The 57671-nt window shown below is 47.1% G+C and carries 58 protein-coding genes and 1 pseudogene; 11 read left to right on the plus strand and 48 right to left on the minus strand.

The window, feature by feature from the left end:
* Positions 1–107 precede the first annotated feature (107 nt).
* Positions 108–1121, plus strand: a complete 1014-nt coding sequence (locus C3V36_14350; protein ID AVM70322.1) for a sodium:calcium antiporter — start codon at positions 108–110, stop codon at positions 1119–1121.
* Positions 1122–1226: 105 nt separating this feature from the next.
* Here C3V36_14350 and C3V36_14355 read toward each other — a convergent pair whose 3' ends face one another.
* Together C3V36_14355 and C3V36_14360 are read right to left on the minus strand one after the other, a co-directional pair.
* Positions 1227–2405: a two-component sensor histidine kinase gene (locus tag C3V36_14355; GenBank protein ID AVM70323.1), complete on the minus strand. Its 1179-nt coding sequence runs from the start codon at positions 2403–2405 to the stop codon at positions 1227–1229.
* The gene (locus C3V36_14360) at positions 2402–3079 is read right to left on the minus strand and encodes a DNA-binding response regulator (protein ID AVM70324.1); all 678 of its coding nucleotides are present in this window, start codon (positions 3077–3079) and stop codon (positions 2402–2404) included. Before C3V36_14360 ends, C3V36_14355 begins: the two co-directional genes overlap by 4 nt.
* Positions 3080–3283: 204 nt before the next feature.
* Between C3V36_14360 and C3V36_14365 the strand changes: the two genes are divergently transcribed.
* The 4 genes from C3V36_14365 (at position 3284) to C3V36_14380 (ending at position 6825) form a co-directional block, all read left to right on the plus strand.
* Positions 3284–3496 (plus strand): hypothetical protein, encoded by a 213-nt coding sequence (locus tag C3V36_14365; protein ID AVM70325.1) that lies wholly within the window; start codon positions 3284–3286, stop codon positions 3494–3496.
* Between the two features lie 200 nt (positions 3497–3696).
* Positions 3697–4686, plus strand: a complete 990-nt coding sequence (locus C3V36_14370; protein AVM70580.1) for a 4Fe-4S ferredoxin — start codon at positions 3697–3699, stop codon at positions 4684–4686.
* A gap of 131 nt (positions 4687–4817) precedes the next feature.
* On the plus strand, positions 4818–5777 hold the full coding sequence (locus tag C3V36_14375) for a hypothetical protein (protein ID AVM70326.1): 960 nt from the start codon (positions 4818–4820) through the stop codon (positions 5775–5777).
* Positions 5778–6075: 298 nt separating this feature from the next.
* A complete protein-coding gene (locus tag C3V36_14380) occupies positions 6076–6825 on the plus strand; it encodes a hypothetical protein (protein AVM70327.1) in 750 nt (249 codons plus the stop codon).
* Between the two features lie 166 nt (positions 6826–6991).
* On the opposite strand, the gene C3V36_14385 is transcribed toward C3V36_14380, so the two are convergent.
* The 7 genes and pseudogenes from C3V36_14385 to C3V36_14415 all read right to left on the minus strand — a co-directional run bounded on the left by C3V36_14385 (position 6992) and on the right by C3V36_14415 (position 14850).
* Entirely contained in the window at positions 6992–7783 is a 792-nt protein-coding gene (locus C3V36_14385; GenBank protein AVM70328.1) for an HAD family hydrolase, read from the minus strand.
* 122 nt (positions 7784–7905) lie between these two features.
* Entirely contained in the window at positions 7906–9408 is a 1503-nt protein-coding gene (locus C3V36_14390) for a hypothetical protein (GenBank protein ID AVM70329.1), read from the minus strand.
* 242 nt (positions 9409–9650) lie between these two features.
* Positions 9651–10907 carry a coproporphyrinogen III oxidase gene (locus C3V36_14395; protein ID AVM70330.1) on the minus strand — a complete coding sequence of 419 codons (1257 nt, stop codon included), beginning with the start codon at positions 10905–10907 and terminating at the stop codon, positions 9651–9653.
* Positions 10908–11148: 241 nt separating this feature from the next.
* Positions 11149–11991, minus strand: a pseudogene (locus C3V36_14400) (hypothetical protein).
* A gap of 47 nt (positions 11992–12038) precedes the next feature.
* Complete coding sequence (locus tag C3V36_14405) at positions 12039–13052, minus strand: hypothetical protein (GenBank protein ID AVM70331.1); 1014 nt, start codon at positions 13050–13052, stop codon at positions 12039–12041.
* On the minus strand, positions 13052–13918 hold the full coding sequence (locus C3V36_14410) for a cytoplasmic protein (GenBank protein ID AVM70332.1): 867 nt from the start codon (positions 13916–13918) through the stop codon (positions 13052–13054). Before C3V36_14410 ends, C3V36_14405 begins: the two co-directional genes overlap by 1 nt.
* A gap of 323 nt (positions 13919–14241) precedes the next feature.
* Positions 14242–14850, minus strand: a complete 609-nt coding sequence (locus tag C3V36_14415) for a hypothetical protein (protein ID AVM70333.1) — start codon at positions 14848–14850, stop codon at positions 14242–14244.
* 426 nt (positions 14851–15276) lie between these two features.
* Here C3V36_14415 and C3V36_14420 point away from each other — a divergent pair, with 426 nt between their 5' ends.
* The 5 genes from C3V36_14420 (at position 15277) to C3V36_14440 (ending at position 19344) form a co-directional block, all read left to right on the plus strand.
* Positions 15277–15618 (plus strand): reactive intermediate/imine deaminase, encoded by a 342-nt coding sequence (locus C3V36_14420; protein ID AVM70334.1) that lies wholly within the window; start codon positions 15277–15279, stop codon positions 15616–15618.
* Positions 15619–15674: 56 nt separating this feature from the next.
* Positions 15675–16895 carry an aspartate aminotransferase gene (locus tag C3V36_14425; protein ID AVM70335.1) on the plus strand — a complete coding sequence of 407 codons (1221 nt, stop codon included), beginning with the start codon at positions 15675–15677 and terminating at the stop codon, positions 16893–16895.
* 2 nt (positions 16896–16897) lie between these two features.
* Positions 16898–17458, plus strand: a complete 561-nt coding sequence (locus C3V36_14430; GenBank protein ID AVM70336.1) for a peroxiredoxin — start codon at positions 16898–16900, stop codon at positions 17456–17458.
* A gap of 116 nt (positions 17459–17574) precedes the next feature.
* Complete coding sequence (locus C3V36_14435; GenBank protein AVM70337.1) at positions 17575–18258, plus strand: YheO-like PAS domain protein; 684 nt, start codon at positions 17575–17577, stop codon at positions 18256–18258.
* 201 nt (positions 18259–18459) lie between these two features.
* On the plus strand, positions 18460–19344 hold the full coding sequence (locus tag C3V36_14440) for a fructokinase (GenBank protein AVM70338.1): 885 nt from the start codon (positions 18460–18462) through the stop codon (positions 19342–19344).
* Positions 19345–19466: 122 nt separating this feature from the next.
* On the opposite strand, the gene C3V36_14445 is transcribed toward C3V36_14440, so the two are convergent.
* The 3 genes from C3V36_14445 to C3V36_14455 form a co-directional block, all read right to left on the minus strand.
* Positions 19467–20183: a hypothetical protein gene (locus tag C3V36_14445; protein AVM70339.1), complete on the minus strand. Its 717-nt coding sequence runs from the start codon at positions 20181–20183 to the stop codon at positions 19467–19469.
* A gap of 138 nt (positions 20184–20321) precedes the next feature.
* A complete protein-coding gene (locus C3V36_14450) occupies positions 20322–23444 on the minus strand; it encodes an isoleucine--tRNA ligase (protein AVM70340.1) in 3123 nt (1040 codons plus the stop codon).
* Positions 23445–23641: 197 nt separating this feature from the next.
* On the minus strand, positions 23642–23821 hold the full coding sequence (locus tag C3V36_14455) for a hypothetical protein (GenBank protein ID AVM70341.1): 180 nt from the start codon (positions 23819–23821) through the stop codon (positions 23642–23644).
* A gap of 320 nt (positions 23822–24141) precedes the next feature.
* Between C3V36_14455 and C3V36_14460 the strand changes: the two genes are divergently transcribed.
* Complete coding sequence (locus tag C3V36_14460) at positions 24142–25008, plus strand: hypothetical protein (protein ID AVM70342.1); 867 nt, start codon at positions 24142–24144, stop codon at positions 25006–25008.
* Between the two features lie 178 nt (positions 25009–25186).
* Here C3V36_14460 and C3V36_14465 read toward each other — a convergent pair whose 3' ends face one another.
* The 36 genes from C3V36_14465 to C3V36_14640 all read right to left on the minus strand — a co-directional run bounded on the left by C3V36_14465 (position 25187) and on the right by C3V36_14640 (position 57357).
* Complete coding sequence (locus tag C3V36_14465) at positions 25187–26002, minus strand: ABC transporter permease (protein AVM70343.1); 816 nt, start codon at positions 26000–26002, stop codon at positions 25187–25189.
* On the minus strand, positions 25977–27113 hold the full coding sequence (locus C3V36_14470) for an ABC transporter substrate-binding protein (protein AVM70344.1): 1137 nt from the start codon (positions 27111–27113) through the stop codon (positions 25977–25979). The genes C3V36_14465 and C3V36_14470 overlap by 26 nt, the downstream gene beginning before the upstream one ends.
* Before the next feature lie 91 nt (positions 27114–27204).
* On the minus strand, positions 27205–27900 hold the full coding sequence (locus C3V36_14475) for an ABC transporter ATP-binding protein (GenBank protein ID AVM70345.1): 696 nt from the start codon (positions 27898–27900) through the stop codon (positions 27205–27207).
* 15 nt (positions 27901–27915) lie between these two features.
* Positions 27916–28188, minus strand: a complete 273-nt coding sequence (locus C3V36_14480; GenBank protein AVM70346.1) for a type II toxin-antitoxin system mRNA interferase toxin, RelE/StbE family — start codon at positions 28186–28188, stop codon at positions 27916–27918.
* Positions 28175–28447, minus strand: coding sequence for a type II toxin-antitoxin system antitoxin, RelB/DinJ family (locus tag C3V36_14485; GenBank protein ID AVM70581.1), 273 nt, complete (start codon positions 28445–28447; stop codon positions 28175–28177). The genes C3V36_14480 and C3V36_14485 overlap by 14 nt, the downstream gene beginning before the upstream one ends.
* Positions 28448–28468: 21 nt before the next feature.
* On the minus strand, positions 28469–29143 hold the full coding sequence (locus tag C3V36_14490; protein AVM70347.1) for a hypothetical protein: 675 nt from the start codon (positions 29141–29143) through the stop codon (positions 28469–28471).
* Positions 29144–29227: 84 nt separating this feature from the next.
* A complete protein-coding gene (locus tag C3V36_14495) occupies positions 29228–30367 on the minus strand; it encodes a hypothetical protein (protein AVM70348.1) in 1140 nt (379 codons plus the stop codon).
* A 14-nt stretch (positions 30368–30381) separates the two neighbouring features.
* The gene (locus C3V36_14500) at positions 30382–31833 is read right to left on the minus strand and encodes a starch synthase (GenBank protein ID AVM70349.1); all 1452 of its coding nucleotides are present in this window, start codon (positions 31831–31833) and stop codon (positions 30382–30384) included.
* A 193-nt stretch (positions 31834–32026) separates the two neighbouring features.
* Positions 32027–33241 (minus strand): CCA tRNA nucleotidyltransferase, encoded by a 1215-nt coding sequence (locus C3V36_14505; protein ID AVM70350.1) that lies wholly within the window; start codon positions 33239–33241, stop codon positions 32027–32029.
* A complete protein-coding gene (locus C3V36_14510) occupies positions 33234–34622 on the minus strand; it encodes an FAD-dependent oxidoreductase (GenBank protein AVM70351.1) in 1389 nt (462 codons plus the stop codon). The genes C3V36_14505 and C3V36_14510 overlap by 8 nt, the downstream gene beginning before the upstream one ends.
* 106 nt (positions 34623–34728) lie before the next feature.
* Positions 34729–37305: a hypothetical protein gene (locus C3V36_14515; protein ID AVM70352.1), complete on the minus strand. Its 2577-nt coding sequence runs from the start codon at positions 37303–37305 to the stop codon at positions 34729–34731.
* Between the two features lie 28 nt (positions 37306–37333).
* On the minus strand, positions 37334–39103 hold the full coding sequence (locus C3V36_14520) for a multidrug ABC transporter ATP-binding protein (GenBank protein AVM70353.1): 1770 nt from the start codon (positions 39101–39103) through the stop codon (positions 37334–37336).
* Positions 39104–39115: 12 nt separating this feature from the next.
* A complete protein-coding gene (locus tag C3V36_14525) occupies positions 39116–40834 on the minus strand; it encodes an ABC transporter (protein AVM70354.1) in 1719 nt (572 codons plus the stop codon).
* 51 nt (positions 40835–40885) lie between these two features.
* Positions 40886–41296: an HIT family protein gene (locus C3V36_14530; protein ID AVM70355.1), complete on the minus strand. Its 411-nt coding sequence runs from the start codon at positions 41294–41296 to the stop codon at positions 40886–40888.
* 340 nt (positions 41297–41636) lie between these two features.
* Positions 41637–43340, minus strand: coding sequence for a hypothetical protein (locus tag C3V36_14535; GenBank protein AVM70356.1), 1704 nt, complete (start codon positions 43338–43340; stop codon positions 41637–41639).
* Positions 43333–44406: a hypothetical protein gene (locus C3V36_14540; protein ID AVM70357.1), complete on the minus strand. Its 1074-nt coding sequence runs from the start codon at positions 44404–44406 to the stop codon at positions 43333–43335. Before C3V36_14540 ends, C3V36_14535 begins: the two co-directional genes overlap by 8 nt.
* A 357-nt stretch (positions 44407–44763) precedes the next feature.
* The gene (locus tag C3V36_14545) at positions 44764–45954 is read right to left on the minus strand and encodes a hypothetical protein (GenBank protein AVM70358.1); all 1191 of its coding nucleotides are present in this window, start codon (positions 45952–45954) and stop codon (positions 44764–44766) included.
* A 100-nt stretch (positions 45955–46054) separates the two neighbouring features.
* Positions 46055–46318 carry an XRE family transcriptional regulator gene (locus tag C3V36_14550; protein AVM70359.1) on the minus strand — a complete coding sequence of 88 codons (264 nt, stop codon included), beginning with the start codon at positions 46316–46318 and terminating at the stop codon, positions 46055–46057.
* A gap of 106 nt (positions 46319–46424) precedes the next feature.
* A complete protein-coding gene (locus C3V36_14555) occupies positions 46425–47168 on the minus strand; it encodes a DNA methylase (GenBank protein AVM70360.1) in 744 nt (247 codons plus the stop codon).
* A 101-nt stretch (positions 47169–47269) separates the two neighbouring features.
* Positions 47270–47479 carry a hypothetical protein gene (locus tag C3V36_14560; GenBank protein AVM70361.1) on the minus strand — a complete coding sequence of 70 codons (210 nt, stop codon included), beginning with the start codon at positions 47477–47479 and terminating at the stop codon, positions 47270–47272.
* Positions 47480–47489: 10 nt separating this feature from the next.
* Positions 47490–47606: a hypothetical protein gene (locus C3V36_14565; protein ID AVM70582.1), complete on the minus strand. Its 117-nt coding sequence runs from the start codon at positions 47604–47606 to the stop codon at positions 47490–47492.
* A 675-nt stretch (positions 47607–48281) separates the two neighbouring features.
* Complete coding sequence (locus C3V36_14570) at positions 48282–48533, minus strand: hypothetical protein (GenBank protein ID AVM70362.1); 252 nt, start codon at positions 48531–48533, stop codon at positions 48282–48284.
* A gap of 12 nt (positions 48534–48545) precedes the next feature.
* Positions 48546–49796 carry a hypothetical protein gene (locus tag C3V36_14575; protein ID AVM70363.1) on the minus strand — a complete coding sequence of 417 codons (1251 nt, stop codon included), beginning with the start codon at positions 49794–49796 and terminating at the stop codon, positions 48546–48548.
* Positions 49797–50077: 281 nt separating this feature from the next.
* Complete coding sequence (locus C3V36_14580; protein ID AVM70364.1) at positions 50078–50380, minus strand: hypothetical protein; 303 nt, start codon at positions 50378–50380, stop codon at positions 50078–50080.
* Positions 50381–50449: 69 nt separating this feature from the next.
* Positions 50450–51424: a hypothetical protein gene (locus tag C3V36_14585; protein ID AVM70365.1), complete on the minus strand. Its 975-nt coding sequence runs from the start codon at positions 51422–51424 to the stop codon at positions 50450–50452.
* Positions 51425–51741: 317 nt separating this feature from the next.
* Complete coding sequence (locus C3V36_14590; protein ID AVM70366.1) at positions 51742–52683, minus strand: hypothetical protein; 942 nt, start codon at positions 52681–52683, stop codon at positions 51742–51744.
* Positions 52684–52686: 3 nt separating this feature from the next.
* A complete protein-coding gene (locus C3V36_14595) occupies positions 52687–53214 on the minus strand; it encodes a hypothetical protein (GenBank protein ID AVM70367.1) in 528 nt (175 codons plus the stop codon).
* Positions 53204–53983 carry a hypothetical protein gene (locus C3V36_14600; protein ID AVM70368.1) on the minus strand — a complete coding sequence of 260 codons (780 nt, stop codon included), beginning with the start codon at positions 53981–53983 and terminating at the stop codon, positions 53204–53206. The genes C3V36_14595 and C3V36_14600 overlap by 11 nt, the downstream gene beginning before the upstream one ends.
* Before the next feature lie 350 nt (positions 53984–54333).
* Positions 54334–54660: a DUF2634 domain-containing protein gene (locus C3V36_14605; protein AVM70369.1), complete on the minus strand. Its 327-nt coding sequence runs from the start codon at positions 54658–54660 to the stop codon at positions 54334–54336.
* 28 nt (positions 54661–54688) lie between these two features.
* Positions 54689–54970: a hypothetical protein gene (locus C3V36_14610; GenBank protein ID AVM70370.1), complete on the minus strand. Its 282-nt coding sequence runs from the start codon at positions 54968–54970 to the stop codon at positions 54689–54691.
* 121 nt (positions 54971–55091) lie between these two features.
* Positions 55092–55277: a hypothetical protein gene (locus tag C3V36_14615; GenBank protein AVM70371.1), complete on the minus strand. Its 186-nt coding sequence runs from the start codon at positions 55275–55277 to the stop codon at positions 55092–55094.
* A complete protein-coding gene (locus C3V36_14620; protein ID AVM70372.1) occupies positions 55271–55588 on the minus strand; it encodes a hypothetical protein in 318 nt (105 codons plus the stop codon). Before C3V36_14620 ends, C3V36_14615 begins: the two co-directional genes overlap by 7 nt.
* A 165-nt stretch (positions 55589–55753) precedes the next feature.
* Complete coding sequence (locus C3V36_14625) at positions 55754–55933, minus strand: hypothetical protein (GenBank protein AVM70373.1); 180 nt, start codon at positions 55931–55933, stop codon at positions 55754–55756.
* A complete protein-coding gene (locus C3V36_14630) occupies positions 55909–56109 on the minus strand; it encodes a hypothetical protein (GenBank protein AVM70374.1) in 201 nt (66 codons plus the stop codon). Before C3V36_14630 ends, C3V36_14625 begins: the two co-directional genes overlap by 25 nt.
* Complete coding sequence (locus tag C3V36_14635) at positions 56106–56597, minus strand: hypothetical protein (protein ID AVM70375.1); 492 nt, start codon at positions 56595–56597, stop codon at positions 56106–56108. The genes C3V36_14630 and C3V36_14635 overlap by 4 nt, the downstream gene beginning before the upstream one ends.
* Positions 56598–56898: 301 nt before the next feature.
* Positions 56899–57357 carry a hypothetical protein gene (locus C3V36_14640; protein ID AVM70376.1) on the minus strand — a complete coding sequence of 153 codons (459 nt, stop codon included), beginning with the start codon at positions 57355–57357 and terminating at the stop codon, positions 56899–56901.
* Positions 57358–57671 lie beyond the last annotated feature (314 nt).

Genomic DNA, 57671 nt, shown 5'->3' on the forward strand with positions numbered 1-57671 from the left:
GCGTTTTTTAAACGATTCGGTGAAAAGCGCTTGACAGACGGGCTGTTCTTTAGTAGTATGAAAAAATATCAAAGCTTTCACTCGCTTTTCTCAGAAAGGATGTCTCTATGGACGCAATACTGCACAGTTTTTTTGAAAGTCAATCTCTTTTTATTCTGCTTCTGATTATCGCTGCCTCCTTTTTTATATTAAGCAAAGGTGCCGATATTTTAGTTGATCAGGCAGTCAGTTTGTCGATTCGCTGGGGCATCCCCAAAATGGTCATCGGCGCAACCATCGTCAGCTTAGGCACAACCCTGCCGGAAGCGACGGTATCGGTTCTGGCCGCCATTAACGGCAATCCCGATATGGCACTGGGCAACGCCATCGGCTCCATTATCTGCGATACCGGTCTGATCATCGGTATCGCCGCCTTAATCGGTACTTTACCGGTTGATAAAAAAACCATTGACCGTCAAGGCTGGATTCAAATCGCCGCCGCCATGCTGCTGTCTGTCATCGCCCTGCCCTTTTACCGCTCCGGCATCGGCGGGCATCTCCCGCAGTGGGTCGGCTTTCTGTTTCTCCTTTTGCTGGCCATTTATCTGTACACCATGATGAAATGGTCAATGACCTCGGGTGTTGATGAGGGCGCTTTGCTGGATGAAAAAAAATCACCGGTTATCCTCCAGCTTCTGAAATTGGTATTGGGCATTGCCATGGTCATTTTTTCTTCCAAAATCCTGATTGGCAGCGTGGAAGTAACCGCTTTGCGGCTGGGCGTTCCGCAGTCAATCATTGCCGCTACTTTGGTTGCTTTCGGCACCAGCCTGCCGGAACTGATGACGGCCATTACGTCCGTGCGCAAAGGTCACGGTGAGCTCGCCATCGGCAATATCATCGGCGCCGATATTTTAAATGTGCTGTTTGTAGTCGGTGCGTCCGCTGCCGCTACCAAAGGGGGACTGCTTGTCCCCAGTCATTTTTACTATGTACAGATTCCGACCATGCTGATTATCCTCATTTTGTTCCGCATTTTTTCCAAAAACGCCAAGTATGTGATTACCAAAAAAGAAGGGCTTGCCCTGCTGCTGTTTTACGGCATTTATTTAATTTTAAACTTCACAGTTAAGCTGTCTTGACTTTGATTTTTCCTGACGGTCAAGCTTAAGGCAAACAGAGCAGATTATCTTAATGGTGATCTGTATTTGCCTATATGAAAGTTTACTTTCGATATAGGCAAATAATTAGCTAACTATCTTGGATACCTGTTTTAAATCGCGCGCCGCCGGCAGTTCCACGGTAAATACCGTGCCGGCCGGCGTGCTTTTTTCAATCCACACCCGGCCGCCGTGAAGCTTGACCGTTTCCCAAACCAGTGCTAAGCCAAGTCCCACGCCGCCCAGCGCCCGGCTGACCGACTTATCCACCCGGAAAAAAGGCTGAAAAATGCTTTTTTGATACTCCGGCGGAATGCCGCCGCCGGTATCAGCTACCCGAATCAGCACCTTGCTGCCGCTGCGCCCGGTTGATACCGTAACCCGGCCGCCGGGGCGATTGTACTTAATGGCGTTTTCCACCAGATTAAAAATCACCCGGTATATCAAAATATCGCTGCCAGTCAGCTCAACCTCCTCGCCGGCTTGCTCGAGCGTGATATTTTGCTTTTCCGCCACCGGCGATAGATCAGCCAGTATTTCCTCAATCATCGGCACCAGCTCAATTCTGTCGGTCCGGCGCACGGTTTCCAATTCACTCATATCCAGCAAAGTCGTTACCATCAGCGACAGTCTTTCCGTTTGTTCCTGAAGCGTGGTAATGATTTCCGTCATATCGGTCATCTTTCCCTGCTCCTTGGTATATAGATCCATTTGTGCCTGCATCAGCGCCAAAGGCGTACGCAGTTCATGAGCGGCGTTGCCGGTAAACTGCCGCTGCGCCTCAAACGCCGTTGAAATTCGGCCTAACATCTGATTAAAGGATTGACTAAGCATCCGAAACTCCGGAATCTCATTTTCATTAACCGCCGACTCAGTCAAGTTTTCCATTTGAATACGCTCTACCTGATTAGAAAACTCGCGCAGCGGCTTTAATGACCGGCCACTGACAAAATAAGCGATCACTCCGCTCAGAAGTGTAACCAGCGCTGTAATCAGCCAGCCGTTGATACTGAAACTGGTTTTGGTATCGTCAACCTGATCAGAAAAAGCCCCGAAAAACTCATCCATCTGTCCTTCCGGAATACTGATATAAAGCTGTTCCGGGTCTTTAAACGTATCGATCTGATAGTCCAGTACCAAACCGCCCAGCGCATCAATATAGAAAGAACCGGAACTATACAGCAGCAGATTCATGGAAATACAGGCTGCCGCAATCAGCAGTGAGGTCATCAGCGTAATCCGCCATTGCAGGGATAATTTTCTCATTTCTCCGGCCCTCCGATCTGATAGCCCACGCCCACCCGATTTTGAATCGGATCATAACCCAGCGCCGCTTTCAGCTTTTTACGGAGCGAAGAAATATGCACCCGAATGGAGTTGCTGAACAAATCAACGCTGCTGTCCCAGACATGATCAATCAGTTCCTCCTGACTGACCGGCCGCCCCTGATGCAGCAGGAGGTACTCCAATATCCCGCCTTCTTTTCGGGTCAGGGCAATGGTTTGCCCCTCCGCCGCCGCTTCCCGGCTTTTGGTGTCAAACGACAGCCGGCCGCACAAAAGGCAAGTATCGCTTTGAATAAACTTGCGCCGGGTCAGACTGCGCACCCGGGCTTCCAGTTCATCCAAATGAAACGGCTTGGCCAAATAGTCATTGGCTCCCGCATCCAGACCCTCAACCTTATCGGCAATTTGACTGCGGGCCGATAAAATCAACACTCCCGTCTCTTCATCCGCCGCCCGCAAAGAGCGCAGTACCTCCATACCGTCCATTTCCGGTAAGTTCAGGTCAAGCACCACCAAATCGTAATGTTCTACCTCCAAAATCTCCTTCGCCTCCCGGCCGTTATAGCAGGTATCCACCTCGTAGCCCGACTGGCGCAGGCTTTTCGCAATCGTATCACACAGCATTTTTTCATCTTCTACTATTAAAAGCCGCATTTGCTCCTCCTTCTTCATCCATTCTTACCGCCGCAGAAACATTTGAGTTGCTTCCATTATAATATGTTTCCTCCCCGCCGGCAACATAGTTACTATACCAGATTAAAATAAAGTTTTTGTTAAATTACAGGGCTTAACAAAAATTTTACACCGCGTGGTGTATGATGGGTTCATCAAGCAGTTGAAGCGCGCAAGCACAAATGAATGCGACCGCAAAGCGGGCATATTCATTTTGCGGCGCTTCTCCAAGGACCGCGGCGAAAGCTTTCAAACGCAGCATTTGGTCTGCCGGGGAACAACCGGAAGCGCGCAAGCATAAATGAATGCGACCGCGAAGCGGGCATATTCATTTTGCGGCGCTTCTCCAGGGACCGCGGTGAAAGCTTTCAAACGCAGCATTTGGTCTGCCGGAGATAGTTAGACTTGCCTGAACGGTACGAACAAATAAGGAAGGTGATTGATAATGAAATGGAAAACAAAAACCAATGCACAGCTGTTTACGCTGGCATTCGGTGCCGCCATGCTTGGGTTAGGCATCTGGCGAAACGAAGTAAATGTAGTATTAACCAAAGCTGTCAAAATATGTTTGGAGTGTGTGGGCATTGGATAAGAAAAAGATGAAGTTTAAAACTATTTCGCATTATCTGGCTCGATTTCGACTGGGGCTTCAGGGTGTAGCGACACTGCTGACCAATATCCACCTGCCGAACTTTTTAAAAGGAACCATTTACACCGGCAGGGGCAAAATCGCCTGCGTGCCGGGACTGAATTGTTATTCCTGTCCGGGGGCAGCCGGTGCCTGTCCGATCGGAGCGTTTCAGGCGGTGGTCGGGTCCTCAAAGTTTAGTTTTACCTATTATATTACCGGCTTCATGATTTTGCTGGGTGTACTGCTGGGACGGTTTATCTGCGGCTTTCTTTGCCCCTTCGGTTGGTTTCAGGATTTGCTGCATAAGATTCCAAGCAAAAAGTTTTCAACCAAAAAGTTAAAGCTCTTGCGCGGTCTCAAGTATGTTATCCTGTTGGTTATGGTGGTGCTCTTACCGGCACTGGTGACCAACGCAGTTGGTATGGGCAATCCTTTCTTCTGTAAATATGTTTGTCCGCAGGGCGTTCTAAGCGGAGCAATTCCTCTGGCAATTGCCAACCCCTCCGTTCGAGCGGCTTTGGGCAAGCTCTTTACCTGGAAAGCATCCATCCTGCTGATCATAACGATATTAAGTGTTTTTGTCTACCGCCCGTTCTGTAAATGGATTTGCCCACTGGGTGCCATGTACGCCCTGTTTAATCGGGTATCGCTGTTTCAGATGAAGGTCAATGAACATAAATGCATTTCCTGCGGCCGCTGCGCCAAAGCCTGCAAAATGGACGTTGATGTAACGAAAACACCGAATCATACCGAATGTATCCGCTGCGGCATGTGTATCAGTGCCTGCCCGACCGGCGCCATCAGTTATCGTTATGGGTTTGGCTCCGGCAACAGTTGTGGCAGCAACTGCGGCGGCTGCAGCAGCAAAAAAGCCAAGCAGCCAGTTGAAGTAGCCAGCGAGCGTTTGTCCGCGGTCAAAGCGATAAAACCGGAAACCGTAAAACCAACGATCGTTTAAAAAACAATGAAAACCATCGGCAAAGAAAAGATGTATGTATTCGGCGCCGCTTTTAGCACAAACGGAAAAGGCTTACTGCTTTTCCACAAACAACACCTTAATTAAAAAGACAAATAAAAGGAGAAAAACAAATGAAAAACTTACAAAAATTATCGGCATTATTATTCGCTTTGGTACTTACTTTCAGTCTGGCTGCCTGCGGCCAGGCCCAAAACGGCAACGGCAATAAGCCTGCCGCTCCCTCTAAAAACGAAAGTTCGGAAAAACCTGCTGACTCCGCAAAAACCGGAGAAAGCATCGAAGATTTAAAAGCCCAGATTGAAAAGCTGACCCAAGAAGAAAATGCAATTTTTGACAGCCATAAGGAACTTTGGGACAAGGTTTTCCTGAAGATGGACAAGCAAGTCACACCGTTAATTGACAAGGAAAACTTCAGCTATGTTGACGATGTTTTGCTGAAAACAATCAATGATAATATTAAAGACTTTACCGAAGAAGAAGTAAAAATCTTAAAGGCTGACGCCGAAAAAATTCGGGAACTGGAAAACAAAATCAATGAATTAACGAAGAAAATCAGCGAACTGGAAGCTGCCGGTGATTCTGAAAACACCGCTGATTCTGCATCCGACAAGACATTCCCGGCTTTTGAAGGCAAGGATTTAGACGGCAACAGCGTTGACAGCAGCATCTTCTCCAAGAACGCCGTGACCGTTGTCAACTACTGGTTCAGCGGCTGCGCTCCGTGCGTCGGCGAGTTGCCGGAATTAAATGCCTTGAACGAAGAATTAAAAGCCAAAGGCGGCGCCGTCATCGGCATCAATACCGAAACTTTAAACGGAGATGCCAGCGCAATTGCCGAAGCACAGGAAATCTTAAAGAAGCAGGGTGCATCCTATCAAAACATTTATTTTGATCCGGCCAGCGAAGCCGGAAAGATGGCTATGGACATCGTCAGCTTCCCGACGACGATCGTAGTTGACAGAAACGGCAACATCGTTGGCGAACCGCTGCTGGGTGCGATCAGCAATGAGCAGGTTTTAAAAGAACTGCAAGCCCGTATTGACAGTGTTTTAGCAAAAGACAAGAAATAGAAGTGCGCAAGCATAAATGAATGCGGCCGCGAAGCGGGCATATTCATTTTGCGGCGCTTCCCCAATGACCGCGGCGAAAGCTTTCAAACGCAGCATTTGGTCTGCCGGGAAAACTGACCGATAAACTGTAATTCGCTGAAATATCAACGAATTACGGGTGACTTACCTAAACTTTTGTTTACTATGTGAAGATCTGATCGGACTTCAGTAAATATATATTCAGCTCCCGCCGGCCGTCCTTTGGCGGCTGTGCGGCAAGGCTGAGCGCATTAAAATACCTGAAAAGGAGGACATCACTATGAACAACAAAAAAATTTTAGGATTGACTTTAGCCTTTATGATGACTGCTTCTGTTATCGAAGCACCGGCTTCCGCTATGGCGGCTAATGCCGGCAGCGCACCGTCAACTCGAATCCTGACGGAATCCAAATTAAGCGAAGCCGAGATTTTTGATAAAATCGACGCTTTGGAAAGAAAAAGCAGCGCGCTGTACAAATCCCGTCAAAGTTTGTGGGAGAAGGTTGATGCCGCTTACAATGCACTGCCGGGAAACTATGATTATGAAAAACACGATGAAGCGGCTTTTATTCGCAGTCTCAAATCTTTGACCCAGTCAGAGAAAGAAGCCTTAATCGCTGATGGGGAAGCACTGGATAAGATTGACGCAGAGCTCGACAGTCTGTATGCGCTGCTGCCGCAGGACAAAGGCGGTGAAATGCCGAATCTTCCTGAACTGCCTCTGCCTCTGAATGTTGACCCCAAGCTGGCTCAGGAAATGATTGACCTCGAAGACAAATACGAGCAGCTTGCTCATAAGCATGATGAGCTCTGGGCCAAGGTCGACGAAGCCTACGCTAATCTGCCGGACAACTACAATTTTGATAATTTCGTTGAGGCTGATTTTATTCGCGGCCTGACTACCTTAACCGCCGGCGAAAAGAAAACATTGCTGGATAATATCGCTGCCGTTGATGAGCTTCATGCCAAATTGGATGCGATTTATCAAACCATTTGGGGCGACGACCGCAATGATATGATGCCCCTGTAAAAAAAGGACCCATTTTTCCTCTGCGTAACTTCCACGTATCACATCCCATCTTTCCGCAAATAAAGCAGGAAAGATACACGCAGAGGAAAATTGAGTTATATTCCCTTCCTGAAAAAATCACTAAGAGAACGCACTGTGCCCTTTACACCGTGCGTTTTCTATTTCACTATATCCCGATCAGCCCCTGCGCCTGACAATAATGGTATACCCCATCTTCCGCCACATGGCCGCAAATATCGGCGGCAACAGCCTTTAACCGGTCAGAGGCATTCGTCATTGCAATCCCCGCTCCTACCGCCTGAAACATTTCAATATCATTGTCCCAATCACCAAAGGCCAGCGCCTGCGACCGGCTTAAATGATAATATTCCAGCACTTTTTTGACACCCGTTCCTTTTCCGCTGTCCGCGGGGACAACATCAATCACCCGCTCCCACCAGGCAGTGATCTTGGCGGAATGAACGTTCCTCATCAGCGCCGCGTATTCGGTTTCCGCGCAGCCCAGCATGATTTGATAAACCTGATCGTGACTCAGCACTTCCGCAAAATCATCCGCCACCCTGACACTCAGCTTGGCGGCAGCGTAATACCCCGCCAAATCCTGATCCTTTCCATTGGCAATGATCTTCTCCTTGGTAGCGATCGCCGCCGGGCGACCGAGCGCCGTGGCGTTTTTAATGATTGTTTTGACATCGCCTGATGAAATGGAGCGGCTGAAAATATCCCGCTCCTTGCGATAACAGTACGAGCCGTTAAAAGTCAAAAACACATCCGCCTCGACCCCCTCAAAGTGCGGCAGGTTCCAAGGCGCTCTGCCCGTGGCCAGACAAATCAGAATCTTTCTTTCCTTTAATTTGGCCAGTGTTTCAAGGATCGCTGCAGAGGGATGTTTTCGGTTCCCGTCAAGCAGCGTGCCGTCAATATCAAAAAAAATAATCTTTACATCACTTAAGTCCATGCTTATCTGCTCCTTCCTCCCCCGCGGCTGACTACATGTCCCCGGTCACATAATATCCCCCTGTAAGTCTTCTGGCACAGACAACAACCTTTCCAAAAACAGCAAGCCTAAAAACGACTGCTTTATTGAGCATGGGAGAGTTTCGTGATCAGCGGCAGCTGCCCGGCGTTTAAGGCATAATACGCCTGACTTGCCAATTCCGGCTGATGAAGCGGTACGGCTGTATAGGGAAAACTTTGCAGCAACTCTTTATCCTGCGGATTATCCGTCATAATCAAGATATCCTCTTTTGACCAGCCGCTTCCTGCCATAATCCTCTCAATCCCGCCGCACTTGGAAGCCGGCATCGCCTGAAAATAAGTACGGCTGCCATACTCCCGCCGCCGCAGCGGTGTTTCTCCCAGCTGCCGGGCGACTACCGTCGGCATTTGCAGCCGCAGCAGTTCGCCTTTAAAAAACTGCGGCTTTATTCTTCCGGCCATACTGATCCAGTTTTCTTCCGACATCGGCATTTGCTCTGTCCGGCTGACAATCGGCCATGTCATTTCCAGTCCGCTGTCCCGGTCAATGACGTATGCTCCGTCAAAAAACACGCCGCCACTGAAAAAGCGGTAAGTCCTGCCCAGTGCCCGCCGAACCGAAGAAACACTTCGCGCCGTTGCCAAATACAGACGGCAGCCGGCACTTAAAGCCGCAAGCAGTTCCGGCAATCCCGCCAGCAGGCGGCCGTTTTCCGTCAGCACCCCGTCAAAGTCCAAAAAAATCGCCTGCCATTGCCGCTTCTGCGGAATCCGAAACACTCTGTTTGCTCCGAAAAAGTGGGCCAGCGGATTACCGGCAAAATTAGAATAACCCAAATAGCAATCGCATAGCCGATGATTATGACAGAGCTGCCCCTTCCTTTTTTCACCTTTTTGAAAAAAACAACCGGGCCTGACCATGCCCCTATCCAGATATTGATTTTCTGCCGCCAGACAGCGGCGAAAGCCCGCCCCGCCGGAGGCTTTTTGCCGGCACAAGGCAAACTCATAGCCAAACATTGGGTCAATCGCCCGCAAACGCTCGATTACTTCCCGGGAAAATGCTGCTTTGCGTCGATCCATAGCATTTAGCCATAAATAAATCGACGGCGGCAGCTCAGCTCGAAGCGCTCGAATTTCGTCCTCATTCTCAAGCGTTGCCACCATCCCGGCCGCAATTTCCACTTCCGCCGCCAACTGCTTAAGCCTATCCAAAAAGCCCGCCCGGCTGGTCATCTCCGGGTGATAGCTTGCCCATAACCGAATTTTACCGGTATCGCCCCGCTGCCGCAGCAGCCGCAAAAAGTCCTCCGGCTCCCAGCTCAAATTGGTTTGAATCCCAACCGCCCGCACCTGCGGCAGCGCCGATAAATCCGCCAAAACCGCCTGATACATAGGATAAATCATCCCCTCGCCATAGGGCAAAAAGAAAATCTGAACCGCTTCTGTCTGCCGGCGAATTTGCTCATAAAACCGGCGCAGGCCGTCCTCCTCCCGCCGCATTTCCTCTCTGCTGCCGCTCCCTTTTGCAAACGCACAGTAAGAACAGCGGTAATTACAGGACTTGATAAAACCTCGATAATAAATGGTCTTTATTTTTTCCACGACATTACTCTCAACTTTCTCAATCTATCTGCTGTCCTTGCTGCAATACCACTTGCCCATCCATCTGCCGCCCTTGCTGCAATACCACTTACCCATCCATCTGCCGCCCTGCTGCAATGCCACTTGCCCATCCTGCCGCCCTTGCTGCAATGCCACTTACCCATCCATCTGCCGCCCTTACCGCAATGCCAACGGAATTGGTTTTCTCTGCCTACGGTTTTAATGAACTTTTGGCTCTGATATCATTGAAACATCGGTCCGATGTAATCAGACAGCGACATTCCCTGCTCGGTCAGGTAAAAACGGCCATTTTCCCGGCTGACCCATGCCCTCTCCTCTAAATCCCGAAGCAGCGGAAAATCGGCAGTCAGCTCCGCCGCAAACCGTCGCCGGTAGTCAGCCTCCGACAGGCCGGTATAATACAAAATATTTTTAATCACATAACGCCGCTTCTGTTGTATTTCCGACAGATGCGCCATTGATAAGCCCCTTAAAAAATCAGTTTTCTGTAAATATCGCTGATATTCGGCCGAACAAGCCGCCTGCCCGGCGACATAGGGTTCACAAAAATGCAGTTCCTGAAAATAACTGCGGCCGCCGCAGCCCAGCGCCAGCGTGTTTTCAAAGCCGCAGTCGGCATGGTCATCCGTTTCCGCCAGCCGGCTGAAACAACGCATTGACTTTTGGCGGTAGCCGTTTGCCTTTAAAAACCGGCTGCCAATCCGGTACAACTCATATTTTTGGCGGCTGTGTGCCTCATCGATCGGAAACTTATGATAAAGGCCGGCATTTGGCTGATTATATAGGGGATAAAGAAAAATTTCCTGCGGTTGATACGCTTCCGCCCGCTCCAACGAATCGCGCCAGCTCGCCTCGGTCTGACCGGGAATGCCATAAATCAAATCCAGATTTAAAACCGGAAAATCCGCCTGCTTCGCCAGTCGAATCGCATGATGCGCCAACTCCGGCTCCGCCCGCCGCTCAATCATTTTTAATTCTCCGGCCTGAAAGGACTGAATGCCAATGCTCAGCCGCTTTAGGTTTTTCGCCTTTAAAAAATCCAGCTTTTCCGGTGTAATCTCCGCCGGCGAACTTTCTATCACCGAAAAAACCTCCGTCGGCTCCACCTGATATTCCTCTTCGGCCAAAGCAAATAAAAGCGCCAGTTCCTTAACATCCAGCAGCAGCGGCGTACCGCCGCCGAAAACCAAGGAAGAAAAGCGCGTCCGGCTAAAATCAATCTCTGCTTTCATTTGGGCGCTGTGCCGCCGAATGGCCTGAATATATTCCAGATAGCTTTCCGCCCGCACTCCGGTCAGCGAAAATAAGTTACAGTAGCCGCATTTGACCCGGCAAAAGGGAATATGAAAATACAGCCCCATATCCGTACCGGCAAAGGCATCGCGATAGGCCGCCAAATCCAGCCGCTCCACCGGCTGATATGTCGATTTATGCGGATAGCTGTACATATATTGCTGATAAATTTCCGTGTAATTCATATTCAAACTCAACTCTCCAAGCGAAAAGGCGCAGCCTTTTTCGCGAACCTACCAAGCTTTCACGCGGCGCGCGACCGCTTAAAAGACTTGTTCTGTTCTTATCGTTACAAACTGCCAAAACATCCCCCTCGCACTAAAGCTCCGTTTGCAGTTGCTTGCCATCAGGTAGTGATGCCGCATATCCATTGGGCGCAGCCCCACGGTCAGGCTGCCAGCTTCCCGCTTTGATCGTGCAATGCTTATACGGTACGGTATAAACAATCTCATGCGACAGGCAATGGAAATGATAGCCATCCTCGCCGTAGCAAGTGCCATGATCCGAACAAATAATATAAAAGGTATCGCCCCGGCGGCCAAACACATCAAACAGCCGCGGCAGGCGGGCATCCACATAGCGAAGCGCCGCCGCATGGGTTTTGACATTATCTTCTTTGGCGCCCGGCAGATAAAAAGAATTGGGATAATGAATACTGTCAACATTGATATACAAAAATACTTTTTTATCCGGCTCTTGCCTCTCCAGCCGCTGTTCCAGCCAGTCCAGCTGATGGTCAAAACTTTCCTTGATATGACAGGAAAACGCCGTCCGCCAGACCGATTCCATAAAAAAACCGGGCAAAATCCGGTTAATTTCCGTGCGCTTATTAAAAAAGCCGACCCCGCCCAAACAAATCGTCTGATAGCCGACTTTTTCCAGGCCCCGGATAAAGCTGTCGCCTTCAAACACAAAGGAATAGGGGTGAATTTTACCCAAACTTTTATTTTCTCTGGCCACAAATAAACGCTCTCTTTCGTAGAGCGGAACCGGCTCGGCCGGTGAGGGGAGATTCCCGATAAACATCGCCATGTGCGAGGGAAAGGTATAATTACCGGGGGCGTGGCGCTTCTGCCAGCCGCCGCACCGGTTCAAATTGGGCGTACCGCCGTTTTCCTGCTCCTGCATCGCCACATCATAGCGAAGCGTATCCAAACATAAAAAAACAATGTCATGGCTGCCCACAATCCGATTCATATCAACGCTCATCTGCGCTTTCTGCGGATCACCAATCACAAACTTCGGCACCTCGGTTACTGTTCTATTCATTGATTTTTCCCGCTGTCTTTCTTGTTTTCATCTGTTTTGCCTGTCTTTCAGCCCTTCCATGCTTCCAGTTCCTGTACCTGCCGGCGGTAAATCCGGTTTTCTGCATAAATATCCTGATACAGTAAATCGCCCTGCGCGTTGATTTCAATAATCATTGGCTTGCCGGCTTTGGTTAATAAAATGTCGAATCCGGCCGAGTGCAGCCCCGGAAAAAGAGCACAGGCCCGGCCGCACAAATTGGCAATTTCTTCTTTGAGCCCAGCTGTCAAAGCCACATCCGCCAAAGACAGCGGCAAGTTATTTAAATGCAGATTCGTAATCGCTCCGCCTCTTGCCCCGCGCGGCTGGATAAAATCCACCCGGCCGAACTGATACATCACCCGCAGGTCATAAACCACGCCGTTTTGAGCTGCTTTGGGCACCCACTGCTCCACCAGCGCGCCGCCGGCCAGCAAAAAATCCGCTGTTTTTTGAATGACTGCTGCATCCGTTATCGTTCGGAGCTTTTTGGTATTAAAATATTCGCCGTTTTCTTCCAGCATAGCGGTTTGCGCCGTATAGCCCGCCCGCTGCGGATGCAGCTTTAAAGCCAGCACGCCGGCCGCACCCGAGCCGAAATTGGATTTAATAAAAACCTGAAAAATGCGCCTTTCTCTTAAATAAGAAATAAGCGCAGCAAATCCGCCGCCGGAAAACTCCAGCAGCGGAGTCGCGGCGATTCCCGCCGATAGGAGCCCCCGCTTACAAAGCCGCTTATCCAGCGTATCACCAATCGCCGCCGGAGTATTCAGAAAGGAAAGCCCTTGCTCTTTGCCCCGACGGCTAAGTTCCTCTAATTTTTGATAATAATTTTTTATCAGCGGAGTCAGCGCCGCAATTCGGCTATCCGTCCACCTCGGCGGGTCAATCTTCAGCCGGTCGCCCGACTGCAGTGCCGCCAAGCCCTGCTCCCACTCGGCCTCAATATCAAAAAACCGAAGTGGAATCCCCGCCGCCTGACAGGCCTTGGCAAAATAAATCTGCCTTTTGCTACCGCTTTGGCCAAAAAGTATCAGCGCCATTACTCGGTCAGCATCGGAAAACGATAAATATAGCCATCATCCTCATCAATATCGGTTTCCTGCGGATCATCCAGCACAAACGGCAGACCGGTAGCTTTTAGGCGCTCCATCATTTCATCACTTAAAAAATGATAGGTCAAGTCAATTTTTTTGAGGTTCTTCAGCTTATCCTTCGCATCCAGCAAAAGCTGACCACCCTGATCCGTCAGCGTGCCGTTGGAAAAATCCAAAACCTCCAAGCGCAGCAGCGGCAGCACTTCCAGTACTGCTTCGACCACCTCGTCCTGCCATTCGCTGTCGCCCAGCCCCAAATAAGTCAACTGCCGCATCAACGGACTATGCAGCAAGGTCTTAACATCTTCAATGCCGCCGTCAAAGCCGTATTCCTCGACTCCCAAATAAAGATTCAGCTTGGTCAGTGCCGGCAATTCTGCCGCAGCCAGTTCATGCAGCACATTTTTGGGCAGTCCCCCGCAAATAATCTCAATTTCCTGCAAAGCCGCATGGCGAACCTTACCCAGGCTCAAGCCCACGCTGCCCTTAATCGTCAGCTTCTCCAAACCCGGCAGCGCCGCCAGCAGTTCTTCATAATTCCCCTGCTCAATCCAGGAAACCTCACATTCCTCATAATCCATATCGCCGATAAACAGGCTTTTTAAATGCCGCAGCTTATCTGCGTTGGCCGTGAACTCATCCAGCAGGCTTTGAACCGAATTATCATAGGATTCGCCCCAGCAGCCAATCACCAACTCATCCAAATCCGGCAGATCTGAATCAGCCAGCACCTCCTGTGCCAAAGTCAGCGCATCCTTTTCTCCGCTCTCATAATCGTCATAATCATAAAAAAACTTTTCGCTTCTCATCATTTTCCTTTCCGGCGAATCTGCCTGTCTGTCTTTGACTTAGCTTTCCCTTGCCCGAAAACCGTGCTTTCAGCCAGGGCGGGTATGTATGGTCTATGCTTTCGGCCGGCGGCATCGTAATTTCCCGTTGTCTCCCCGCCGACCTAATCATCCGCCATGTTTTATTTTCCCTACGAAAAAATATACCCTGCCGGACAGGCTTTGTCAATGAGTTCCTTACTCAATTTTTATTTTTTCTTTTTACCGAAAAGCTCAAAGCCCGTTTTGCTTTGAGCTGAAAGGTTTGTTAAAAATCATCGTTCATCGCCGGACCTTCTGTTAACAATCTACCGAATTTTGGCATTGGGACAATGCGCCAGAATATATTGCCAGACAAAGGAGTAATCCTCGGCCTCCACATAAATTTGATTTTTTTCAAGCAAAGAATTCACTTTAATGACATGACGGTGCGGTAAACCAATCACTGATTTGACCGTTGACCACTGCGAGTAGGAAGATGCCTTGGTTCCGGCTAATATGCCCGCTCCCGCCACACCGGCTTTCCCGGTCAGAGCACCGACAAATATTGTCAAATTAGCAATTACCTGAGCCTTTTGATATTGACTGGGGAGCTGGGCATGCAAAATGCCCCGATCATCCATGATAAAGAGCACACAATATTTGCCGCCTAAAAAAGCAGCATACAAATAGTACCCAAGTCCGGTAAAGATCATCATTCCTACCAGAAACAAAGCAAAGACCTTGCTTGTTTCCAAGAATTTATACCAGCCAAAGCCAATATCGTTAATTGAGAGCAGACTGATAAACATCCAGATCCCCAAACAGATCACGCCGAATATTTTCCACAGAACAAACAAAATGACTGGATTGGTAAATAAATTCAATTCATAAACCCATTGATAAACCCCATCCCGCTGCTCAATATTTGATTTCATCAACCATACCTCCATCCCCGAAGTCAGTCAGGTCTCTATCTGTCTAAGTATTATTCTCCAAAGCAACATCCGCTCATGCCGCCGAGCGACTTGAGCCGCTCTTATTTGACTGAGCAGATAGCCGAATAAACTTACTGCCCGGGATAATATCCTGCTGCTCACTCAAAACTCCTATCCTATATGTTATAGTATATCATACCCAAATACCGTCTTTCAATACTGACAAAAATATTGTCAGTGAAAAATTTATGTCAATTGTGTTTTGTATCTTTTCATGAGATCCCGTGCCCGCCGTCGAAAGACACAGCAAAGGGAAAACATGATAAAAAATAATTATAAAAACAATAAAGTCCTCTTTACTTTCGCTAAATAATTGTTTATAATGTATTTGATAATAAAAAATTATTACAGAGAGGAGAAAAAATTATGCTTTACCGTCCCTATGTCAAAGCTGCCCCCGGCCTTCTGGCTTTTACGTCCGGCCAACTGCCTGTTGTGCCGGGACAGGAAGAACTTCCGGCCAGCTTTGCCGAACAAGCTGCTGCTGCTTTGGAAAATGTTCTGAAGATAGTAGAAAGTGAAAACGGCTCAAAAAATAACTTTGTTAAACTCACGATTTTTATGACGGATTTGTCTTATTTTGACGAATTCAATCAAATATACACCAAGTTCTTTGAAGGCTTCACTCCGCCGGCCCGAACCTGCATTGAGGTCAGCCGTCTGCCTCGAAACGCTATGCTCGAGATTGAAGCGATTTTTAGTCTTTAACTTTCCCCTGTCAACCAAGAAAAACGGAAAGATTTTGCCGAAAAAGGAGAATTCTTATGAAATATGATTTTACTTCCATCTTAGACCGCCAAGGCAGAGATGCCATTGCTGTTGACGGCGTCGGCTCAATATCCGGCTTTGCGCCGGAGGGACCGAAAGATGGCTATGATCTCATCCCCATGTGGGTGGCCGATATGAACTTTGCAACTGTGCCTACCATACCGGAGGCCATCATTGAGCGGGCCAAACATCCGGTTTATGGTTATTTCCGGCCTACCGATGAATACTTCAATGCCATCATCAAATGGCATGAAACCCGCAACGGTGTCACCGGTCTGACCCGTGAATGTATCGGCTACGAAAACGGGGTTCTGGGCGGCGTAGTTTCTGCTCTCACCAGTTATGCCGCACCCGGCGATGCCGTGCTGCTGCATAGCCCTACCTACATTGGCTTTACCATGTCCATCGGCAACAACGGCTATAAGATCATTCACAGTCCGCTGAAAAAAGACGAAAACGGGGTCTGGCGCATGGACTATGAGGACATGGATGCCAAAATTAAGGAAAATCGCATTCATGTCGCTGTTTTCTGCAGTCCTCACAATCCCTGCGGCCGCGTGTGGGAGCGTTGGGAAATCGAAAAAGCGATGGAAGTTTACAAGGCCAATGACTGCCTGGTAATTTCGGATGAAATCTGGTCCGATATTATTTTGGAAGGATACAAACATATCCCCACCCAGTCTGTCAGCGAAGATGCCCGGATGCGGACAGTGGCCCTTTACGCCCCCAGCAAAACTTTTAATCTGGCCGGTCTGGTTGGCAGCTATCACATTATTTATAATCCTACCATCCGGGATCGCGTCACCGCCAAAAGCACAAAACCTCATTACAATGATATGAATGTGCTGTCCATGCACGCACTGATCGGTGCTTACAAGCCCGAAGGCTATGAATGGGTGGATGAACTGCGCCAGGTTATTACCGGCAATGTAAACTTTGCCTGTGACTATATTGCCAAACATTTCGAAGGTGTGGAGGTTTTTAAGCCTGAGGGTACTTATATGCTGTTCCTTGACTGCAGCAAATGGTGCGAAGCTCACGGCAAAACCATTGACCAGCTGGAAAAGGCCGGCTGGAACGTAGGTGTGGCATGGCAAGACGGACGGATGTTCCATGGCCCCTGCGCAATTCGGATAAATTTAGCTCTGCCTCTGTCCCGGGTACAGGAAGCTTTTGACCGGCTGAATAAATATGTGTTTAATGGAAAGTGGGTGTAATTATGAGTCAGCAATCTTCAAATAAGCGCCTGGCAGTCGGCGATATCATGCCGGACTTCTCCTTTCATACGCCCTTTACCGCTAACCTGACTTTGGCTGACACCGTCCGGAAAGCCGCAAAGACCGTTTTGCTGTTCCTCCGCTACTATGGCTGCCCCGTGTGCCAGTACGATATCCACCGGTTAGCCGAAAACTATCAGCAGATCACCGCTGCCGGCGGTCAGGCGCTGGTGGTTTTACAGTCCGACCCTGCCGGTCTTGCCGCACAGCTGCAGCCGGACAGCCTGCCCTTTGAGATTATCTGCGACCCAGACGCTCGGCTCTACAAAAGTTTTGACATCCGGCCGGCCGCTTCTAAGGCTCAAATGATTGATGCCGACACAATGGTCAAAATCGCCAAAGCGAAAGCCGCCGGCTGCAAGCATGGCGCCTATGAAGGCGAAGAATTGCAGCTCCCCGCCGCTTTTATCCTCGATCAAGATCGTCATGTGCTCTACGCACACTACGGCAAAAGTGTCAGTGATACCCCGGATGCTCACTCTCTGGCTGAACTGCTGAAATAGTTTATAGCCGCGAAAAAGAACGCCGGTTTGTCACTCAATCATTTCAAATTGCTGTTCATTCACAGGTTTTGATGATTGTACAAACAAGCTTTATTTCATTGAGAAAGGCTTAAACCATGAAATTCAAAAAATCGGAACAGGAAAGCGCCAAAGAATATTTGCTGGAAAAGTATTTGCCTTTGCTTGACTTTTTGGCTGAGGTTCTGGGAAAAGATACTGAGATTGTGCTGCATAACGCCAAAGAGCTGGATCAGTCCATCATTGCTATCCGCAATGGCCATGTGACCGGCCGGCAGGTTGGCCACCCCGCCACCAATCTGGTTCTAAAGCTGATTAAACAAGGGCATAATCAAAAGACTCCCTATATCTGTAACTATACTTCCCGGAGCAAGCTGACCAGCGGCGGCAATCAGATCCGCTCCTCCAGCTATTTTATCAAAAAAGACGGCGATATCATCGGCATCCTCTGTATCAACCGGGATATTACCAAGTACCAGTTGTTATTTGACAATATTGCCGAAATCCAAAAAGATTTTGCAATCGATGATTTTGCTTTCAGTGATGAAGTCAAAGAAACCTTTACTTCCAATATTCAGGATGTCATCGCCAATGAACTGGCCGTCTTTCATAAAGACGTAACCACTGCTGCCCTGACTCAAGCCGAGAAAATGACGATTGTCAAAGAACTGCAAAAACAAGGGATTTTCCTGCTAAAAGGTGCGGTTAAAGAAGTCGCCAAGACGCTGCAGACATCCGAACCCACTATTTACCGGTATTTGCAAAACCTCTCGCATAAATGAATTTATTTTTTCCATTTATGCTTTAGCCATGTAAATATCTAAACTTTCCCTTAATTGAAGTGCTACGCACTTTTGCCCGGGCGGGCTGCCTAAAAAAGGCTGTTCTAGTTTTGCAGAACATGGGAAAGCCACGGAAATAACTAACCAGTTTTCAGAAAGGAGCAAAGCGACTGGATTAAACCGCAGCCGCTCACTAAAGTTATGTATATCGGAGGAATTGAAGCCGGCGGCACCAAAGTGAACTGCGCAGTCGGCACCACAGACGGCCGGATTATTGACCAAACTCAGTTTCCAACCACTACACCACAGGAAACGATTGCCCAAATGCTGAATTATTTTGCCGATAAGGAAATCGGTTCGCTGGGGGTGGCCAGCTTTGGCCCGATTGACCCCAATCCCGCTTCTCCCACTTACGGCTATATCTTAGATACGCCCAAGCCCCATTGGTCGCACTATAATTTGCTGGCTGATATTAAGCGGGCGCTGCCGGTTCCGGTCTTTTTTGACACGGACGTCAACGGCGCCGCTTTGGCCGAGCATTACTGGGGGGCCGCTAAGGGGCTGTCCGCCTGCGTTTATCTGACTGTCGGCACCGGTATCGGCGGCGGTGCTTATGTTGACGGCAAACTGATACATGGCTTGCTCCACCCGGAAATGGGGCATATTTATGTCCGCCGTCATCAGCATGACAGCTTTGCCGGGGCTTGTCCTTTTCATGGTGACTGTTTAGAGGGCATGGCAGCCGGACCATCACTGCAAAAACGGTTGGGCGTGGCCGGGAAAGACCTGCCAGAGGATCATGAGGTTTGGGATTTTATCAGCTATTATTTGGCACAGGCACTGATTAACTATACCATGATTCTGTCGCCGGAAGTCATTCTCTTAGGCGGCGGCGTAATGAAACAGCAGCAGCTTTTCCCCAAAATCCGAGCACAGTTTGCTAATCTTTTAGGCGGCTATATCAAGCGGGCGCCGCTGCCGGACAATTTGGACAAATATATCCGCTTCCCGGAACTGGGTGATTTTGCAGGGCTCTACGGCGCTTTGGCGCTGGCTGTGCCGGCGGAGGGGAAATCACAGCTTTGACTCAAAAGGCCTATGACTTCTTTCTGCAAGTCATAGGCCTTTTGGAAATTGCCCATCTAAAATCTGATCCGAACGCTCCCTTTCCCTTTTGCTCCGCTCTGATTCGTACATCGGCTTCTCCTTCACATTATCTCTCTGATTTCATTCAGATCATAGCTATCCGTGATTTGACCGTCGATAATCTCATAACCCATACCATTGGCAAAATCCTCAATAATGGCTGAATAGCCTTGATCGCTTCTGGTCAGGATGATCCGGTAGTCTTTGGTGAAAACATCTTCCATCAACGTTCTGACCCCATCCGCTTCCCAAACATCCTCTTCCCGGTGCAACACACCGTCAGTATCGCCCTGCTGGATTCTCTCCACTTCCGCCATCATCAGCCGCTCTTTTTCAGGCGAAACTGCATAATCCACTTTCGCCGTAGCAGATGTCATCACTACTACCAGCAGCGCCAGCGCCAAAACGCCATGCGCTATCTTAAATATTCGGTTCTTCATACCCTTGCCTCCGTCCTTCCTTTTTATCGCAGCCGCCGGCCAAAGTTCAATAACGCTCTCCCGGGATAAGCCAAGGAGTTTGATACCCGGCGAAGCTTTCCGCTTTTTTCCCCTTTTGAAAGCAAAGCAATAGGATTTCAAACAATTAAATGTTTTTACGTTTAAAATATATCTTTTCTCTTTTATTATATTTCTTTCCTTTTGTTTTGTCAATATTTCGGTTAAAATGTTTAATTTTGCGAAATAAAAGACGTCGATATTAGCTAAAGAGAAACGACTCTTTGGAAATATAAACAAAGAGCCGACGCAAGCTAAAGGCCGCGCCGGCCATAATCTCATTTGTCTTTTTTTCCTTGTAACCTATCCCTCCGCCACGATTGCCTCGGCATAAATCACTAATCCTTCTTCACCCGCGAAAGCACAGGCCACCGTGCGAGTTTTTCCCCGAACCTGAGAACACTGCTGTTATTCCCGGTTTCAGCGCCTTTCTACCGCAAACAGCACCGTTTCTCCATTGATATCCCATTCTTTCTGATATGCCGCCGGCGTGCCCGCGCCGGCTTTTAATTCATCGGCCAGCACTTCTTCCTGAATCAGCTCTGCATATTTTTGAACAATGGCTGTCAGCTTGGCATTTTCCCCATAATAGAAAGTAATGTGATCGGTTACCTCAAAATCCGCTTCTTTCCGCATCGTTTGCACCTTGCTGATAATTTCGCGGACATAACCCTCTTCCACCAGTTCCGGCGTCAGCTTGGTATCGAGCACAACCGTCATCTCCTGATTTCCGGCCGACTCATAGCCCTCCTGCTTGACTGACTCAATTAAGAGATCTTCCTCGGCCAGCTTTACTTCCTCGCCATCAAAGTCAAAACGCAAGCTGCCATTGGCTTTCAGCTCATCCATCGCGGCATTGCCGTCTACTTCTTTCAGCGCGTTTTGAATCTTACCAAGGAGCTTGCCGTATTTCGGGCCGACCGTCCGCAGCTGCGGCTTAAACTGATACGTTGTAAAATCCCGCACTTCACTGGTAATGCAAATCTCCTTGACATTCAGCTCATCCTTAATGATGTCCAAAAACTCCGGCGCTAAGTTTTCTTTCAGCTTCAGATACATCTTGGCTAACGGCTGCCGGTTCTTAATATTGGCATTATTGCGGCAGGCGCGGCTTAATACAACCGCGTTCAGCACAATCTCCATTTGCTGCTCAATATCCGGATGCAGCAGTCTTTGATCAACTGCCGGGAAATCGCACAAATGCACGCTGACCGGCGCGTTCGGGTCAAGACCTGCTACCAGATTGCAATAAATATCCTCAGCAATAAAAGGCACAAATGGTGCGGAGAGCTTCGCTAAGGTCACCAGCGTGGTGTATAAGGTCATATAGGCATCAATCTTATCCTGCGGCATATCCTTCTGCCAGAAGCGCTCACGGCTGCGGCGGACATACCAGTTGCTCAGTTCATCCACAAAATCCGTCATCGCCCGGGTGCATTCGGTGATCCGGTACTGCTCCATCTGCTGATCGACATAGCTGACCAAGGTATTCAGCTTGGAGAGGAGCCACTTGTCCATGCAGCCGAGCGCCGTCTTATCCCAATTCGGATAATTCATCGGGTTGAACTGGTCAATTTCCGCATACAGTACATAAAAAGCATAGGTATTCCACAGCGTGCCCATAAACTTGCGCTGCCCTTCCGTCACTGCTTCGCCGCTGAACTTGTTGGGCAGCCAGGGCATGCTGTTATTGTAAAAATACCAGCGGATTGCGTCCGCGCCATAGGTGGCCAGCGCTTCAAACGGATCAACCGCGTTGCCCTTGGACTTGGACATCTTTTGCCCGTTTTCATCCTGAACATGGCCTAAAACAATTACGTTTTTATACGGCGCCTGATTAAAGACCAGCGTGGAAATCGCCAGCAGTGAATAAAACCAGCCTCTGGTCTGGTCGACCGCCTCGCTGATAAAATCCGCCGGGAAACTTTGCTTAAACTTTTCCTGATTTTCAAACGGATAATGCCACTGGGCAAACGGCATAGCACCCGAATCATACCAACAGTCAATGACCGGCAGTACCCGAGTCATATCCTTTCCGCACTTTTCACAGGTAATATGCACTTCGTCAATAAAAGGACGATGCAGTTCAATGTTGTCCGGGCAGTCCTTGCTCATACTCTTTAGCTCGGCAATACTGCCAATCGCGTGCCGATGGCCGCATTCACATTCCCAAACCGGCAGCGGCGTACCCCAGAAGCGGTCACGGCTTAAGCCCCAGTCAACCACATTTTCCAGCCAGTCACCAAAGCGGCGCTTGCCGATATTTTCCGGAATCCAATTAATCGTATTGTTGTTGCGAATCAAATCTTCCCGCACCTTAGTCATGGCAATAAACCATGTGTCCTTGGCATAATACAGCAGCGGCGTATCGCAGCGCCAGCAGTGCGGATAGCTGTGCGTATGCTCCTGAGCCGACAGGAGCTTGCCCTCATCTTTCAGCTGCTGGATGATTAAGGGATCGGCTTTTTTAACAAACATTCCCGTCCACGGCGTGCCCGCCGGAAACTCTCCTTTTTCCGTGACTAATTGGACAAAGGGCAAGCCATAGGCTCTGCCGACCTTGGAGTCATCCTCACCGAACGCCGGTGCAATATGAACGATACCGGTACCGTCGGTCAGCGTAACAAAATCGGCACAGGTAACATAAAAGGCTTTTTCTTTAACCGCCGCATAGGTAAAAAGCGGTTCATACTGCCGATATTCCAGTTCCTTGCCGGTATACCGTTCCACCACCTTGGCGCTTTCACCCAGTACCGTCTCCAGCAGCGCTTCCGCCAAAATATAATAACTGCTGTCTTTTTCCGCTTTGACATAGCTTTCCGCCGGGTTGACCGCCAGCGCCACGTTGCTCGGCAGCGTCCACGGCGTAGTCGTCCACGCCAGAAAATAAGTATTTTCCTCGTCCTTGACCTTAAACTTGACGATTACCGTTTCTTCCGTTACATCCTTGTAACCAAGTGCCACCTCATGCGAAGACAGCGCCGTACCGCAACGCGGGCAGTAGGGCACAATCTTATGTCCTTTGTACAGCAAATCTTTTTCCCAGATCTGCTTGAGCGACCACCACACGGATTCAATATATTCATTATGATAGGTAACATAGGGGTCTTCCATATCCGCCCAAAATCCAACGGTGCCACTGAAATCCTCCCACATGCCCTTATACTTCCACACGCTTTCCTTACATTTTTGAATAAACGGCTCCAGGCCATAGTCTAAAATCTGCTCTTTGCCGTCAATTCCCAGTTCTCTTTCTACTTCCAGTTCCACCGGCAAACCATGCGTATCCCAGCCGGCTTTGCGCGGAACGCACTGCCCTTTCATCGTCCGGTAACGGGGGATCAGGTCTTTGATTACTCTGGTCAGCACATGGCCGATATGGGGCTTGCCGTTGGCAGTCGGCGGGCCATCATAAAAAGTATAAATAGGATGCCCCTCTTTTTCTGCAATGCTCTTTTCAAAAATATGATTTTTCTGCCAAAAATCAAGAATCGCTTTTTCTCTGTCAACAAAGTTCAGCTTTGTTGAAACCTTTTGATACATTTCTTCCTCCTAAATTTGTCGTTTTCTAATTCTGTTTTCCATTTGTCTCAATCAAAATTCAAAAATCTTCTCCCGCTCCTAAGATAAGCCTTTCTAACCATGCCAAACGGCAAGCAGAAAGACTTTGACCTGCGGCTAACTGTTTCGCGGCAGCCGCCGGTTTCGCCTCGTTAGTACGGCCATAAAAAAAGCGCCCCTCATATTGCTATGAAAAGGACGATTGCTCGCGGTACCACCTTTTTTTCCGACCCTGTCGGCTCTGTCCCCACCCAATAGGCAAGGAATCCCGCTAACGGGGGATTAACCCGGAAACCCTTACTCCGCAGTATATTCTCCGGCCGCACCTGACTGGCGCCGCAGCAAATAACTGCTTTCAAGGCTTCTCCTAAAAGAGGATATCCCTTAAGTTCCCTGCACGGCTTCTCAGCAGCGCCGCTCTCTGTAACAGTTTCCTTAGTTCATTTCTTTATCATCGGAGTTCTTTTATCCGCCGCTTGAGCGGCTCGAATCTTTATTATATTAATATACTTTCGCTGAATTGTCAATGGTGGAGGGAAAAATTTAACGTTAAGCTATCCAAAATTTTCCCTGAAATTCCACAATTTGCGGACGACTTCTTTTCCCTTTTTTGCTAAAATATTTATAACAGCTGTATTGCCGAAAATAAAATAGTTTAGTATAATAAAAGGAGAAGAAAATGGCCAAGCATAAAAAAACGCAGCCGCAAAAGCCTGTTGAAATTATGGAAAACAAAAAAAGCATTGATAATATGCGGTTCACCGTCCGCAATGATTATGCCTTTAAAAAACTGTTCGGGCGGCAGGAAAATATCATTATTTTACAGGAATTCCTATCGGTGGTATTGGAACTGGATAAAAGCGAATTTCAAGATATCATAATTGAAAATCCGACAGTGGGCAATTATTATGCCGATGAAAAGCAAGGAATTTTGGACATTAAGGTAACTTTGCAGAGCGGCCAAAAAATCAGTATTGAAATGCAGAACCTGTGGGAACCGCACTACGAAAAGCGAACCTATTTTTACTGGGCCAGCCGATATTTAGAATATTTTAAGCAGGGAGAACCCTATGAATATTTAAGCAAATGTATTCATATCAGTATCTTAAATACCGTTTTTCCGCTGACATCGGAAATTCATTCGATTTATAAAGTGATAAATATTAAAGATTTTAGCAATTTCGGCGATGATTTAGAATTTCATTTTTTGGATTTAACCAAGCTAAAAGCAGAAGATGCAACGGATTTAGAAAAATGGCTAAGGTTTATTCAAACCGATAACTTTAAAATCCGAGAACAATTAGGAAAGGAGAATGCCGTTATGGAATATGCCAATGGAATTATGAATCAATTTTTCAGCAGCAAGGAGGAACGCCTAAAATATGAAGCCGCCTTTCGCTATGACTGCGATCGGGCTTCGCTGTTTGCCGCTGGGCAGGAAACAGGCAAACTCCAAACCGCCCGCAATATGAAAGCTAAAAACTTCGACTTAGAAACCATTCAGGAAATTACCGGCCTGACGGCTAAGCAGATTGAGGCATTATAAGTGTTTTTGCAAGAATTCGCAGCAGCAATCGAAGCAATGAAATAATCCTATATCGTGGGTGTCAAATATTTTGACACCCACATTTTATATTCTATGCTTTTCTCCCCTTTGCGCTTTAACCAGCCATTCCTGTTTATGCTCAACGCCCACACTCGTAATTTGTCGGCACTTCAACGAATTACGAGCGCTTACCTGAACCGATCCATCGTTTCACCGCCAAATCCAAAACTCCCACTAAAGCCACACAAATAATGGCCCAGGCAAACACGCCGGCCGTGTTTAAATTGGCCTTTTCAATCTGAAAAGCGCTGCCGATGCCATACTGCGGCTGACACAGCACCTCCGCACCAATGCAAACCTTAAAGCCCAGCCCCAATGCCGAGGATATGCCCGCCCAAACATAGGGCCGGGCCGTCGGCAAATAAATCTCAAATAACTGACGAAAAAAACCGACCCGAAAAACCTTGGCCATTTGCAGGAGCTTCCTATCAGTTTCTTCCATTCCCGTTTTCCAGCTCCAATACAGCACCGGAAAGGAAATCAAAAACACAACCAGTACCGGCGCGGCATTGGATTTCAGCCAAATAATCGCCAGTAAAATAATCGCCATAGTCGGAATTGCCTTAATCAACGCGATAAACGGCGAAAAAAGTGCCGCTATGCTCTGATGTAAGCCGGCCGCCGCCCCCAGCAGCATTGCCAGCAGCGCCGTCAGCCCAAAGCCCAGCAAAAAACGCCAGACCGTAGCTGCAATCGTCCGTCCAAACGATGCTCCGCTGACAATCCGAACCAGCTCGCGGTAAGTTGCCGCCGGGCCCGGCACTAAAATCGGCTGGTTTAAGCAACAGGCAATCAGGCTCCAGCTAAAAAGCAAGAGCCCGATTCCAAGCAGGAAAAAAACTTTATCTTTGCCGCCTGCTCCCGGCTTTTCAGCAAAACCCTCCGGCTGGTTCCGGGAAAAATTTTGCCTATTTTTGATAGTAAAAGGCTTCATCCGGCATCTTTCCTCCGATGTTTTCAGCGCCGAAGTTCATCAGTTCCGTATAGTATTTTTCCAGCGCCACTTTAGCCTCAGCTGCATCCTTATACATCAAATTACAATTCGGGATCGCCTTAGCCACCACCGGCGCTTTCAGGTTATCGCTTAACTCTTCCATGTAAGCGCCCACTGCCTGCGGATCCGTATTCGCAAATTCTATGCTTTCGGCAAGTTTGGCTAAAAATTCCTTGACTAATTCCGGGTAGTTCTCAGCCACCTCTTTTTTGACCAACACCGCTGTCTGCGGATAGCTGTCCTCGCTTCCGGTCGCTTTTTTCCATTCGGCCTGAATATCAAAGACCACCTTGGTTTCCGGCTTCTTGGTCAATACCTGCGTCAGCATCGGCTCCGGTAAGAGGGCAATCCCAGCCTTGCCCGATAAGAATAGCGGCGCCAGCTCCGTCGCGCCGGCCACATATTCAAAGGTAACGTCCGTATCCGGGGTTAAGCCGTTTTTCGTCAGCAAATAACGCAGGGTTAAATCCGGCGTCAAGCCCCGGCCGATTAGCGTTATCGTCTTGCCTTTCAAATCCGCCCAGTCCTTGACCGAGTCATCGGCCGCCGCCAAATAAAGCACGCCCCAAACCGTCGAGCCGGCATACTGATAGGCTGCGCCCTTATTATAGACTTTAATTGCCAAATTAGACGGCACCACCGCAAAATCCGCCTCGCCCGAAATTAACTTGGGCGCTAAGGTATCGGTTGCCACAACGCTATCATACGCCATCTTCGCTCCGTTTACTTCCGGACTTTCCTTGATCATCTTAGCTAAACCAATGGTCGGTACACCAGCCGGCATCACTACCTGAAACGTCCGGTCGCCGTAATTCTCAGCTGTATTTTCCGCCGGTTTTGTTTCGTCCGTCTTCGTGTCTTTTTGTTCCTCTACCGGCTTCGTTTCGTCCTTCTTTTCTTCGGGCTTTGTTTCGTCCTTCTTCTCCGCAGCCGGTGTCTGCTGATTGGCATATGCCGAATCAGTTGGCGTAGTTTTAGACGTACCGCAGGCAGTCATTAAAACCATTAAAACCAAACCTAAACTCATCATTTTTAAAAACTTTGTTTTCATAGAATCCCCTTCTTTCGTTGCGTAAACTTTGCCTCGGCCGCGGATGCAAGCCTTATCAGCCGTTTTTTCCCCCGCGGCGCGGACAAAACTCTTATTCCAGTATAAACTCCGCTTCTATCTCCTTTTTTAGCCCCTTATATTCCTCTAATAAGCGTTCCGACGGATCTTGCGAAACCGTAAACTCCTTTTTAACCCTGGCCGGTGCAGCTGATAAAACCAGTATCCGATGCCCCAGCAGAATCGCTTCCTCTAAATTGTGGGTCACAAAAAAAATGGTATTCCTTCTCACCTCCCATAATCCAATCAATTCCTTAATCAGACGCAATCTAAGTTCCATATCCAGCGACTGAAACGGCTCGTCCATCAGCAGCAAATCGCCCCCGGCATAAAATGCCCGGGCAATCGCCGCCCGCTGACGCATACCGCCACTTAACTGCGCCGGATAATAGTTCACAAAATCAATTAAGCCCAGTTTTTCAAGAATCGCCTTGGCTTTCTGGGCGTCCGGTTTGCCGCCCGGAAACATCACATTTTCCAAGACATTTTTCCAGGGCAAAAGCCGATCTTCCTGAAAAACATAGGACAACTTGCCGAAAACCCGACAACTTCCCGCCGATGGCGCACTTAAACCCGCCATAATATTGAGCAGTGTTGTCTTTCCCGCTCCCGACGGACCGAGCAAACAGACAATCTCGCCCTTTTTCAGGGTAAAATCAAGACCGGCTAAGACTTTTAAACCCTGATATTCTTTTTCCAGTTTATTTATTTCCACAATTATACCGCTCATTGTTCGACCTTCTTACTAAAATAAATCACTATGAGAGCCTGTCCGAGTTAAATATAAAAGCAACTCATCTTCATTTATTTCATAAATCAACAGCCAATCTGGAGTTATATGACATTCCCGGCAACCTGTATACCTACCCGATAAACCATGGTCACGATATTTCTCAGGCAAAGGCTTCTGATTAGCTAAAAGCCTAATTACTATTTCCAATAAATTGACATCATATCCTCGTTTTACGATCCGCTTATAATCTTTCTTAAAACTAGCTTGATACTTAATCTTCAGCATTTAAATCTTCCATCAATTCTTCTACCGTAGAAAAAGCCTGACTCATACCAATTCCGGCTCTTGCGTTTTTGATTGCTTCTCTCGTTTCTAGATTCGGTATTTCCCCCCCGATTTCAAAGGGTATCCTGTATTCACGCACAACTTTTCTAGCATAGATATTAAAAGCGGTTGACATCGTCATCCCCATATCTTCACAAAATAGCTCAAACTGCTGTTTTAAATCGCTGTCCATGCTAATATTGATATTCGTATTTGCCATAATATACATCCTTTCCTTCCTTTATTGCACCAGCAACAAATAATACACCAAAAAATTATATTGATACAAATATTTCGCCGCCACCGACTGCCGGATCAGTATCAAAATCTCCAAATGCTGGCCGGTGCTGAACCAGTAATTCAAAAACAGCATCCCCAGCCACATCAGCAGTACGCTGAAAATCCCCCCTAATACCGCTCCGACCGCCTTATTCAGCTGCCGGATAATCGGGAGTCTGGCCACGCCGGAAAGCAGCCGGCTAATCAGAGCAAATAAAATCAAAATCAGCACAAAGCCGATAAAAAACGATAAAATCTGCATAGCAATTCCTGCCAGGTTCTGTCCGATCTGCATTCGGGCATTCTCCAGTACCCCGGTCCTGCCTAATTTCTTGCCCAAAAGTGCCAATATCTGCGGACTGATTTCCGGGCCGGCCGGTGCCGCCGACGGATCGGTCAGTTTTTCCGCCACCGCTGCCAAATCAACATTGCGTAAAATCAGCTTCAGCAAAGTGTCATACAGGGAGGTATATCGATTCAGTAAGGGCAGCAATATAGGCTGAACAAAGAAGGCCGCTACTACCGCCGCAAAAGAAGATAAAAGCGAAAGCACCATCCGAATCGCTCCCAGCGCCGCTCCCAATCCAATCCCCAAAAGCAGCACCGCTATTACCACCAAATCTGCCATATTTATCATTATTTATTCCCTCTCTTACATAAAAATTAAACTGCCGTCGGAATGATACCGCAGCTGTTTTCAACATCCGCCGTTCCGCCGGCTTTAGTCCAACTCCGTTTTTTCCCAAACGGTATAACTCATTGGCTGAATCAGCAAATAGCGGTCAGACGCGACTTCATAAAAAGCATCCAGCCGCTCATGAAAGGGATACTGCCAAATCATCCGGCTGCCCCGATACTTGGTAATTTTTTCCTGATCGGCCACAAAATACTCATCCGCCTGAGCGCTGATTAAATTGGGCTCCTGGGCAAAGAACAGTTCCTGAATCAGCTCACCGCCCATGCGATACACCTTTAGCCGGTAACGGCGCTCACCGATTTCCTTGGTATCAGTATAGAGCAATGTTTCGTTTTTGGTATAATACACCGCCAAGAGGTCGCCGTCCACATCAAGCTTTAAAGGCGCAGAGTAAAGCTCTTTGCTGCCCGACATCGGATACAGATAAGCCGAACGATTGCCGATCACCCACAGCATTTTCTGACCGAAATAATGCAGCTCCGGCATCAATTCCCCCTCATAGGCATCCGCCCGAAGGATAAATTCATCCAAATCCTCATGATAATCAGCAAAGCCAAACATGGTGATTTGAGAGTGAATACCGCCATTTAAAGCGTCCACATAGGAAGTCGTCAGATTGAGGCCATCGCCGGATAATGCCGCCGCAACCGGATAACCGTCCTGCCTTAAAACCGAACCCCGCTCAATCAGCGGCACGCCTTCCCGGCTGTAAACCTTAATCTTGTTTTCCAAATCCGCTTCCAGAACCAAAACCAACTGTCCGCCTTCACTCAGCCAGGCACTGACAATCGGAAAGTTTTCCCGGATACCGGCCAAAAAACCATTCTTATCAAACAACAAAGCATCATGCCCCAAAATATCGGCTACCACCAGATAATCGCCCGCCTGCTTCAGCAGAGGAGCCAGCATTTGAAAAGGCTTCGTCCACTGGCTGCTGCCGTCCAAGTTTCTTTTTTCCAAGCCCTCCCGACTGCAGAAATACAGCGCGTCCTCATAGGGCAAAATTTGCAAATACTGTCCCTGAATCAATTCCTGCCGAAGCTCCGGTGCAAACTCAATCTTTCCGCCGTTAAACAAATAATAATGCGGCCGGATATAAAAAATATAAGCGGCCAAAAGCAACAGCGCAATTCCCGCCGCTGCTGCCGTCAATACTCTCTTCACTGTTTTCTCCGTTCTTAGTGTTCATCTTCCTTTAAGATACTCTGGTACAAGGCCAAATATTCTTTGGCACTGCCATCCCAGGAAAATCGGGTTGCCATGCCCCGCTGCATAATCTCATTCCATACTTTCGGCTCCTTAAAGCAGCCAATCGCCCGCCGGATCGCCTCAATAAAATCATTGGAAAAATAATTGGAAAAACGAAAGCCGGTGGCTCGTTCCGGATCATCCTCATAGCCGATAATGGTATCGCTGAGGCCGCCGGTATTACGGACAATCGGCACCGCACCGTAGCGCAGGCTATACATCTGCGACAGACCGCAGGGCTCAAACAGCGACGGCATTAAAAACATATCAACCGAACCATAAATCTGCCGGGCAACCGCCGGATTAAACTCGGTAATCACTACAATCTGGCCGGGATATTGATTGGCCATGTCCTTTAAAGCCGCTTCATAATAGGTTTCGCCCGAACCCAAAATCACAAACTGAACGCCTTCTCTGGCCAGTTTCTTCATGGCCGCCAAAATCAGGTCGATTCCCTTTTGCTCGGCGAGCCTTGTGACCACGCCCAGCATCGGCTCAGCCGACGGCGCCAGACCAATCTGCTCGCGAAAAGCTTTCTGCTGTTTACTTCTTTCTTTTTTATAATTCTTGGCATCAAACTGAAATGCCAGCGCTTCATCATTGGCCGGGTCATACTTATCATAATAAATCCCGTTGATGATACCGTAAATCTTATGCGAATATTTACGCAGCAGCCCATCCAGTCCATAGCCGAACTCCGGTGTCTGAATTTCCTTGGCATAGGTTTGACTGACCGTCGTAATGGCATTGGAATAAACGATTCCCGCTTTCATAAAGCAAACCTTGCCGTAATACTCAACCGCTTCACTGTTAAAATATTTTGGCGACAGATTCAGTTTCTCCAGCACATCCCGCTCAAATACACCCTGATACTGCAAATTGTGAATGGTAAACACCATTTTAATATCCCGATAAAAATCCAGCGTCGCGTAGTCCTGCTTCAAAAAAATGCCAATCAGTGCCGTCTGCCAGTCATTGGCATGAATAACGTCCGGCTTTAACCCGATTGAAATCAGCATTTCCACTACCGCCTTGCTGAAAAAGCCAAAGCGAACGCTGTCATCCTCATAGCCGTACAGCTTTTCCCTTTCAAAAAAAGGGGCATTGCCGATAAAATACGTTTTGATTCCATCCAACTCATGCTGGTACACCGCAGCTACCATCGGCCGGTTGGTAATCTCAACGATAAACTCATGGAGCTTTGTCAGCTGATATTTTTCCTCAATTCCCCGGTATTTGGGCATGACCCTGACCATATTGACATTTTGCTTTCGAAATGCCACCGGCAGAGCCTCAGCGACATCAGCCAACCCACCCGAAGCTTTATACGGTCCGCTTTCTGAGGTAACAAACAAAATAGTTTTCTCTGCTTTTTGCGCCATGATATTCTCCTTCCTGATAGTTTGTTACAGTCCGGCAAGCTGTATTTCTGTTTGATACCGCTCGGAAAAACTCGCTTTCACAGACAGTATCATGTATAAATACCTATTTGCTTAACATCATATTCGGCGAAATTCATTTCAAGGAATTACAAATGTCTTGCCTGAACTGTAATCATATTATAGTATCATTTACTCAACTTTCCATCCGCTTTTCCGCTGCCAGCATCAGCAGCCGCTCCCTGGTATTTGCCGCCGGGTCACGCAGCACAATCTGTAAAAGCCGGTCTAAACACTCGCCCACCTGCCTGCCCTCACCGATGCCCAAAGCCATAATATCCCGGCCGTCCACTGCCAAATCCGCAATCCGCACCGGCTGACGCTGCGCCCTGGCCAAATATGCCTCCGTTTCGGCCGGAGAAAACCGGCCCTCAACTGCGGCCAATTGCAGCAGAATCGTAAAAACCTCTTCTCCCAGCCGAGAAAGCTGACAACGAAAAAAATAATCCTCTAAGTAAATTTCCAAATCCCGATTGGCAGCCACAGCTGTCACGATGTCCGTTGTCCGGTTATCAAAGGTCAAACGGCGTAAAATCCGTTTTACGTCCTGAGCCGGCAGTTTTTTTTCACCGCCGCAGAATAAATAAGCCAGCCGGGCCATTCCCTCCGGCATCAGTGCTTTCAGCCGATTATAGAAAACAGCGTTTTCCTCGGCCGGTAGTTCCGGCTCGGGGATAAAATAAGCCGCCAAGCCGTAGCGGACAAAATAAGACAAATATTCAGGATGATTGCTGGCTAAGGTTTTAACAAACTCCACCCGAATCCTTTCCTGACTGACTGCCCGAAGCAGTTCCTTTTTCTGCCGAATCGCCTCCGCTGTAGCCGCTTCAATCTTAAAGTTCAGTGCCGCCGCAAAACGAACCGCCCGGAGCATCCGGAGCGCATCTTCCTCAAATCGCTCTTCCGCCCGACCGACACAGCGAATCAGACCCTTTTTTAAATCATCCTGACCACCAAAATAGTCAATCACTCCCCGCTGCGGTGAATAGGCCATGGCGTTAACCGTAAAATCCCGCCGGGCCACATCCTCTTTTAACGATTCGCTAAAACTAACCGCTTTGGGGTGGCGATGGTCTTCGTATTGACCGTCAACCCGAAAAGTTGTAACCTCAACGGCCTCCCGCCGGTGCAGCACCGTAACAGTGCCATGCTTAATGCCGGTATCAACCGTTCGCGGAAAAAGCTGCTTAACCCGCAGCGGCCGTGCTGAGGTGGTAATATCCCAATCTTTCGGCACCTGCCCCATGATGCTGTCCCGGACGCAGCCGCCGACAATATAAGCCTGCTCACCGCTGGCCTGCAAAATCTCCAGCACCTCGGCTACCACAGGCGGTATCTCAATCCTATTCAAAACTTTCGCCTTTCTGTTCTATTAATTCTCTGGCCACAAACAGTCCGCTGGCCGCCGCCTGGGAAAGCGAATGTGTCACGCCCGAGGTATCACCCAAAACATAAAGCCCCTTGACGCTGGTTTCCAAATGCTCATCCACCGCCACCCGGCAGTTGTAAAACTTGACTTCCACTCCGTAAAGCAAGGTGTCCTCATTGGCCGTACCGGGAGCAATCTTATCCAGCGCATAAATCATGTCAATAATTCCGTCCAGCTGCCTTTTGGGAATAACTAAGCTCAAATCGCCGGGCGTAGCATCCAAAGTCGGCCGGGTAAAACATTGGCGCATCCGGTGCTCATTGCTCCGCCGACCCCGCTCTAAATCGCCAAACCGCTGAACCAGCACCCCGCCGCCCAGCATATTACTGAGCCGAGCAATGGACGCGCCGTATTCATTACTGTCTTTAAAGGGCTTGGTAAAATGATTTGACACCAGCAGCGCAAAATTGGTATTTTCCGTATGTCTGGCCGAATCGGCATAGCTATGACCGTTGACCGTCAAAATATCGCCGTAATTTTCCGTTACTACTTCTCCATACGGATTCATACAAAAAGTTCTGACCTGATCATTATATTTAGAGGTTTTATAAACAATTTTGCTTTCATAAACCTCGTCGGTAATATCCTTAAAAATCAAGGCCGGCAGTTCTACCCGCACACCGATGTCAACCCGATTGTTTTCCGTCTGAATACCAAAGCTTTCACACAAGCGATTGACCCAGCGGGAACCGACCCGGCCGGTAGCCACAATCACTTTGGCCGCTGTAAAACTTTCCCGTTCCGTCACCACTTCAAAAAAACCGTCTTTTTTCTTTACATCCAGCGCCGGCGTTTCAAAACGAATCTCAATCCGGTCCCGAATTGCCCGGTACATATTACCGGCAATGACCAGATTACGGTCCGTCCCCAAATGCCGCACCTGTGCATCCAGCAAATGCAAATCATGCCGCAGGGCTCTGGCCTTTAAATCGCCGGTCGAAGTAGAATAGAGCTTGGCATCTGCTCCACCCATCCGCATATTGATCGCGTCAACCTCCCACATCAGCTCCATTGCTTTGCCGACGCCGATATAGCTGTGCAGATCACCGCCAAAACTGGTAGTGATGTTATATTTGCCGTCGGAAAAACCGCCCGCGCCAAAAAAGCCTTCCATTACATTATAGCGGCTGCCCAAGGTTTTATCTCCCTTGGCTCTGCTTTCTCCGGCAGCAATCCGGTCAGCCAAAGAAAGCCCTTTTTCAATCATTAAAACCTTAAGCGGCTTTTCTGCCCGGGCCAATTCGTAAGCCGCAAACACTCCTGCCGCCCCCGCACCGATAATAATAACATCATACATTCCCATCCTCCCATTTGGCCGATCGTCATAAGGGTATCAAGTACTGGCTGCCTCGCTCAGGCTGATGGTTCCTTCTCTATGCAGTATAACTAAAAATCCGGGCCTTGTCAACTTACTCGGTAATCACCAGCGCCTGCCGGCCAAACGCTGCATATCCGGCTTCAAAGCTTGCCCTTGGGCTTTTTTCCACCCGACCGGTCAAAGGATCGGCATAATAAATAAAAGCGCCGTCAAAGCCAACCACCACCACGCTGTGTTCCCGGTAGGTAATTTCCATATAGCCGTTTTCCGTCTGCCATGAAATTTTAAGCGCATCCGGCACCGCCGCCATATTCGAACTGATGATCTGCACCGGCTGACCGTGACTGACAAAGGTCAAAATCTGCGTCAGCGAAGCACCGGTAATATTTTGGGCCCGGCTGCCCAAATAGCGGCGGGCCAGTACCGAAATCGGTTCAATATAAACCCCCAGTCCAGCCGCCTTAGCGTCATGGATCGAACCGGCAAACGCCTCCTTCATATCCACCTGATAGGCCGACGCCGGCTGAAAAGAACGACCGTACTCCAGGAGTTCATCCGCCAGCGCAAAGCGGTCCGGCAGTGCCGGGTCATAATAGCCCAGCAGCATAGACAGCGCCGTGACTTCACAGCCCCGGGGAAGCTCCGGCAGCTGACAAACCGTTGAAAAACCGCTAATCCGCGCACTTTCGGTCAGCCAGTCGCTGTCATATAATTTTTTCGATTTTTTTGCCTCGTTTTGATAATAAATCTGATAAGCCGGCATCGTCTGCGCTTGGAGCAATGCCGCCCGTAAATCTTCGGCAAAAATCCTGTCCGCACCAGCCTGAGCAAAGTATCCGCTGCCCGCAAAAACATCGCGCCAATCCAGCACCGCAATCTTGCCCTTGCCCGTTTCCGCTTTTTGAACCGTACCGCTGACCAGACGCAGCGGCCAGCCGTAAAAATCATCAGCCTTGCCCGGCAGCTGCTCGGTCGCCGGCGGCACTGCCTTGTCCTTTGTTTTGGATGCCAAAGCACTGAAATCAAAGCTTTGGCCGGCAGTTTGCAGATAGTCCACCCGCACCTCGCCCGGCCGCGCCGCACTGCTCGTTCTTTTTTGCAGCACCGGCAAAACACCGCTGTCGGCACCGGTAAACTCAGGCACACCGAAGTAGCTCCCCGCCGGCGCCTGCAAACCGGCCAACTCCTGCCCCTCCGGCGAATAGAGTATCACCCGGCGGAGCGGATAAACGACCCGGCGGTCAAGATATTCCAAACTGTCCGTCACATTGTATTCGCCGATATAAATTCCTTTTTGCCCGACTGCCAACAGTTTCAGGTTTTTATCTTCCTGATAAATCGTATAAATTTCCGGCTGCCGCAAGCTCGTCCACAGTACCGCCTGATTTTTTTTGTCCTCCTGCGCCTGCCAGCAGACCAAAGCCTGCTCCCGGTCAAAACGGCTGTGCAGCGGAATTTGCCGTTTACTGAATGTATGCTCCGGCAGGTTCAAAATAAAATATCCGCCCGGCCGCAGCCAATAAGCCTCCGCTCCGGCCTCATCCGTAAAAATCTGACTATCGGCATAGACTGCCAGCTCCGCATCCGGTATTTCGGCAAAGGCAATGGTTTGCAGCGTCCGGCCGTTCCATTCAAAAAACGCAATTCCTCTGCGGTTGCCTAAAGCCGGCACATCTCCGGCAAAGGTGCCATAACCCAAAAAATAATATTTTTGATCCTGCCAGCCGATATGCCTGAACCGGAGCGGACTGAACTCATCCGTCAAATAATCATCGTTAATGGCGTCCCGCCGGTACAGGGTATAAAGTGCCTGCCCATCGCCGGCATATACCTCACCGTCCTCAATCTGAACAAAGCGGCCGCCGGACGTGTGCCATTCTCCGCCGGCCGAAAGCACCAGGCTTTTTCTGACTTTATCATAAAAGCCTCGCTTGCGGCTATGCAGTTTTTCTTCCAGCCAAGTATTGCCATCGCTGTCGGCAGTAAAGCTGTAAAAATGATCCAAATACTCAAGCCCTTCCTGCCCGCGAATGGCTGCCGTTACCTTAGCCTGACCCCGAATCCAGCCGTCAACCGCCGCTTCTTCTACTTTCAGCGCCACTTCTCCCATCAAAGTTTCCGGCTCCGGCCGCTGCCTGACCTGGGCGGCAATATCGGCTGCTATCCGGCCATACTCCGTCTTTTCCTGATAAAAAAACGGCAAATCATAAAAAAAGTCCGTCATTTCCTTGGTCAAAATCAAGCGCAGAACATACAATTCACCGGGCTTTAACGCTTCCGGCTGAAAATGCAGAGCAAAATCATTCCGCTGCCAAATAAGGCTCCCGTCACCGGCCCGATACAGTTCCATCCGCCACAAATGCTCCTGCCAGTCACCCCTTGCCCAAAAACGAAAGCCGGCCGCATCGCACAGCGCTTCCGCCTTTTGATAAGTCGCCGGCTCAATGCGTGTAGAGGTTCCGGCTATGGGCTGAAACGCAAACTCATTTTCCAGCAGCCCCACATAGGGCAGCTGAACCGATTTCGTCTCTAAATATCCGGTACTGACGGTTTCATCCTTGGCCAAGCGCTTCTCCGCTTTGTTCTCCCGGCTGCAGCCGGTCACAAAAAAAAGACAAAAAAAGCAAAAAAGACCCCATAACACCCGAATCCTTTTGCTTTTTCTCATTTTTTTCCTCCCATTAACCCCGCCTGCTTTATGCTCTCTGCGCCATATACAAATGATAATAATCGCCCTTTTTGTCTAACAGCTCTTGATGTGAGCCCATTTCCGCAATCCGCCGATTCTTAATAAAAAAGATTCGGCTGGCCTGCTTGATGGTTGACAGCCGATGCGCCACAATAAAGGATGTCCGGTCTTTTAAAAGACTGGCAATGCCCTGCTGAATCAAGCGCTCGGTATGCGTATCAATGCTGGCCGTAGCCTCGTCCAAAATCAGCACGGCGGGCCTTGCAATCATCGTGCGGGCAAAAGCAATCAGCTGCTTTTGTCCAGCCGAGAGCTTGGAACCCTTATCGTTAATCATGGTTTCATAGCCCTTTTCCAGACTCATCACAAAGTCATGGAGTTGAACGGCTTTGGCTGCTTCTTCAATTTCCGCCTGACTGGCATCTAATTTCCCGTAACGGATATTATCGGCAATCGTGCCGGTAAACAGCACCGTATCCTGCGTCATAATGCCCATCTGCGAGCGCAGACTGGAGAGCGACACCGGCCGGATATCCTGACCGTCAATTCGAATACAGCCGCTCTTAATTTCATAAAACCGGGCCAGAGCATTGATAATTGTGGTCTTGCCCTCGCCGGTCGGCCCGACCAGCGCAATCGTTTCGCCTTTTTCAACCGTAAAGGATACATCGTCCAGCACCACTTTTTCACCATCATACGAAAAAGTAACATGCTCAAAGGCAATGTCGCCCTTTATTTTCGGCATTGGTATCGTGTCTTCCTCTTTTTCCTCCGGCTCGGTATCCAAGATTTCAAAGACCCGCTCGGCCGCCGCCAAATTGGAGGTCAGCTGATTATAAAACTGACTCAGATTGATAATCGGCAGCCAAAACATTTGGATATAGCTGATAAAGGCAATCATCAGACCAACCGATACCTCGCCGCTTCGAACCAGCGGAATCCCCCAGTAAAAAATTAAAAAAGTACCAATCCCGGATGAAAGCAGGACAATCGGCCAAAATAAATCCGTTAAAATCGCTGCCTGAAAAAAGCTATCCTTGACTTCATTCAGCAGCCGGCCAAAGTTCTTAGAGGTTTTTCCCTCAGCCGTAAAGCTCTGCACCACGCTTATACCGGAAAAATCCTCATGGGTAAAGGCATTCATATTGGAGTTTTTCTGCCGGTGCAGCTGCCAACGCTGATGAGCAAAAATCTCCACCACATACATACCCGCAGCTAATATCGGCAGCATGGCTACTCCCGCTAAAGCCAGCCTGATATTGAGCGCCAGCATGATAACCAGCACCGCTAAGATATTTACCACTTCCGGCACCAAAGTAACGACCGCGTTATTTAAAACTTCCTTCAATGAATTGACATCACCGATGACCCGGGCTAAAATCTTGCCGGTCGGGCGTTTGTCAAAGAAAGAAAAACCCAAACTTTGAATATGGGTATACAGTTCCTGCCGGATTTCCAGCAGCACATAATTGGACACCTTGCCCATAATCAAAATCCGAGCTCGCAGGCAAACCGCCAGAATCAAGTTCAGTCCCACCGCCAGAGCCAGCAGCCGAAGCAGCCCCGCCACATCAGCCCGGCTAATATAATCATCCACCGCCGCTTTGACCAGCAGCGGATTAATCATCGTAACCGCCGTCGTCACCGCCATCAGCAAGAGCACCAGCGCCACTTCTTTTTTATATTTTTTCATGTACGCAAACAAGCGCCGAACAGTAACCGCCTTGGCTACCTTCGACACTGCTTCGTCCTGTTTGTAACCGCTTATTTCTTCCATTTGCTCACCCCCTTACTCGGTCAGAAATTCCATTTGTTCCTCATAAATCTCATGATAACGGCCTTTTAAGGCAAGGAGTTCCTCATGCCGCCCCCGTTCCAGAACCCGGCCGTTCTCCATAACCAAGATTTCATCGGCTTCCCTGACCGCCGAAATCCGGTGCGCCACGATGATTTTTGTCATCTGACTGTATTCGGCGATATTATGCTGAATATTTTTTTCTGTTTCCATATCCAGTGCCGAGGTTGAATCATCCAGCACCAGCACCGGACTTGTGCGGGCAAATGCCCGGGCAATGCTGATTCTTTGTTTCTGCCCGCCGGATAAACCAATCCCTTTTTCACCGATTACCGTTGCATAAGCCTTTTCCATGCCGCTGATAAAGTCATCGGCCATCGCCGCCTTGGCATAGCGCTCCAGCTCTCTCTGCTCCATCACTTTATCCTGCCCTAAGCTGATATTTTCGGCAATGCTCTCCGAAAACAAGAAAACATTTTGCAGGACAAAAGAAAACTGCCGCCGCAAAAAGAATAGGTCATAGTCCGCCAGCGGTACACCGTCCAGCAAAATCCTGCCGCCGCTGGCATCATAAAACCTGGCCAAAAGCTTGGTAATCAGACTTTTACCCGATCCGGTACTGCCCATAATCGCCAGCGTCTTACCGGGCTTGACTTCAAAGCTGATATCTTCCAGCAGCGTCATCCCGTCCAGCTCCAAACTGACATGGTCAAATCGCAGCTCGCCCTTAACCTCGCCGCTTTTGATTCCATCCGGCCGGTTTTTAATTTTTGACTGATAGGCAAAAATCTGTTCAATCTTACCGGCTGACGAGCCCGCCTGTGCCATCACTGTGGCAATCCAGCCGGTCACCCGCATCGGCCACATCGCCAACGAAGCATACATGGAAAACTCCACCAGCACGCCGATCGTGAGCCGGCCGCCGATGACATAAGTCCCGCCGACGACAATCAACAAAACCGGCAGCGTATTCATAATAAACTCAATCGGCGGATAAAACTTTGACAACACCTGCGCCTGCTTATAATTCAGACGGTAATATTCCTGATTGTTCTTTAAAAACTTTTCTACTTCATGCTTTTCCCGGGCAAAGGATTTAACCATCCGGATACCGGCAATGTCTTCGCCGGCAGTGGTATTCATCGCTGCCGTCTGCTCGCTGATATCCTCATACACCTTAACATTCGTCCGGTTCAGGCCGATCGTTAAATAGGCCAGCAGCGGCAGCACCGGCACGATCATCAACGTCAGGCCGACATGAATCCGCAGCATCAGCACTACCGCCAGCCCCATGGTCAAAATCATTTCTATCGTTAAAAACAACCCAAAGGACGCACCCATCCAAACATTGTCTACGTCCTCCTTGACCCGGGACATCAGTTCCCCGGTATTTTTTTCATCAAAAAAATCATAGGACAGGCTCTGAATATGGTCAAACATTTGCTGCCGGAAAGCGACCGCCAGCTTCAGCCCGCCCAGATCAAACAATAATTCCTTAAAATATCCGCTGACCGCCCGACCCAATGTTACCAGCAAAATCATCAGCCCCAGGCTTTGAAAGCGCTCGGTCTGACCGCCGGCAATGACCTGATCCAAAATCTGCTGCAGCAGCATCGGATTATAAAAATTAAGTGCCGTCGATATCAGCAGACAAAGCCCGCCCAGTGTGTATACAGGCCAAAGCTTTCTCATCTCCCTGATTACTCTTTTCATACTTCCTCCCTATACGGAAATCTGCCGAAAAGTCCCGCTTCTTTCCTGCGGCTATATCCGTTTTCGGATTTCCGCCGCCAACTCTTCCAGTTCTTTTTCGGTATATTCCTTGGTTTTCCACGGCAAGGTAAATCCATCTTCCCGATATCTGGGAATCAGATGCAAATGAAAATGCCGGATAGTCTGTCCGGCCACTTCGCCGTTATTCTGCAAAATATTCATCCCCTCGCAGCCGGTTGCCTGCTTCAGCGCCTTGGCCATAACCGAAGCCAAAGCAAACAGCTTGCCGGCCGTTTCTCCGTCCATTTGATACAAATCGTCAAAATGCTCTTTCGTTAAAATCAAGGCATGTCCGCGTCCACTGGGATAGCGATCCAAAATCACTTTAAAATCATTGTTTTCAAATATCGTTGCGGAACCTATCTCCCCTGTGGCAATCTTACAAAATAAACAATTCGACATTTTATTTTATCCTCCCTTGTTGGTTGCCGTTCAGACAAGCGGATTTTATGCTTGCTATGCCTCTGGAGAGCACGCTCTCCGAGGGCATAGCAAGCATAAAATCCATTTGCGTGGCGTCCGCACTCACTATTCGCTGAAAGCAAATTACGAGTACCTTGCCTGAACTGTATTTAAGTTTATACTAACATATTTTCAAAGCCTTGGCAAGGCGCCGGTTCGCTGGTTTTTCTCCGGGAAAATGCTCCCGCTTCTGCGCGGTGCATGCCCGGCCAAACCGAAAGCGCAGCATCCGGCGAGCCCCAAGTAAAAAAACAGTTCTAACGAACATCAGAAAACCAAATTAATGCGTTTCCCGAAAAAAGTCCTCTAATTTATACAGCAGCGTTAATTCGCCCTTGGCACTGAGCTGACCGGTCATAAAAGCCTTTTGAAAGGACAGCTCGCCCACCAGGCAGCGGCGCAGGATTTCATCCTCGGCAAAAATTGTCAAAACCGCTTCTTCCTCACCGGCATAGGCGTAAACCCCTGTTTTTTTAATTAAAACAAAGGTGTTTTCCGCCGGTTTGTCTTTGACCATCAGCTGCAAACGATACTCCTGCTCGCTCCCGCCCACATAATTTTGCAAAATCAATTCCGCCAGACTTTGCTTCGTCTGTCTGGTCTTTTGCTCTAACTTAGCCTGTAGCTTGTGCGACAAAGCTTTGACATTGGCCTTTTCCCTTTGCACGCTCTCCGCCTCCGGCGTTTCCGCCGCCATACCCGCCGCTGCCTGAGGCGGCTGCCCGATTTGCCCGGCCGCTGCTGACTGCGGCAGCTGATAGCTTTGGTTTAAACCGTAGCGGAAAAACTGTTCCGCTTTTTTTTCAATTACTTCCAGCGCGGATCTGTTTTCGCTGAAATCGGAAACTTCAGCAAAGACGCCGGTAATCTCCTGCTCCGGCCAGCCGCCCAGCAAACGCCAAGCCTGCGTCAGATAAGCCACCGCCTCCCGCTCATAGCCGTCTCGGCTGAAAACAATCGCCAGCAGCGGCATTTCTGCTAAAATATCTTTTGGCTTGGCCGCATGACAGCTTTCCAAAAAACGTTGCAGCCGGCTGCCAATCCCGTACCATTCCACTGTCAGCGCAATCACCGCTCCGGCTGCCTGCGTCAGTGCCGCCAGCACTTCCTCATCGGCTGTTTCCGCCAGCTTCCAGGTTTCGACCGTCAAGCCCAGTTCGGTAAAGACCTCGGCCGCCCGGCCGCAGGCATACCTGGCCGCGGTATCTTCCCGGTCAGCGTCAATAATAACCAGCTTCTTGCCGGCTTTGCGGGCCTGCCGGTCAATCGGCAGCTCCGGCAACACCGGTGTTTTATCGGTTGCTCTGTCCGCCGCCGCATTTTTCGGCTCCGACATCCGCTTATTGCCGCTCTTATCTCCGGTTTTACTCAGTTCCGGCAAAACGCCGCGTTTTTCTTTCTTTTCCCTGCTTTCCGAAACGCCGGCCGTCTCGCCGGCTCTGGCGGCTACAAACTCATTTAAAATCTTGCGCAGCCGCAAAAAATCAATCCGTTCCAGCTTATCCAGCGCCTGCTCCCAATCCGGCCGGAAAACTTCCGGCATGGGGTAGAGGCAATAACTATGCCCCGCCAAATCAATCATATACAGCTGATCCTCGGCCAAATCAATTTGGAAATCCAAGCGCTTGGTCAAGGTTTTTAACAGAAAATCGCCAAAACTGATAATCAGTTTGGGCCGAACCCGGCTAATTTCCCGGTGCAGTGCCACGGTTAATTCCCCCCGTGCTTTTTCCGATAAATCATCCGCCGATGGCAGCGCCGCATCGGTGCGCCAGGCCCCGAAAAAAACAGCATCTGCTTTCTGTTGTAAGGTAAGCAGCAACTCTTTCATCCGGCCGTCGGTTTTTAAACCTTCTATTTCTTCCACGTTTTCCGTAATCAGCATAACCGCCGCCGGGACTGCCTGCCATTTTTCGTCAAATGTACTGATGCCGGTCAATTCCTGCTGCCATTCTCCATAAGCCTGTATCTCCCTTTTATTCATACCTCTCTCCATTTTCGTCGTTTTCGTCGTTCAGTTGTACTTTCCGCCTTTGGGTAAACGGCACCGCCAACAAAAATCCCAGTACAAAACCGCCCAAATGAGCCGCTAAATCAATCTGCATATTGGCCGCCCCGGCCGCCAAGCCAATGATAAAATAAAGAAAAATCGCATAAGCATCCAGTCCGCCGGCTCTTTTTTTGGTTAAATAAGTAACCGTCAGGAGCGCCCCCATCAGTGCGTAAATCCCGCCGCTGGCACCCGCGCCGATGACCTGATAATCCTGCCCCAGCCAGTGATACAAAAGGCTGGCCAAATTGCCGATGATTCCGCCACCCAGATAAATAAGCGCCATTTCTCCGGCCGATATCTTCCTTTCCAGCCGGCTACCGAAAATAAAGAGCCCCGCCAGATTCATCAGCAAATGCAGCCAGCCGATATGCAAAAATACCGCCGTCAGCAGCCGGTACCACTCGCCGCTTAAAATCAGCAGCGGATTCATTGCCCCCATCCGCAGCAGCACCTCTGTCTGCTCCGAGCCGCCGGACGCCTCCTGCCACAGCCAAATCAAAATATTAAGCGCAATCAAAGCATAGGTCAGATAAGGGTACCGTCTGGGACGTTGCATCACATAATCTTCTACCGTCTGCGATACCAATGCTTCCGGCAAAGTCCTTTCCAGTTCCAAAAAGGAAGTCATTTGCCCGCCGGGAATCATCAGCTTTTCCTTATCCGCATCCAGATACCAGTAAATTTCAATGATGTCGCTTTCCAAATTCGGCAAAGGCAGTTCGCCGCCGGGCTTGTCCAAAATAAGATACAACAGGAAAACCCGGTCAGCGGCAATCATTCCCTTTTTCATAACTTCCAGCAAGGTTTCCCGCCTGTCGGCGGCTTCCTCCGCCGTCCGCATCTTCGGGCTGATATCCACCAGATACAGGCTGCTTTTGCGCAAATCCACAAAAACCAAGTCAGTTTCGGCTTTGGTCTCCAAGTTCAAGCGGGTCTTTTTCAGCCCCTGTGCCTGAAGTAATTTTATTACTAAATCAATTGCTTTTTGTTTTTCCATTTTACTGCTTCCTAATGTAATAGTTTCGTCAACACATCAACTGCCATCTGCCGAAATATTTCGGCATTTCTCCTGGAAAATCCAAGCTTTCATCACGCTTGCCGTAACCATACGTCCAAAAGCGGATGCCTGCGCCAATGCAAGGCAAATCCGGTTTAAAGCAAATTGAAGCAAAAAGCCAAGCGTTCGCACCGCTTGGCCCTTAGCTGTTAAAACATATTCAACAACGATACTCTGATTCTCTTTGATTCACACTATACCATTTTTTTCAGTCTTTTGTCAAGTGTTAAATCTGATGTTTTCCCCGCGTTGGTAGCCGCTTTTGATAGACCGGGCCTGCCCAAACACTGCTTTTTCTTATAACTTTACTTTCTTTGCTACCATATTGCCCAAAATACCGCCGGCTACAAGGAAGATAAAGAAAACCCAGCCGGATAACGAAAAGTTGGCAATCGGGGTATATAAAGCACCAACATTACAGCCATTGGACATTCTGGTACCAAAGCCCATCAAAAATCCACCAATTGCATAGAATACTCCCTGCTTGACATTGATGTTCCAGGCAGAGCGAAAAGTTTTGCCAAGGACGCTTGCCGACAATAAGTACAGCACGGTACCCATCATGATGCCGAAGTTTTGCACATTAATCGGATGACTAAAGAACGGCATAATAAACGGTTTCTCAGGTTTCAATGTAAATGCCGCCAAAGTTTCCGGACTGACGCCAAAAAGCATCAGGAACTTACCGAACCAGAATCCATAAGGTGTACTTGCACCCCAGCCGGCTTTGGTAACGCCCATCAAAATCACGAAGATACCGGTTATCACCAGTGCCGCTGTCATCAATGACCACGGGTTTGCAAACAAACGATTATATGTTTCTTCCGACCAGAACTTGTAATCCTTGGTATCTGCTTCCGGTTTTTGTCTGTCCTTTTCCTGAATATTTTCCATGAAATGACCGGAATATGTATTTTGTTTCTTCCGGTGTTGTTCATATTTATATGCTAAAAAGATAACAATTCCGCACAGCAATGCCGTTAACAGAACCGAACCCAGATAGCCCTGCAGACCGTCGCCTTTAAATAAATCCGGGAAGTACACGCCGCCGCCCAATTCTTTTCCTGTCTCCGTGCTAATCCAGGATTCTTTAATCCATGACGCACTTTCCTGTAAAGGAAATCCTACAAATACACCGGCCCCAAAGAACAGTAAAGTAATCAGTCCTCTCGGCATGGCTGTCACCACATCCGTCAATACACCGGAGGCACAGCAGGACGAAAAGACCATACCAAAGCCGAAAAACAGTCCGCCCAAAATCAAGCCAAGGTTAATCGGATTAACCCATAAATCAAAAGTCTTTGCATCTGCATTGAATAAAACCGCTACCGAAAACAAAGCTGTCAAAAAGAACATAAAAGTCATGGTTCGCATCAATCTGGTTGAACCGGTTTGATATGCTCTGTTGACACTGCCGGCAAAACCGGTATAGCCTCTGCTCAAAGCATAGCCCAAGCCAACACCCGCCAATAAGCGGAAGAACAGCATGTCACTCTCCAGATAAAATCTGCCAAACAAGATGTTGCTTGACGCGCAAATCAAAAAAATCTGACACGCAAAATAAAAAAGAGCATAGAAGAAATTTCAGTCATTTTTCTATGCTCTTTCTGTTGCCGTGCTGCTCAATAATCCTATGCTCACCAGTCCTTTTTTGCTGATTTGGAATATACTCAAGAATGTCGCTTACACTGCAATTTAACGCTTCACATATCAAATCCAGCTGCTCAAATTTTCCCGTCAACTCATGATAATATTCCGAAATTGTATTTGGCCTTATTCCGGTTAGCTGCGCAAGTTCTTTTTGGCTCATCTTCCTTTCTCCAAGCAGCTTTGATAGATGTATCTTTATCATCACTTAGTACCTCCTACCAAATGATGATATCATTTTGTGATATTTAAAATGTGTTTTTGTTATAATATAACTTTATTGGTTATTTATATCATAAAAAAAATACACTTTAATAATTCTTGATAAGCAACTCCTTATATTCCCTATTTTTGTTAGACAGGTTATTGAACCTGTTTATTTCTACGATTTGAAACTCCCGGTATATTTCTTTAATCCTATCATGATTATTATAGGAAAGAATCCATTTCCCTTTTATCTTTTTAAGCGTTTCAAACAATCTTATATGGTCGTGTTCCCCGAATTCCTCATCATAATATTTTTCACTTTTGTAATAGGGTGGATCAAGATAAAACAACGCATTTTTTCTGTCATAAACTTCAATTAAATTTTGAAAATCCTTATTTTCAATCACTACAGATTCCAATCTTTGGCTAATTTCTGATAGATACTCAATTTTATCGGATAGTCTTCTGGAACTCGTATTAAAACTTCTTCTATCTGAGCCAAAGCTTGTCCTTATTAGTCTAAAATAGGCCGCAGCCCTTTGAATATCTGTTGTTCCTTTTACCCTTATTCGTTCCTTATCCGTATAAAAGATTTCTCTTGATGATAAAGAATATGCCAATTCTTCCTGCAACGCCTTACAATGATACTTTACACAGCGATATAGATTGATCAACTCTCCATCAATATCATTAAACACTTCTAATTCACGGCCTTTTGCCTTTCCAAATAAAACCCAGCCCGCTCCTCCAAATACCTCTATGTACCTATCCATTTCCTTGGGAAACTGACTTATTATCTGCTTTCTTAATAACTTCTTCCCGCCAATCCAACTAATAAAACTATTCATATTCCAGTCCTCCTATGCTGTCTAACTATTATTTTAATACCATTTAAACGCTTTTAAAAGGGATATTTCGCAATACCCCTTTTCGTTTTTCTACCCTTGAATTATTCTTCTGGTTCAATCGGTCTGCTGTCTGCCAGCCCCTCACCAAGGGTATATCCTACCACTGTTGCCCCTGCCATAATAATTGCAGCAATTTGTTCCGCTTGGCTTTTGTCTTGACCTAATGCGATCATAACTAAAGTTACAAATCCCGCAACCGATAGCCAAAACTTTCTGCTTGTTAATTTTCTTTTCCAATCAATTTTCATAATTTTTACCTCCTCATTTGCTGATTAATACTTTTTTATTTACATTGTCCCATTCCACGGCGGCCCCTAAGCTTTCGGCAATTTCCCGAATGGATACAAAGTTCCTGTTATCCTTTACAATAAAATCCATTTCTTTTTCAATGCCGTTAATATTAACTGTTAGGGTGTTCTTTTTTTTCTCATTCCTACTCAGTTTGAAATATTCAATGATTGCATTTACAAGATTGTCTGCCAAAACCTCAATCCATTCCGGTTTTGTAAATTTTATCAATTCGGCATAGTTAGTGTAAAAGAAATGTTCTAACAAAACTGCTGTACAAGGGCTTTTTCTGATGATATACCAAGCATTTTTTAAATTGCTTGATACTTTAATCCCTCGGTCAACCATTCCAGTGTTTTTCATGCATCTGTGCCACAACCCGCAAAATTTTTCCCCCGCTTCGTCACCTTGCCAGTAATACGACTCATACCCTTTCGCGGAACTTCCTGGATAATGAGCGTTGGCATGAATTGAAACCAGCAGATTAATTGCTTGTTCTTTATGCCATTTGTTCGCCATATTAATTCTTGCATTAAGTGGTACATCATCTGCACTCGGCTGTTGCGTAAACAAAACTTCAATGTCATATTCTTTTAATTTTTCTCTTGCTAGTATAGCAACTTTTGAATTAAAGTCGTATTCTTCAAACCATTTGCTTGTCGGTCTTCCTGTCAAAGACTCCCCGTCAAAATAAACGCCTTTTGAAGGCGGAAAAGTATTTTGCCCATGGCCGATATCAAGTACAATTCTTTTCAATATTGCCTCCTATAAGTCAATCTTGATATTTTCCTGTTTCTTGTACGCGTCAAAGTACAATTCCTTTTTGTCCTCATTATGAGTGACCTCATAATACATACCGTCCGAAAGTGTTGTACTTAGCAGCGCTTTATTGTTTTGCAATACCTTGCATAACCACACCACATACACATTTCCTTTTGAAATTTTCGTTTCAAAACGCTCGTTATGGTATGCTGCAACTTGTTCTTTGCAAAGTTCTTGAAACTCATTATTTCCCATTGCTAATCCTCTCTATTTTTTGTAGCCTAACGCCCGGCTTACCAGCGCCATTGTTTCACCTCTGGTAATACAGTCGTCAAAGCGCTTTTCATGGATTGTTATTCCTCTTTTTTGCAGTGCTTCAAAATACGCTTCCGCCCAATGTCCGCCCTTTTTCGGCAGCACGTCAGTCGCGTCATTTTTGTTAAGCATTCGGTAAAGCAAAGTCATAAACTCGCCGCGTGTAACTTTATTGTCGTAATTCTTTTCAAATACCTTGCAGCCGTGGCTGTTAAGATATTTGAAATACTTGTCAGCCCAATGTTCAGCGTTTATCACAGGGAACACATTCTTATCTCCGCCCGCCAGCACTCTGGCCAAAATAGCCATTGTTTCACCCCGGCTAATGTTCCGGTCAAAGTTCCGTTCATGCAGCGTCACACCCTTCTTCCAAAGGAAGTAAAAATATTTGTCCGCCCAATGAAGTAAGCTGTCATCGGCAATCGCGACATATTCCTTGATCGGGTAATCTTTCCGAATGGTGAAAAAGCCGTTCTTTCCCCAACCTCGGCCGTAAGAATTATGGCCGTACCAAACGGCCTTACTATCGTCCCAGCCATAAATTAGCATGGTATGAAAGCCCTTTAAGCTTTCACCGTCTTGCGGGTTGGGAATAATCCCATTGCTCTGGACAAAGCTAAACGATGGATACAAGGGAATGCAGATACAGACACACCCAAGCTTTTTAATCGCCTGCTTAATTTCTAACTCCGTTTCTGGAAAAAGGTATTTATCTGCCTTGTACCCAGCAGCCGAATTTAACAGCGCTGGCCGTACTTCCCTATAGAACTTATCTTTATTGTCCTTGTAGGAAATGCGCTCACTTGTCTGCTTAGGGTTTAAGTCATATTGCGCCAGAAAACAAACACCATCCTCGACCAGCTTTTCGGCCTGATCTTTTAGTGATGTTCCTTCCGTGTCCAGCAAGTAGCTAATATTCTTTGGCCGGTTCATCCATAAAAACCAGCCGCTGAACAAAAATATATTGTCCGGGTTCTGAATATACTCCAGCAAAGATTTTGCCTTGGCCAGCGCCTGCCCGACACAGCTACCGGAAAGCAGCTGATTATACATAACCATATTCAATATGGTTTCAATGTTCTCCGGCTTATAAGCCACTTCTAAGGTGATTCCGCTTTCCGCCAAAACCGGAAAATCTTTTGGACTTCTATTAGACGGAAGCGCACCAAAAATTTGCTCGCTCACTCTGATTGTTTCTTCCATGTATCAATCCTCCCTCTTTTTTGACTATGGGGCAGCTGCCGCCGCCCCATGCCATTATGCCTTATTCTTCCGCCAGTTCCGGCAGCGGATTGCCGTAACCATCAAAACCAAGTTCTTTCAAATCCTCTAAAACTAACTGCTTCAGAGCCGGATCCTTGATTTTGTCGATGGTTCTCCGCTTCGCGATAATTAATTTCACATAAATATCACGCCACACCATTTCTTCACCCCCTTCCCTCAATAGTATTTTTATGAGAAATAGAAGTAATCTATCTTTCATCTTACGCACCGCCTTCCTTCATTTCTGCCAATGCTTCCATCATGTCAAGCTGCTCTTTTTTGATTTCTTGGATTTCTTCTTTCAGTTTTTCCGCTTCCGTTTTTTCCCGCTGTTCATAACGAACCATGATTTCTCCTTGTTCGTTAATGTCATATTTCCCAACTTCACCGGGCCGGTCTTCTATCACTGGTGGGTTATCTATCACTTTCCATTTCACCGCCCCGCTCTCTATCAGTAAGCGGGATTCTATCATTTTCGGTTTCTCATTTTGTAATTCTTCAATGCATATTAACAGTTTTTTCATTCTCTTTTCCTTCCTCAGCATGACAAGAAGACACGTCTTCAACGTGTCTTCTCACATATTAAAAATGCTTTATGCTATCCTGTTATACTCGTTTTTTATCTTTTCCATATCTTCTTTAGCATATATCTGCGTTGTTGTTATACTTGCATGGCCAAGCAAGATTTGAATAGTTTCCAAACTCATTCCATGCTTCCGGCTATTTGTTGCGAAAGTATGCCGCAACAAGTGCGGATATAGCTTAATATTGGTTCTTTCGCCAATTTCTTTGATAATAGATTGGATTGCCGATGGCTTTAGCCGCCCATGCGGCTTTTTATTACTTCGTAACAGCGCTCCATCCGTAATTGCTTCTTTTTTCATATACTCTTCTATTAATAACTTGCATTTTTCACTGCAAAATACAGTTCTTTTCTTATTCCCTTTCCCAATTACCTCAATGCTGCGCTCTTTTTGATTTATATCCTTAACGTCTATCTCTGCAATTTCCGATAACCGACAACCAGTAGAAACATATAATTCAATAATCAGCTTTTCCCGCAAATCCTCGCAAGCATATTTGACCGCTTCCAGCTTCTCACCATCTAATCCTACCCTGTTTCTTTTTGGTTTAAAATTATTGATTTTTATTCTGGCAATGGGATTTTGGCTAAGATAGCCTTCTACGATGCACCACTTAAAAAAGCTTTGCAAAATATGCAGGTAATTATTAATTGTACCATCTGCGTTCTTTCTGGTATTGACCAAATAGCTGATGTATTCCCGGATGTCGTCTGTACTTATCCGGCGAATATCCTTATTTACTCTTTCGCTGAACTTCGTAATCTGCAATCGATAACCATCAATCGTTTTTTCTGACTTCTTTTCCGTCCGTAAAGAGAACAGAAATTTTTCCAGCAAAACCAACAACTGATATTCCTTTTGTTCTTTTTTGGGGATTATCTCATATTTTTCCATCACCTCTCTCGTTAGCTGCTTAAACTCCCCCCTGCTTAGATTGGTAAACTTCTTAATTGCCCTGTAAATCTCATCTGATAGCTTAATCATTGCCTCTTTATCTCCTTTTTGCAATGATTATAGCATGCCATCTTTCGCCTGCTTTAGAATAATAAAGCGGATAAAAATGCTAATACATTCATTTATCACGGATGGACAAAAAACTTTGATGAATGCCTGAAAACAGGCTGGTACACATTCGGATTAGAAACCGGTTTTGGCTATGGAGTTTTAACAGTACAAAACTCATCCAATCAGGAACATAATAATATTGACAACTGGATTTGGCAGGAACGCCGGAATACAAATGGCCAATATCAACGGCGGCACAAAATCAATAATGGTCCTTGGACGGAATGGGTAAATTTTTAAAAAATCAAGTAAAATCGTTGATCCGTCTTGCTATACATCAACGCATGCATACCAACAGACACTTGAACTGTTTGCCCATTTTGCCCATAAATTGGAATACCATCAATGTTTTGCATAACTTTTTCGGTTCTGCCAAAAATCACTTGTGTTTCAATCATTCCTGCATTTGTAATCCATGCTTGAGTTACACTGGGTAAATGAATGGCTGTAATCATATTTTTATCCGCTTTATTATTCAATTGCTGGGTAAGATTCTGGATGTCCGCCCGCAGCTGCTCAATCTGTGTTTCCAGACTGTCCGCTTTTTGCGATGTTGCAAAATAAGTGCAGTCTTGTCCATCCAGCTTATCGCTGTCGGCGGCCTTTTCTGTTATCCCCAGCTTATTTTCATTCAGCCGCTTCCCTTGCGCGGCTGACAGCGGTCTATCCTTGTCAGACGAATCCAGATCATTCACAGTTTCGTTCTTCTTTAAATACTTTGATAGCTCCTGATTCAAGTTTTGTTTGGTTACAATAACCACATTGGGGTCTACTGTCATAGCAATCGTTTCCGGGTTATCCACCTCAAGCTGAACCTTGATATAAAGATCCTTTAATCCGCCGAATGAATCAACCGGTTTTTCCGTTTGCGGATATTTCCCAACTAAAACCAAACTTCCTTGCTTATCAAAAATGCCAATTTCCCGAATCGTAAATCCGCCGATATGCGCCGGTATCAGGCATTCAATGGTAATTCTGTTTTCTTCGATCGTGGTTGCATTTGTGTTCGCGCGATACTTTTCATTAACCAACGCATACTGAGAAACCATTGGCTCATAATATCTCCCATTTCCATCGCCAACCGCAAACTGGTAAAATTCTAATTTTTGCCCGGTTGTTGCACTGACCAATTTCTCCTGCCCAATCTTAGTAATTATGGTATAAAATTCCTGCGCCACTTTTTACCCCTTTCTGGTTTCTAATTTTGTCTCTTCCCCGCTTAAACAGATACTTTTTGTCTTCCCCTTCGCTGGATATAGAGTATGCTGCGTTTTAAAGTCAACTCCTACTCCGGCAGCCGCCAAAGTTTTGATTTTTCTCTTTTCTTCTGCCGTTAAAAAACGGCCGGCCACAACGATTATCTTGGCGTCGCCTTCTATGATTTCAACAAAATCCGCTTGCAAATAAAAATCAAGCGCTGAATTAAGAGAATGGATATCCTCTCCTCTGTCCTTGGAAGCAATTTGAAACCGAATGACTTGCTTAAACTCCTCGTCGCTTTTTCCATTTCGATCCGTTCCTTCTTCTTCCCCCAAAAGATCTAAAGTCTGACCGCTTACTTTTTCAAGGGAAGGCAAACTTGATAAACTGCGCAGCATTGAGGCGGCAAAATAAAACTGCTCGCTAATCACCCTTAATAGTTTTTCCATATTACCGCTTACTTTTCTGTAATTTTGAGGAAGTCGCTGCCATATTTCTTTAAAGGTCATCGCTCACCTTCACTTTCCCCTTGTCCGTGATAACGGTCTCGCCCTCGGCTAATACAATATTTTTTGCTTCCAAACTTTGCTCTGTTTTGCCGATTTTGACCGCCGCGTCCTTAATTTCCTTATTTCCCATAACAAGGGATACTAACCGGCTAACTACAATATCTTCCCCTGCATAAAGCCCCAACAAATAATTTAAAACATCCGTTTGTACTTTTTCTTTTAGCTGCTCTTTATTTTCTACGCCCAAATAAAAAGACAGTCTAATCACCGCATAAACCATGATTGCTGTCGTTCTTTGAAACCGCACTACCCGGCTTTTTCCTTTGTTATCCTGTATCGTTACCGCCACAGCGCCCGCCGTGCTAATACCGGCCGCTTTCGACTCCAAAATCGCTCTGGCAATTTCCTCATCGCTTCCGCCCTGCACGATCACCCGGATTCCATGCGCTGGTATACCGTAATTCGCCGTTTCCGTGTCGTTTTCTTCAATGATTACACTCTTTACGGAAGGATTTTCTAAAATCCGCTTTTCAATGCCAGCAATCGTTGATTTTCCTTTGTTTTTTAAACCCGCCTTATATCGGCGTCTTAATTCTTCATCCGTTTCTTCTTCTCTTGCACCCACGAATGCTTCTTCATTTGTTACTGAAGTAATCCCCGTCTCTGGATAACTGACTATCGTTATTTCTCCAACCTCTGCATTTTGCTCTGAGCCACATAGCAGGCTTTCTGCCGGAAGAACAACCGTTCCGTTTTCCCGAAATAACACCCGGCCTTGTTACCTGATATTCCTTTCCGCTTTCTGTTCGTACTTGAAATCCACGATAAACTTCTTTCCCTGTATTCCCACGAATGATCAGCTTACCTTTAGACTTTGCTTTTGGGAATCTTTTTATCCCACCTCTTTCCGCAATATAGTCCAGTTGAATTCCTTCAGCATATCGAAGAAAGGATTGAAAATAAATAGATTCCCCTAATTGCCAGATTTTGGCAATGCTCCACGCAAAAATCCGCAGCAATATCCCCAGTGCGCTTTTTTCCGATAAATTGATTTCTTCTCCCCATTTTTCTTTTGCGGAAAGGAACATTTCTTTTTCAATATCCGCATATCGTTTTCTCTCAAAGCCAAACTTCGTAATGCCCGCCATACAAATCACCTTTCCCTTTTAAAACCAGATTAAAACTTAGTTTTAACGCTCTTTTAGCCCTGTCCCATTCGATTATTAAATCCAAAACCTCCTGCACTCTTTCTTCCTGCAATACCGCTTCTATAACAGAAAGCCGCAGCAGTTCCTGGTCGACTTCTTTCTTTTCTAATTCCGAATAATCAAGGCCTATCTCTTCATTTAAAAACCATTCGCCCTTTCTCGTTGTCAATATCCTTTCTAAGGACTGCAAAATCTCATCCTCTCCTGATATTATTTTAAAATCCCCATTTTCCAGCACAAGGTCATTCCCTTTACCTGTAAATCTTTCATAAATTAAATACCTTCCCTAAGACTACTGCATCTGATAAATCAAATCTTCGCGTTATGCCACCCTCCGCATACTCTTGCAAAACACCTAAAAGCACAATGTCTCCAACTTCATAAACCGCACTTCCCAATAGCATCGGCTTTTCCACTTGTGTTTTGTTCCCGAAAAGCGGTAAGATAATCAGCGGATTTACTGCCACCACTTTGCCTAAGAAAAGGGTATGAATTGCTCCTAATTTTTCTTCTATTTTTTTATTGACAAATTTTGCTAAGCCTGCCATGGCAGCACCTCCATTTCTGTTATATATTCCCTGCTGTTATGGCTTCCCTTTACTACTCTAAAACTACCTTCTGCCATTTGGGACTGAATTACAACAATTCTGTCCGTTGTGATCTGGTGATTCAAAAGGCATTGAATTTTATACCCTTCTTTCCTTGTCTCCCCTTCGGAAACTTCGCACCTTTCCGGGCTTCCCAAAAGACCAGTTGCTCCCGATAAATAAAAGTCCTTGTTGTCCCCTTTTTCCGTTGGCCGAACAAAAACTCTTTCTTGATTGATATAAATTTTTGTTTCCGTTTCCTTAGCAATTTTTTGAATAATATTTTTTTAACTTGCCGCTAAGCGTTCTGGCCTTTCTGTGCTTGACGTTATGCTTTAATGTAATATCAGCAACAGTAAGGTTATAATTCTTTAGTAAATCCTGTAAAATCTGCTGTGAAGTTATCCCGGCCGCATAAGTCTTATTAATCTCCATCTCCGCCCACGCTGCCGCGCCGCTTCCAACCTTTAACGTTGTTTTTCTATCAACATTCTCATTTTTTGTGCTGTAATTTAAGACCTCTCCCAAACACAAAAGGCCCATATCTTCCCCATACCCGGCAAAAAGTTCCACGGGCATTCCTTTTTTTTATTTCCGCAATGGTTTGCGGAGATAGATTATACAGGGATATTTCTGATATATCCGGCTCCATTTCTGTAGAAAAAGGAACAAAAAAATCAAAGTCCAGCGTTTCGCTTTCATATTCCAAGCGTCCCAGCCGTATTTGCGCTCTGCGGTTAAAAATCATTCTATCACCACCAGTTCTACTCCATTTCCCATGCTTTCCCAATTGGCCGCCTTTCTCTCTTCAAAAAACGCCGCCGGCACAATTACCGGCAAACTCCGGTCTAATTCGGTTTCTATCTCAAACAGCCTTTGATTTAACACGATCTTTTCCCCTAACTTAACCGGCTTTTTTTCCATATTTTCCAGTCGATATAAGTCGGCAGTAAAAAATCATACGCTTCGTTATAAAAAAAGACCAAAAGAAAACTCTGTCCCTGATAATCGAACTCCGCCTCGCATGGGATTTTTCCCTTGGGAAAAGGAAGATATGATATTTCTTCCCTTTGTTTTTCTTCCAGTTCTATTTCCTTCATTCTTCTTGCCTTGCTCCTTTTTGCATGATGCTTTCTTTCTTCTTTTTTGTTACCGGCTTTTGCATGACCGTAATCTTCCCTTGCTTAGTAACTTCCTTTACTTGCGCGTTAATGGCTTGGTTTCTTATGATTTCCTTTTTTACGGCCTGTTGCACGATTTTACAGGACATATGAAAGGAAAAACCATTCCGGGTTTCCTTATTATGTCCGGTTTCAAGTGTTTCGATGAGCACATTATAAAAGACATTTCGCCCATAATACTGAAGTGTCTCTTTCCCTTTGCTGTACTCTCTTAACTTCATCAAACGAGAAAACGCCTCTTCCCCTACCAAAACTCCCGATACGTTAAACTTAATGGGCTTTTGCCTGACATGATCGGAAATATAGCCCAAATCTTCTACCGGCCTTTCTGTAATTTCATTTTCATAACTAACCGTTTCTTCTGTCGTTGCCGTAAAAATGACCTCGCCTATTTTTGAAGCATTCATTCTCCCTCCCCTAACCCGCTAAGTCCTCATCATCAATGAATTCTTCCAGAGCTTGCGCAGTTCTTCTTTTGCCATTTGCGCCATCTCCCGCCCTTCACCGGCTCCGTATATGTTTACTACCGGTGCAAACTTTATGCTGCGGTTATTTCTATTGGTTGTATAGGTGCCGCCCACTTTTCCAGTGCATCATTCGAGTATCGACTTTTTTCCAACAGCATTTTTTCAAAAGATACCATGTTGCTCCCAAGTATTTGCTCTGTATTTCGGTTAGGAAATACATTCGCGCCTCTTGGCAGGGTAACTAACTCCGGGCCTTCTCACCTACAATCGCCATACCGCCGCTAAAATTAGTAACGCCCTGCGCAAAAGTAGGAATTAAAGGAATATTCACTCCTTTTCCGCCCGCTCCCGGTATCCAGTCTGGAAGTTTTATTTTATTTAACCCGGACAGAAAAGCATTGATTCCACCGATGATAAAATTAATGCTACCCCTAAGTGCGCCGGAGATCATCTCCCAAGTACCGATAAATATACTCTTAACGCCCTCCCATGCTTTACTCCAATCGCCGGTAAAGACCCCCACTAAAAAGTCTGTAAATCCGGACAAGAGCTTAATTGCACCACCAATAACATCCGTAAAATCAAGTGCCAACTTCCCTAGCATTTGTAAAACCCCACCAAAAAAACCTTCTACAACCGGCAGTACCACACCTAAAATAACTTGAAACATTGGAAAACAAATTTTGAATATGCGGCCCAAACTCAGAAGAATTTTGCTTTGATTGCTTCAATAAACTCCATTCCCTTTGCCTTTACCGTTTCCCAGTTCTTATACAGTAAAATAGCCGGCTGCGGCCACTCCTGCAATAATTCCAATCAACGGCCCTAACCCAATGCCCAATGCTGCTGCCGCCCCGCCAAGCCCGCCGGACCCGGCCGCGCCTGCAATTTTACCAAAAAGAGGAGCCAGAAAAAGAACCGACTTTAAATACTACTGACAGTCCTTTTACAACTGGGCCAATCGCCGCCGCTAAGGCAATCATTTTCCCAATATTTTTTTTGGTTTGACTGTCC

Source organism: Lachnospiraceae bacterium oral taxon 500, assembly GCA_002999035.1.
In the GTDB taxonomy this organism is placed as follows: Bacteria; Bacillota; Clostridia; order Lachnospirales; family Vallitaleaceae; genus W11650.

What these genes read in the sequence shown, in the direction of transcription:
- C3V36_14630 (AVM70374.1), bottom strand. Translation starts at nt 56,109, where the DNA reads ATGAAGGAAATAGAACTGGAAGAAAAACAAAGGGAAGAAATATCATAT.
- C3V36_14485 (AVM70581.1), bottom strand. Translation starts at nt 28,447, where the DNA reads ATGGCAAATACGAATATCAATATTAGCATGGACAGCGATTTAAAACAG.
- C3V36_14410 (AVM70332.1), bottom strand. Translation starts at nt 13,918, where the DNA reads ATGATGAGAAGCGAAAAGTTTTTTTATGATTATGACGATTATGAGAGC.
- C3V36_14365 (AVM70325.1), top strand. Translation starts at nt 3,284, where the DNA reads ATGCGACCGCAAAGCGGGCATATTCATTTTGCGGCGCTTCTCCAAGGA.
- C3V36_14515 (AVM70352.1), bottom strand. Translation starts at nt 37,305, where the DNA reads ATGAGAAAAAGCAAAAGGATTCGGGTGTTATGGGGTCTTTTTTGCTTT.
- C3V36_14430 (AVM70336.1), top strand. Translation starts at nt 16,898, where the DNA reads ATGAGTCAGCAATCTTCAAATAAGCGCCTGGCAGTCGGCGATATCATG.
- C3V36_14525 (AVM70354.1), bottom strand. Translation starts at nt 40,834, where the DNA reads ATGAAAAGAGTAATCAGGGAGATGAGAAAGCTTTGGCCTGTATACACA.
- C3V36_14440 (AVM70338.1), top strand. Translation starts at nt 18,460, where the DNA reads ATGTATATCGGAGGAATTGAAGCCGGCGGCACCAAAGTGAACTGCGCA.
- C3V36_14395 (AVM70330.1), bottom strand. Translation starts at nt 10,907, where the DNA reads ATGAATTACACGGAAATTTATCAGCAATATATGTACAGCTATCCGCAT.
- C3V36_14375 (AVM70326.1), top strand. Translation starts at nt 4,818, where the DNA reads ATGAAAAACTTACAAAAATTATCGGCATTATTATTCGCTTTGGTACTT.
- C3V36_14555 (AVM70360.1), bottom strand. Translation starts at nt 47,168, where the DNA reads ATGAATAGTTTTATTAGTTGGATTGGCGGGAAGAAGTTATTAAGAAAG.
- C3V36_14450 (AVM70340.1), bottom strand. Translation starts at nt 23,444, where the DNA reads ATGTATCAAAAGGTTTCAACAAAGCTGAACTTTGTTGACAGAGAAAAA.
- C3V36_14535 (AVM70356.1), bottom strand. Translation starts at nt 43,340, where the DNA reads ATGAATAAAAGGGAGATACAGGCTTATGGAGAATGGCAGCAGGAATTG.
- C3V36_14470 (AVM70344.1), bottom strand. Translation starts at nt 27,113, where the DNA reads ATGAAAACAAAGTTTTTAAAAATGATGAGTTTAGGTTTGGTTTTAATG.
- C3V36_14360 (AVM70324.1), bottom strand. Translation starts at nt 3,079, where the DNA reads ATGCGGCTTTTAATAGTAGAAGATGAAAAAATGCTGTGTGATACGATT.
- C3V36_14460 (AVM70342.1), top strand. Translation starts at nt 24,142, where the DNA reads ATGGCCAAGCATAAAAAAACGCAGCCGCAAAAGCCTGTTGAAATTATG.
- C3V36_14520 (AVM70353.1), bottom strand. Translation starts at nt 39,103, where the DNA reads ATGGAAGAAATAAGCGGTTACAAACAGGACGAAGCAGTGTCGAAGGTA.
- C3V36_14585 (AVM70365.1), bottom strand. Translation starts at nt 51,424, where the DNA reads ATGATTAAGCTATCAGATGAGATTTACAGGGCAATTAAGAAGTTTACC.
- C3V36_14530 (AVM70355.1), bottom strand. Translation starts at nt 41,296, where the DNA reads ATGTCGAATTGTTTATTTTGTAAGATTGCCACAGGGGAGATAGGTTCC.
- C3V36_14550 (AVM70359.1), bottom strand. Translation starts at nt 46,318, where the DNA reads ATGATAAAGATACATCTATCAAAGCTGCTTGGAGAAAGGAAGATGAGC.
- C3V36_14575 (AVM70363.1), bottom strand. Translation starts at nt 49,796, where the DNA reads ATGGAAGAAACAATCAGAGTGAGCGAGCAAATTTTTGGTGCGCTTCCG.
- C3V36_14620 (AVM70372.1), bottom strand. Translation starts at nt 55,588, where the DNA reads ATGCCCGTGGAACTTTTTGCCGGGTATGGGGAAGATATGGGCCTTTTG.
- C3V36_14625 (AVM70373.1), bottom strand. Translation starts at nt 55,933, where the DNA reads ATGGAAAAAAAGCCGGTTAAGTTAGGGGAAAAGATCGTGTTAAATCAA.
- C3V36_14425 (AVM70335.1), top strand. Translation starts at nt 15,675, where the DNA reads ATGAAATATGATTTTACTTCCATCTTAGACCGCCAAGGCAGAGATGCC.
- C3V36_14595 (AVM70367.1), bottom strand. Translation starts at nt 53,214, where the DNA reads ATGACCTTTAAAGAAATATGGCAGCGACTTCCTCAAAATTACAGAAAA.
- C3V36_14480 (AVM70346.1), bottom strand. Translation starts at nt 28,188, where the DNA reads ATGCTGAAGATTAAGTATCAAGCTAGTTTTAAGAAAGATTATAAGCGG.
- C3V36_14465 (AVM70343.1), bottom strand. Translation starts at nt 26,002, where the DNA reads ATGAAGCCTTTTACTATCAAAAATAGGCAAAATTTTTCCCGGAACCAG.
- C3V36_14355 (AVM70323.1), bottom strand. Translation starts at nt 2,405, where the DNA reads ATGAGAAAATTATCCCTGCAATGGCGGATTACGCTGATGACCTCACTG.
- C3V36_14580 (AVM70364.1), bottom strand. Translation starts at nt 50,380, where the DNA reads ATGAAAAAACTGTTAATATGCATTGAAGAATTACAAAATGAGAAACCG.
- C3V36_14635 (AVM70375.1), bottom strand. Translation starts at nt 56,597, where the DNA reads ATGAATGCTTCAAAAATAGGCGAGGTCATTTTTACGGCAACGACAGAA.
- C3V36_14490 (AVM70347.1), bottom strand. Translation starts at nt 29,143, where the DNA reads ATGATAAATATGGCAGATTTGGTGGTAATAGCGGTGCTGCTTTTGGGG.
- C3V36_14385 (AVM70328.1), bottom strand. Translation starts at nt 7,783, where the DNA reads ATGGACTTAAGTGATGTAAAGATTATTTTTTTTGATATTGACGGCACG.
- C3V36_14545 (AVM70358.1), bottom strand. Translation starts at nt 45,954, where the DNA reads ATGCTGTTCTTCCGCTTATTGGCGGGTGTTGGCTTGGGCTATGCTTTG.
- C3V36_14405 (AVM70331.1), bottom strand. Translation starts at nt 13,052, where the DNA reads ATGGCGCTGATACTTTTTGGCCAAAGCGGTAGCAAAAGGCAGATTTAT.
- C3V36_14500 (AVM70349.1), bottom strand. Translation starts at nt 31,833, where the DNA reads ATGGCGCAAAAAGCAGAGAAAACTATTTTGTTTGTTACCTCAGAAAGC.
- C3V36_14435 (AVM70337.1), top strand. Translation starts at nt 17,575, where the DNA reads ATGAAATTCAAAAAATCGGAACAGGAAAGCGCCAAAGAATATTTGCTG.
- C3V36_14380 (AVM70327.1), top strand. Translation starts at nt 6,076, where the DNA reads ATGAACAACAAAAAAATTTTAGGATTGACTTTAGCCTTTATGATGACT.
- C3V36_14570 (AVM70362.1), bottom strand. Translation starts at nt 48,533, where the DNA reads ATGGGAAATAATGAGTTTCAAGAACTTTGCAAAGAACAAGTTGCAGCA.
- C3V36_14540 (AVM70357.1), bottom strand. Translation starts at nt 44,406, where the DNA reads ATGGAAAAACAAAAAGCAATTGATTTAGTAATAAAATTACTTCAGGCA.
- C3V36_14445 (AVM70339.1), bottom strand. Translation starts at nt 20,183, where the DNA reads ATGAGATTATGGCCGGCGCGGCCTTTAGCTTGCGTCGGCTCTTTGTTT.
- C3V36_14420 (AVM70334.1), top strand. Translation starts at nt 15,277, where the DNA reads ATGCTTTACCGTCCCTATGTCAAAGCTGCCCCCGGCCTTCTGGCTTTT.
- C3V36_14510 (AVM70351.1), bottom strand. Translation starts at nt 34,622, where the DNA reads ATGGGAATGTATGATGTTATTATTATCGGTGCGGGGGCGGCAGGAGTG.
- C3V36_14565 (AVM70582.1), bottom strand. Translation starts at nt 47,606, where the DNA reads ATGGATTTTATTGTAAAGGATAACAGGAACTTTGTATCCATTCGGGAA.
- C3V36_14370 (AVM70580.1), top strand. Translation starts at nt 3,697, where the DNA reads ATGAAGTTTAAAACTATTTCGCATTATCTGGCTCGATTTCGACTGGGG.
- C3V36_14610 (AVM70370.1), bottom strand. Translation starts at nt 54,970, where the DNA reads ATGGCAGGCTTAGCAAAATTTGTCAATAAAAAAATAGAAGAAAAATTA.
- C3V36_14475 (AVM70345.1), bottom strand. Translation starts at nt 27,900, where the DNA reads ATGAGCGGTATAATTGTGGAAATAAATAAACTGGAAAAAGAATATCAG.
- C3V36_14350 (AVM70322.1), top strand. Translation starts at nt 108, where the DNA reads ATGGACGCAATACTGCACAGTTTTTTTGAAAGTCAATCTCTTTTTATT.
- C3V36_14415 (AVM70333.1), bottom strand. Translation starts at nt 14,850, where the DNA reads ATGAAATCAAATATTGAGCAGCGGGATGGGGTTTATCAATGGGTTTAT.